Raw genomic sequence first — 45,056 nt, 5'->3', positions numbered from 1 at the left:
CCTAGAGGTACTTGATGCGTTGACGCAGGTCCTCGACGTCTGTGACCACGTCCCGCAAGGTGGCACCGTCGTCTGCCGTGCCGATGACGACGCCCTTGCCCGCGACGGGAATCACCCGGTCGATCTGAAAGCGCCCGCTGGCGCCGCGCAGGAAACACTCTTCATCGAAGAAGAGACGGTCGCCTGCCTCACCGACGGCGTCCGACGCAATGGTATCGAATCCGATCAGCGCCCGAATGCCGTCGAGATCATCGATCTCGACGGCATCGATGGATAGGGTGTCGGGGGTGATCAGGAATGCTTTCATGGCATGCGAATCCTCAAAGAGCTGTGCGGGGACTGCCCGGTGGCCAGGCATCAGTCTGCAACGGGGCGCGAGCGATGCGTCACCCATGTGTCGGGCGTGTCCCCTCTGCCTTGTCCGCGGCTGGTCGCAGGGCTATGCTCCCACCAGTCGTGGCAAGTACACAGTGGCTTAGGGGACGCCGATTTCCGGACCGATCATCGCGCGGCATCGATCGGCGTGATCGCTCATTATAACCACCACAACTGGCAGTAGAGGCAGAGACCCACATGAAAACCACACTCCTCGCATCCGCAGTCGCGTTGACCCTGTCCACCGGCGCAGCCGCCGCGAGCGATGCCGATCTGCGCGAGCTGGCCAAATCCGCCGGGCTCGAGGCAGTCCCCTACGGCCTCCAGGCGGTCGACGACAACCCCATCACGCGCGAGAAGATCGAGCTCGGAAAGATGCTGTTCTTCGACCCGCGCCTCTCCGCCAGCGGCGTCATCAGCTGCAACACCTGCCACAACCTGGGCACCGGCGGCGACGACAACCTGCCGACCTCGGTCGGGCATGGTTGGCAGAAAGGCCCGCGCAACTCCCCGACGGTGCTGAACGCCGTGTTCAACAAGGCCCAGTTCTGGGACGGCCGCGCGGAGGATCTCAAGGCCCAGGCCAAGGGTCCGGTGCAGGCCGGTGTCGAGATGGCCAATCAGCCCGAGAACGTGGTGATTACGCTGAAAAGCCTTCCCGAGTACGTGGAACGTTTCGAGCGTGCCTTCCCGGGCGAGGCGGACGCGGTGACGTTTGACAACATGGCCAAGGCCATTGAGGCCTTCGAGGTGACGCTGGTCACGCCCAACGCCCCCTTCGACCAGTGGCTCGAGGGCAACGACGGGGCCCTGACCGAGACACAAAAGGCCGGGCTGGCGCAGTTCCTCGAGAAGGGCTGTCCCTCCTGCCACACCGGCGTCAACGTCGGCGGCCAGGATTACTTCCCATTCGGCCTGATCAAGAAGCCGGGCGCCGACATCCTGCCGCCGAACGACAAGGGCCGCTTTCAGGTGACCAAGACCGCGTCCGACGAGTACGTCTTCCGCGCCGCGCCCCTGCGCAACATCGCCCTGACCGCGCCATATTTCCACTCGGGTCAGGTCTGGGATCTCGAGCAGGCGGTGGACGTCATGGGCACCGCCCAGCTCGGCGCGGTGCTCAACGCGGAGGAAACGGCCTTGATCGCCGAGTTCCTGCGGACCTTGACCGGCGAGCAGCCCAGGGTCGAGTATCCCGTGCTGCCGGTGGAGACCGCAGAGACGCCGAAGCCGGAGCTCTGAGGCGCCGATCGGAGAGGTCCGGAGGCGGACCTCTCCGAGCTCGCAAGGGACATCGACCTTCCCAGAGGCAGATCAGAATCGAGAGCATCACCATGCGCGAGAAAAGCATCGAGCTTCTCAACAGGGCCGTTGCAGACGAGCTCTCCGCCATCCACCAGTACATGTACTTTCATTTCCATTGCGACGACCAGGGCTACGATCTGATGGCGGCGCTGTTCAAGCGAACCGCGATCGAGGAGATGGGTCATGTGGAGCGCTTTGCCGAGCGCATCCTGTTCCTGAAGGGCGATGTGGGGATGAACGCGGCCGCCGAGGTCAAGCCGATCCGGGACGTGACCGAGATGCTGAAGACGGCCACCGCGATGGAGCAGCAGAGCATCGAGGACTACAACCGCTGGGCGATCGACTGCGGCGCGGAGGCGGATGCGATCTCCAAGCAGCTGTTCGAAAGCGTTATCGCCGACGAGGAGCGTCACTTCGACCGCTATGACACCGAGCTCGGCAACCTCGAGAAGTTCGGCGAGAACTACCTGGTGCTGCAATCGATGGAGCGCAGCAAGGCATCCGCGAGCGGCGGCGAGACGGCAGACTGATTCCAAGCCGCGCGTAACTGCAGGCGCGGCCGACCGAACGAGGGGCCCGGACCCGCGCTCGAAGCACCGGCTGTTTCGGCGCCCTGTCCCAAGGCGACCGCCGCAACCGGGACCAGGCCACACCGAGTCCGAACCTCATCTCTGCGCCGGTTTCCAGCCGGCGGCGCACGAGAAACCCGCGCGCTTGCGTTCGCACGGGGGCGCCTCGATCATGGTGGCATCGGACAGGTTGGTGCTTCCGCCGACGTCGTTGGAGCCCATCAGGCAGGGCTGACGCCGGGCCCGGGCGGCCCGCGCGAGCGGTCATGCCCGCAGCAACCGGATCGACCATGGAGCCGCTCTCGATCGTTATCCCCACGCGGCGACTCGACGCTGCGCTCAGAGAGCGTGCTCGTGTCAACGCGAGTCGCGCGGTCGCCAGCGAGGTGATCGTGGTGGAGCCGGACGACGCGCCCGCGCTGCCGTCCCCGCCGGCGCTGCCCGAGGGTTGGCGGCTGCTGACTGCCCGGCGGGGCCGCGGCACCCAGAGCGCGGAGGGCGTTCGCTCGGCCACGGGCGATCTGCTGATGATCCTCCATGACGACACTGATCTGCCTGCGGGCGCCGGGGAGACGATCCGGGCCGCCTTCGCAGATCCGAGCGTCGGCATGGCCTGCTTTCGCCTGCGTTTCGACCGGCGCCACTGGCTGCTCAGGCTCTACGAGAGCTGTTCACGGATCGAATCCCCGCTCACCACCTTCGGTGACCAGGCGATGGTCCTGCGACGCAGCGTCTATCACGCGGTCGGCGGGTTTCCAGCCTGGCCCCTGTTCGAGGACGTCGAGCTGGCGCGGCGGGTGCGCCGGAGCAGCCGCATCATCAAGCTGACCTCCGCGGTCACGACCTCGGCGCTTCGGTTCACGGCCAACGGCGCGCTGAGACAGCAGGTCGCCAACGGTGTCCTGCTCGGGCGTTTTCTGCTCGGCGCGTCTCCCGAGCGACTCGCAGCCCTTTACGAGCGTGGCGTTTCGCGGCAGGGTGAGCAACCATGACGCCGGATTTGTGGGTCGGCATGATCGTGCTGGGCACGCTGTTCGCCCTGGAAGGCGTCCTGCCCTTCTACGTTCGAGGCCGGGAACGCTATGCGCATGCCGGGCGCAATCTGGGTCTGGCGATTGTGGCCGGCGCTGTCGGTGCCGCGTTGGCGCCGCTTCTGATGGCCTCCGCGGAACTCGCCGCGCAGCGCGGACTCGGCCTCTGCAACTGGCTCGGGCTGGGCGGGGTGGCCTGTGTCGTCGTCGCCTTGCTGCTGTTTGATCTGTGGATGTACGCCTGGCATCGGGCCAACCACCGGCTGCCCCTCTTGTGGCGCTTCCACCGGGTGCACCATACGGACCCGGCGATGGATTGCACCACCGCTCTGCGCTTTCATCCGGGCGAAATCGTCTTGTCGAGCCTGGCCAATTGTCTCGTCCTGATTGCGCTTGGCATGAGCTTCGAGATGCTCGTGCTCTACAAGACGATCATGGTGGCGGTCATCCTGTTTCATCACAGCAGCCTGGCCGTACCGGGGGGCCTCGACCGGGCGCTGCGGCCCCTGATCGTCACGCCCGCCATGCACCGGGTGCACCATTCCGAGCTCCAACGGGAGACCGATTCCAACTACGGGACCATCTTCTCCTTCTGGGACCGCCTGTTTCGGTCCTTTCGGCTGCGCGAGGACGCGTGCACGATCCGCTTTGGCATCGGCCGGTTCGGCGAGACGGAATGGCAGCGCCCGCTGCGCCTGCTCATGTTGCCCTTCCAGCCGGCTCAATCAGATCCGACCAGGCGCTCGTAGCGCCAGCGGTTGAGTGGCGTCAGGAAGCCCACCAGGGTCGCGTGGAAGCAGGCTTCCCCCGGGGTCGCACCGGGTCGTCACCGAAGCCCCTGGGCAACGAATAGGCGGACAAAGCAGCATGGTCGATCGGTGGACCTCGGGGCCGGGGTCCGGCGCAAAAAAACCCTGGCGAGATGCCTCGAGTATGACCTGATCCGGCACGCGGGGGCGCCCCAGGGCCTTCCCAACAGGTGGAGTTTCCGCAAGAATGCGGCTATGCGAATCGCTCCCGAATCTCTCTTACTCGCCCTGACCCTGGGAGCGCCCACCGCCGGGGCGCTCGACGCCTACGACGAGACGCTGCAGCTCCAGGGAGTCACCTTTCGGGTGCACTGCGACAACGGCGCCTCGCTCAACACCCTGACCCTGACACCCTCCGGCCTCGAGATCGACAACACCCCGGTCAGTGCCGAGGTCGACGGGGTCGTCACGGGGGCGGAGGTGGCCGATCTCAATGCGGACGGCTCGCCCGAGGTCTATGTCTACGTGACCTCTGCTGGCAGCGGGTCCTACGGGTCGCTGGCCGCCTGGTCCGCTAACAAGAAGAAATCCCTGAGCATGATCCATCTGCCCGATCTTGCCGAGGACCCGGTGCACGGTAGGGGCTATATGGGGCACGACGAGCTGGCGGTCGCGGGGCACTACTTGGTGCGCTCGTTCCCGGTCTATGAGGAGGGCAACACCAACGCCGCGCCGACCGGAGGCATCCGACAGCTCCAGTACCGCTTGGAGCCGGGCGAAGCGGCCTGGCAGCTCGTCATCGACAGGAGCGTGAAGCTCGAGTAGCCGATCGCTGAGACCAGAAGCAGCGTGCCAAACCGATCACAATAGGAGAATGGTCGGTTGCCTGGCAGACTCAAGTGCGCTGCGCTCACCCGTTTCGACCGGACTAACAAGGAGGTACCGACGATGCGTTCGACTCGCCCCCGAGGGGGCGCTTTGACTCTATCCTTGGTGGTTGCTTTATTCGCGCCTCTGTCAGGAGCAGCCGCGCCGCCGCAAGGAAAAGGAAACCCACATCAAGAGCACAAGCAGCAGCAGGCCTACCCCCCGGCGAAAGTACAAGCGTCGGCCTCCAACGAGGGCCTGAGCTCCGGCTTGGAGACCAAGACACCACGGATCTCCGCTTCGATCGGGTTTGATCAGGCACGGCGAATCGCCGTTGCGAATCACTACACCGGATATAGCGCGCTCCCGCCGGGAATCCGCAAGAACCTGGCACGCGGCAAACCGCTTCCTCCGGGTATCGCGAAGAAGGCAGTCCCGCGGCCGATGCTGGCGCAGCTTCCGAGCTATCCCGGGTATGAGTGGCGCATTTACGGGAGCGATCTCGTTCTCGTGGCGGTCGCGACTGCCGTGATCGCCGACGTGCTCTTCGACGTCTTGCGGTAGATTCGCGCCTGCGCGAGCAGGCCGACTACGCGGCCAAAGTTGCCGCGCGCGGATGAGCAGATCAACCTCACCGCGAGGAGTCGCGGATCATGCCGGTGGCCGGCGGGGGCTTCGAGCAGTGCTAAAACGCGCAAGCCATCGTCGATACCGACACTCACTGCGACGGCTAAGTCCCACAGGCGCCTATTAGCGCCGTTCAGGGTCCGAGACAGGGACCGGTCCTGCGAACGGGAGCGACGGAGACCCGCCGGCCAGCCGACCGCGCAGACTCGTCACGCTGATCATCGCGGCGCACCTGTGGGCCCTGGTGCGGGCACACCTCAGGGAGCGGAGTCTCGTCCTCCGTCGTGCGTCCGCCCCGACACGCCACCTCCCACCGACACTCGAGCCTCCAACCCAGGGCGAGTGACCATGAAAATTCTATCCTATTACTTGAACAAAAGCCGTCCGCGCTTATGTGCCGGGCACCAAAGTCTCCCTGCTCAACTTCATCATCGACACGACAGGCAAGAAGCCGATATTGACCGGCATCGCGGCGGTGAACGGGGACGTGGTGGACCGTCTTCGCCTCTTTCGACTCGAGTTGACCGAGGATCCGGTGGTCACCGAATCGGGTACGCTCAAGGTGCGCGCGGTCACGGTGACGCTGACCAATCAGGCGGCAGACACGCTGAACGCCGTCTTCGGGCTCGATGGTGTCTTCAAGCCCGGCTTTGTGGTGGGCCACGCCTATGTCAGGACCCACATCGACACCACGATCGATGTCTATGAGGCTGACGAGGACGATCTCTGAACCCAATCGGTGGGGCTGCTCGCCACGCGGGCAGCCCTTCAGGCCCTCCTCTGGGAGGCTCCTGGTCGAGCAGAGACTGGGAGGTGCGGTTGATGTGCGGCGCGCAGCTCAGAAGCGCCGCGACCCGGTTGCCTGCCGTTCCCGCATCGAGGCATTGACGAGCATACCGGATCGAGACGCTGACGGCGTGTTCTCACGAGCGGAGGCGGGGCTGTCCCTTGACCCGGATCTCACACTGACCCGGCCGATGCCTTGGTCACCGCAGCATCGAGATCGAGTCGTCGAGCATTCTCGGCCCTTGTTTCTTGTTATCTTCTGCCTCCGTGCCGATGGCTGAGCGTGGGTTGCAAGCCCACGCGACAGGATCGGTGCTGCTGGCGGTGCGTCCCATCGGCGGTACGACCGGAGTCTCGTGCAGGCCATGGCAGATGCATATCGGCTACCGGCTGATTTTTGCGACCCGCGGACGAGACCGCGAGCGCGCCGGGACGCACTGACCGAGTCGTATGCTGCGGGAGGGAAGCGGCGGATCGGTTCAATCAGCTTCGGGAGAGACACATGCGATGCGGCGACAGCCCCTGGGAAGGCAGGGAAGACTGTCGCAACCGACTCCTGTCCCTTGGTCGGTCGATCAGAATTCGGCGGTCAGACGCATGCCAAGGATCCAGCCCTTCGGGTTCTCCTGTCGCGGATCGCGCCAGGTGATGTCGTCCTCCATGTACTGGACGTCCGCGGTGAGCCCCACGTAGTCATTGAGCCCGAGGCGGTAATAGGTCTCGAAGACCTGAGAGTGGTCGATGTCGCCGTTGCCGCCTTCGAGGTATGCGTAGCCGATGCCGATGGTGTCGGCTTCACGCCCCCAGCCGCTGCCGCTGAGGTTCAGGCCGCCCGAATAGAGCGCCTTGTAATCCACGGCGGCATCCTCGTTCTGCCAGGCCAGTCGCAGAAAGGCGCCGACCATCCCACCGAAGGCCTGATCGAACGACAGCCCCCAGGCGAGACGGCTTTCCTCCCGGGTGCCCGTGCGGTCGAGAAAGTCCGACGAGGCACCGGCAACGATGACGCGGTAATTCCCTGTGCCCATGGACGTGCTGGCCTCGTAACCGGCCTGGGCACCCCAGAAGTTGGAGTTGTTGCCGTCCTCGTTCTCGCCGATATTCATCCCCACCGCGCTGACGGACCAGGGTCCGGACTGCCATTCCAGGGCGGCGCCTGCATCGTAGGACGGCAGTCCGTAGCTGCCCGAATTCACGAAGACCTCGTTCATGAACTGGGTGTACTCGTCATTGGCGTAGGCGTTTTCGTCGAGATATTCGGTCGAATCCAGGATGCCGATGGTGGCCCCCAGGGTGCTGTCTTGCCCGAGGCTGAGGGTGTGCTTGTACCAGGCGGCGAGCAGGTAGTCCCGGCCGCGGCCGTTGATGTCCTCGACGTCATCCTCCAGGTCAGCGGCCCAGGGCACCAGGGCCCAGGGCGAGACGCTGCTCAGGCCGTTGTCGACCGCGAACCCGAGCCTCAGAAAGAGCTCGTTCGCCCCATCGGGGTGATAATCCACCGCCAATTGAAAAGGCATGCCGCCGCGGCACTCGCTGCCGAAGGCGTCCATGGAATCGTCCAGGAGCGGCGGGCCGACCGAGTCGCCCGGGGGCTCGCCGTCTGTCTCGGGGGGCAGCCGTGCCGAGACCTCCTGGCACTGGCCGACGGCCGCGAGTATGCCGCCGATGCTGAGCTTGTCGTTGACGTCATAAGCGCCGGCCCCGGTGCTCACCGCCAGCGCCACGGTGCCAGCCAAGCGTGTGGTGTTACAAGCGTGCATGTTCTCTGCGCATCTTTTCGGCGGGCCGACTGACGGCTCCGGGTTGATCGGGGATCCTTTCGGAGACGGGACGAACCCGGGTTGCGTCCGGGGCCGTGAAAGCGAACGATAACGATTCGCATCCGGAGCTGCAACTCGTTCGCATTCCCGTTGATATTCCGAGCCGGTGTCCTGCTGCGCGGCAGAGCGGGTTCCGAGCGACGATGTACCGAACGGCAGGGCTGGGACGCCGCCACCGAATCATTCGATCCGATGCTCAATCGTCAGGGGACGGCCCACTGACTCAGGGGGGCGGTGTGTGCGATCCCACGCCGAGGATCCATCCCTCGACCGCCGCTACCGCGCGCTCGGAGGCCGTCATGGGCGGGTCGAGATATCCCCGGAGCCGGCCGCTGAGGTCGGTCTGGCGCAGCCCGGCTGCGCTTGGCGTCATGCTGTTCCGCGCTGCATCCAGGCAGCCTGGCGTCTCGGTCCTCGATGCGATGACAGGGCCCGTGCCGCGGCCCCATTGCGGCAGCGGAACGCTCAGCGGGTCTCCATCGGCACGGATGGGCGACCCCAAAGGTCGGCGTTGTCTCGCAATAAGGTGTACATGGACACATAGGCGCTCGCCAGCGCCAGGCCGAGCCCGATCCATGTCGCCCATTTCAGCACCTCCGCCATGTCGGCCCAACCCTGACCGGCCAGCGCGGTGCCGATCGCTAGGAGCTGGAAGACCAGCTTGAGCTTGTTCAGCGTCCCGGTGCGGATCACCACGCCCACGCAGGGCGCCATGCTGCGAAAACCCTGCACCACGAACTCGCGCGCGACCAGCAGCAGCACCACCCACAGCGGCACCCATTCCGGCAGGCGGGAGGCCAGGAAGATGAGCAGCACGTTGGCGAAGACCTTGTCTGCCAACGGGTCCAGGAAGACGCCGAGGTTGCTCGCACAGCCCAGGCGGCGCGCCGCCCAGCCATCCAGTGCATCGGTCAGGGCAGCCGCCAGAAACAGCGCGAATGCCAGCCAGTGGGCAGCCGGGACCGTCCCGACCGTGAGCAGCCACATCAGCGGGAGGAGTAGAAGGGGTCGCGAAAGCGTCAGCAGATTCGGAATCCAACACATGGACGGTTTGCGCATTCGGTCGGGCCTGGGTATCGAGGGCATCCTGCCTGTGTTGAGGGCAGGGAATCGTCTCACGCCGAGGCGCCGAGGTGCAAAAGGCGGCGGCCCAGGCCTCGGAGTCGGTCAGCCCATGCCGCTCTTCCAGCGGCTTGGAACGGGCCGCTCCCGCTCGAGGGCTTCCTGCGATCTGGCCCTCGCCCTTGCCGATCCCGCTCATCCGAGCTAGCATTTTCATGGAGCTCAGACAGGTTCTTGGAGTTTCGTCTCCAGGATGTATTCCAGGTCGCCGAGATGCCCTCCGAACAGGGCGGAAATGTGGACATGGAGTCAGGGAAGGACAGCCAATGAGTGAGTTAACGGACGAGCGGCGGGTTGGGCACAATCTCGCGAAGGACCGGCTTATCGCCGGAGACGCCGATCGCCGTTGCGGCCGGTGGCCGGTCTGGTCGCTGCTGGTCGTCTTTGCGGTCGCGTTCTTGTTTGGTCTCGCCGGCCACTGGCTGTTCGGCAATCCGGCCGGGTCTTCGGGGATGTCGATGGAGACCGTGGAGCCCGTCACTTCCTGGCCGTCGGATGGGCGGCTGATCGATCTATCGGCACTCGACGAGGAAAGGAGCACCACCATGAAGCGATTTGGACCGCTGTCGATCGGCATCGCCGTGCTGTTCGTGATCGGGGTGGTCGGGGCCTTGCTCGCGATCCTCTACAACGGCCTTGTGAGCGCGCGCGAGCAGGTCAACGCGGGCTGGGCGCAGGTCGAGAACGTCTATCAGCGCCGGCTCGACCTGATCCCAATTCTGGTCGACGCGGTCCAGACCTATACGGAGCACGAGCGTGCGACGCTGGAGGCGCTGACACAGGCTCGGTCGAATGCCGCACGGGTGAGCGGCGCGATCGGGGGTGCCCCGCGCACCGCCGAGCAGATCCAGGCCGTGGAGGCCTCGCAGGGCGAGGTGGCGTCGGCGCTCGCGCGCCTGTTCGCGGTGGTGGAGAATTACCCTGACCTCAAGGCCAGCCGAAACTTTCTGACCCTGCAGGACCAGATCGAGGGCACCGAGAACCGCGTGACCGTTGAGCGGCGCAGCTACAACGAGCTCGCGCGCCGTTACAACACGCGCCTGCAGACCTTCCCGAGCAACCTGATCGCCACGCAGACGGGCTTCGAGGCCAAGCCCTATTTCCAGGCCGAGGCCGGTGCGCTGCAAGGCCTGAGTGACCCGTTCGGCAGGCGCGAGGGCTGAGTGCCGCGCGGTGCCCCGGCGTGATCCCGGGTCGTGAGACGGAGATCCTGACCCATGCGGAAGGCCCTCACGTGGCTGTCCATGGCCGTCGTCATCCTCGGCGCGGCGTCGGCATGGACGATCCTGAATCGGGACGATGATCGCCGGCCCGAGGGCCTTGCTTCCTTCACCCTGGAGGCACGCCCGCAGAACAACCGCACCCTCTTCGATTACGCCGGCGTGCTGCGTCACTACGAGGAGGGCGCCCACCGCTACCTCGATCGCTTGGCGACGCGGTTCCACATCGAGGCCCTCATCGTCAGCATTCCTGCGCTGCCGGCAGGGCATACCACCGCGACCCTGGCCGTGGATCTGGTCAACCGCTGGCGCATCGGTGCGCGGCAACAGGGTCGCGGCCTCCTGCTATTGCTGGTCGACGACCGCAAGGAGGTCAAGCTGGAGGTCGCTTACGCACTCGAGGGTGTCTTCACCGATGCCTTCAGCGGCTATGTGGAGGACCTGCAGCTCGGCCCCTACTTCCGCGCCGGGGACGTGGGTACCGGACTGATCGCCGTCATGGAGATGCTGGAGGCGCGGGCACAGCTCGCAGGGGAGGGCGACTACGACCCCGACCTGATCGCCGCGTCGGACGCCGGGCTGCTCTCGGGCGGTGCGGGGGCCAGGCGCGAGCTCGCGCGCATCCCGCACGAGGCCGCCCCGGCGGCGGGATCGCGCTCGGACCGCGGCGCGAGCAGTCCCGAGGAGGCCTGGGAGATCATGCTGGCCAAGTGGGCGGGCGAAGGCGGGGGGGGCGACGTCGAGGTCTATACCGAGATGACGCGGCTCGCGATGGGCGCGGTCGATCGTCCGCCGAGACAAACCCTGCGGTGGCTGGAGCATTGGCGCGATGCTGACTATCAGGTGCTGCGAGACGGCGACCACGCGGTGATCTGGTTCGGGGCCATCGACGGCTGGGAGAACTCGCCCTTCCTCTTTTGTAACACCGGCAATGGCTGGAAGTTCGATGTCGTCTGGCAGCGCCGTCTCGTGGTGATGGCCGAATCGCCCAAGTGGGAGGTCATGCAGGGTCCCTTTCCCTATGTCGCCATGATGGATCGCGCGACTCAGTCGACCGGCAAGGATCTGCCTCTGTCCGAAGACGACCTTTACCGCTGTCCCGAGGATACGGCGATCGCCGCGCGCATCGCGGAGCTCCGTGCCGCCCTGGACCGGGATCCGGACGACCCGGCTGCCGCCCTGGCGCTCCTGCGCCTGAACGTGATCACCGATCAGGCCCCCGCCCTGGTGCGCCCCTTGATCGAGCGGGCGAAGGCGCTCGCCGCGGGGCGTGCGGCGACCTGGAAGTATGCGGCCATCTACAACGTCAACAGCGTCTTTCAGTACCGCACGGCGCTCGCCGAGATCGGCCGTTTCATCGACCTGCGCCCCGACGACCCCTTCGGGCATGACATGCGCGGGTTTCTGCACTACCGCCTGGGTGAATACCGGGACTCGATCGACGCGCTGGAGCGTGCGGTCGAGCTCGACCCCGATGACGGCTATGCCTTTGCCCTGATGGCGCACGACTACACCATGCTCGCGCGCAAGGCCCGCGGGCTCGATCGGGACAGCTACCGCAAGCGGGCGCTCGAGATGCAGCGCCGCGCCGCGGGCGTGTCGGAGCCGGACATGCAGCGGCTGGCCTGGCTGGAGGTTTGGCTGGGGCAGCGGCTCTAGACCGAATCGGTCTGGATCCGCGCTGGTTGTTTGCGCTCTAATCGCGGGATGAAGGACGCTACGGCTGATCTCGATCCCGTGGAGCCGCCCGGGGCGGGTGCGCCTATCCGCGCGCTGCTCGAGCGGATTCCTCAGAGCCCCGGCGTATATCGGATGCTGGGCGCGGATGCGACGGTTCTGTACGTCGGCAAGGCCAAGAACCTCAAGCGGCGGGTCGGGAGCTATTTCAGCCGCGCCCTGACGCGTCGTCTTCAGGTCATGGTGAATCAGATCACCGACATCGAGGTGACCGTCACCCGCACCGAGGGCGAGGCACTGCTACTGGAGAGCAACCTCATCAAGTCCTTGCGCCCGCGTTTCAACGTGGTGCTGCGCGACGACAAGAGCTACCCCTTCATCTACCTGAGCACGCAGGACGCCTTCCCGCGACTCGCCTTTTATCGCGGCCCCCGCAAGTCGAAGGGGCGCCTTTTCGGGCCCTATCCGAGCGCATGGGCGGTCCGTGAGACCCTGCAGCTCCTGCAGAAGCTGTTCCCGGTTCGACAGTGCGAGGACAGCTTCTTCAACAACCGCTCGCGACCCTGCCTGCAGTATCAGATCAAGCGCTGCAGCGGTCCCTGTGTTGGTCTGGTGAGCCCCGCGGCTTACCAGGAGGATGTCGCCCACACGATCCAATTCCTGGAAGGCCGCGCCGAGGAGGTGATCGAGGCGCTCGGTCGAAGCATGGAGCAGGCCTCCGGTGCACTCGAGTTCGAACGTGCCGCGGCGCTCCGTGATCAGATCGCGACCCTGAGTCGCATCCGAGAGCGCCAGTACGTGAGCGGGGAAGGCGGTGATCTCGACATCATCGCCTGTGCGCAGGCGGGCGGCGTCAGCTGTGTGCAGGTCTTCTTCATTCGCTCCGGCCGCAATCTCGGCAACAAGGCGTTCTTCCCGAAGGCCCCCGAGGAGACCGACGAGGCGGTGCTGCTTTCAGGATTCCTCGCGCAGTTCTACGCGGACAAGCAGATCCCGCCCGAGCTGATCGTGACCTCGGAGCCCGAGGAGCGTGAGCTCCTGGAGACGGCTCTCTCGGAGCGCGCCGAGCGCCGTGTGCGGATCAAGTGGCGCGTGCGAGCCGAGCGCGCGCGCTGGCTCGAGATGGCCCGTGGCAACGCGGTGGTCGCGCTCCAGTCGCGCCTCGGGAGCCAGGCGGGGTATGCCCGCCGCGTCGAGGCCCTGCGTGATGCCCTGGGGCTGGCGGAGCAGCCGCAGCGGATCGAGTGCTTCGACGTCAGTCACACGCAGGGCGAGCGGGCTGTCGCCTCCTGTGTCGTCTTCGATGGCGAGGGGCCGCGCAAGTCGGATTACCGTCGCTTCAATATCGAAGGGATCACGCCGGGCGACGACTATGCAGCCCTGCGTCAGGCACTGACCCGACGCTATACCCGGGTCAAGCAGGGGGAGTTTCCGATCCCGGATATCCTCTTCATCGACGGTGGACGCGGGCAGATCCGCGCGGTCGGCGACGCGCTTCAGGAGCTTGGCGTCGGCGGAGTCCTGGTGGTGGGAGTTTCGAAGGGGCCGGAGCGTCGCCCGGGCACGGAGCTGCTCTGGTTGTTGGGGCGGGGGGTGCCCGTTATACTGCCGGGCGATTCTCCGGCGATGCACCTGATCGAGCAGGTTCGCGATGAGGCGCATCGGTTCGCCATCACAGGCCATCGCCAGCGGCGCGCCAGGGCGCGCACCACCTCGGCGTTGGAGGGGCTCGCCGGGGTGGGGCCACGGCGGCGCCAGCGGCTTCTCAAACAGTTCGGCGGCATCCGGGGACTCGCGCGCGCGGGGGTCGAGGACATCGCCAGCGTGGATGGCATCGGCCGGCAACTGGCACAACAGATCTATGATGCCTTTCACCAGGACGCCGCGGGGCCCTGACCCATGTGGAACACACCCAACATCCTGACGATGCTCCGGATCCTGCTGATCCCGGTCTTTGTCATCGTGTTCTATGCCGAGGCCTCCTGGGCGCCCTACGTGGCCGCCGCGGTCTTCGGCGCCGCCGCCTTGACCGACTGGCTCGACGGCTATCTGGCGCGACGCTGGGAGCAGACCTCGGCCCTCGGCGCCTTCCTCGATCCCGTCGCCGACAAGCTGATGGTCGCGGTCGCGCTTGTGCTCGTGGTCCAGTCCGACCCACGGGTTCTGGTGGCGCTGCCCGCCATGGTCATCATCGGGCGCGAGATCACGGTCTCCGCGCTGCGCGAGTGGATGGCCGAGATCGGCGCGCGCGCGAAGGTGGCGGTCTCGAAGACCGGCAAGATCAAGACCACCGCGCAGATGATCTCGATCGTCCTGCTGATCCTGCGAGACACGGCATTCGGCCCCTGGGTCTATGGCCTGGGACTGATCCTTCTGCACGTCGCCGCGGTCCTGACCCTCTGGTCCATGATCCTGTATCTCCGCGCGGCCTGGCCGAGTCTCTCAGGTCAGGTCGGTGTCCCGGGGCGCCGCTAGCCGATCCGCATGGTCCCCATCCCAGCTCATCGAGGCGGCGTTGCGACTGGCCTGAGCTTCTGCTGGGACATCTTTGGCCGGTGCGGCGACCCGACGGCGCTCGAGCCGGGCAGGGCGTCGACTTCGCGGATACAGGGCGACCGGGGACGCCTTGTCGTCACAGTGACCTTCAGGGCTACTGGGGCAGGCTGCCAGGCTTGACAGCTGCGAGAAAGCTCTTAGACTAACGCGTTCGTAAGCGGGAATAGCTCAGTTGGTAGAGCACAACCTTGCCAAGGTTGGGGTCGCGAGTTCGAGTCTCGTTTCCCGCTCCAGATCCTGATCAAGACGGCGGCCCCAAGGGGCCGCCGTCTGCGTTTGGGTTGCCGGCGCCCCCGCCGTTCGTGTCTGTCGGGCGGTCAGTGGACTCGCCTGGTTGGCGGTGCCGCGTCCGCGGGCTTCGGTCGCGCGGTCATGAGCGGGAGCGATGCGTGATGGGCGACCATCCGCCAACCGTCGGTGGCTCGATGATAGACGTTGGTCGCGAGGACTCGGTTGGGCGCGTCTCGGGAGTGGCTGGGGCGAATCAGCTCCTCCACCAGATGCACGGCCAGTTGATCAGATGTCATGCGTTGGAGCACCCGGTAACGGACCTCTGGGAGCTGGGCGCCATTGAGGATGTCCGCCCAGCTGCGGAGCACCTCGGCTCGACCTGAGAGCAGATCACCGCCCGGATGGACACAGACGGCAGCGGCCGTCTCGGTCCAGACCTCGCCCATGAGCGCGACGTCGGTGGCCGCGAAGGCGGTGTAGTACGCCGTTTCCGCCTCGTCCGGGGTTGCGTAACGATGCATAGTTCCCCTGGTTTCGTGTCGGCCAACCTGGATGCATGTCCCGGCCGCCGGTGTCCGAAATGGCGGCCCGCCGCCGGGCCGCTCAGCGCAGCGCCCGGCACACACCTGCCTTGCCGGTCGATTTTCGACGGCGCTGCTTGCAGAGCCAGGGTTTTATGGGTTGGGGCCCGGCGCGCCAGCGCCTTCTGCCGCCGCCGGGGCTTCCGGGGTCGGCTGCTCCATCCGCGGGCGTCGCTCGGTCATGACCCTCGCCAACTCGGGATAGTCGCCGAGCATGCTGACCCCGTACAGCGGTTTGAAGACGCCCTTGTGGCAGGTCGAACAGCCGACCTTTGGCGCGTCGCCCTTGGCGCCCAGCCGTTCACCGGGGTAGAGCGGCTGCAACGGGAGCAGGAAGGCGTTGTTCAGCTCGCGGACCATCCGGATGCCGTGCCAAGCGGTCACACGTTGAGGTGTGCTCTGCTCCCAGACCCCCATGGAGCGGGTCTGATGACAATAGGTACAGTTGACCCCGAGCGAGTTGGAGATGTACATCATCAGCGCGTAAGTCCATTCGGTCTGCTTGATCGACTTGCGGTTGCCCGTGGGGAGCGCCGTGGTGCCCTGCACGGCAATGGCATTGTCCGCGGCCAGGAACGGCGTCAGGGGGTCATACGGCAGCGCCGCGTTGGCAATCGTCTGGATGCCGGCCGTATTCTGCCCGCCGCGACCGAGGAGCGTGGCGGATGCTGTCTTCGGCCCCGGATCGGTAAACCAGATGTCAGACGGCACCGGCTGACCGCGATGGCAGGTCCAGCAGGTGACGCCTGTGCCGGCGACGTGCGTCTTCCAATACTCGTTGATCTGGCGCGTCATTTTCAGCATGCTGCGGGAGACGAGCTTGGTGTATTTCTCGTCCGACGCCAGATTCTCGGTGTTGTGGCAGTAGACGCACCCCTGCTCGGGTGCGACCCAGACGGAGATCGCCTGCATCAGGCGCGCGAACTCAAGCGCGTCCAGATCGTTCAGGACCTGAACGTTCTGGTTCACCTCTCCGGCAAGCGGTATCGTCGGGTCAGGCGGGTCACGGGGCTCCGGCGGCGGAATGGCGTGGAGGTTGCCGGTGGATTCCAGGCGACCCGGCTTGTCCAGGTGGATCATGGAGGTGCCGCGATACCCCCATTGCACGGACTGCGGTTGCTCGCACCCTGACAGAACCACCAGGCCGCACAGGAGAGCCGCCGCCATCACGATGCGGACGCGCGTCGCCCACAGTCCCGTCCCCGTGCGACGGGCCCCGGCATCTCCCGACCAGGCCGCGCATTCATCGAAGTCAGGCCTGCCCTTGCATGGACGCGCGGGCAGCGGCGATTGCGACGACACTCGAACCGGGTTGCCTGGATGACGTCCCATGGGTAGACCCTCCACACGTGGCTTCCCTCAGGCCGTCTTGAGAAGCACGTGAACACGCGCGGGCTGGCCGGCGTTATTGGTATCGCTCGAAACAGGTGCATTCAGTGTCAGACTAGCCTGACACTGCCGTTTGTCAACGTTTGTTGTCACGGCCTTTTCTGGAGTGCGGTGCAGAGACGGCGTCGACCGCGAGGTGGCCCACCGGGTGCGGGATGCCGGAGGGCCAGTGCGGGCCGGGAAGCGATGCCGGCGGCTTGGATCGGTCGAGCGGAGGGGAAGGGCAGCGTCGGGCGGAATCCCGCCTCGACGGCAGGGTGCCGCTGCGGGCGTGAGCGGATTGCCGGTCGCGTGCGCGACCGGCAATCCGCTCTAGGCTGCGCCTTGCGGTTTGAAGTTCCGGCACCAACCGGTCGGCGGGACCAATCGGCCGCCGAAGAACGAGCAGGGACCGAGCTCGTCACCCGGCTCACCCGAGTAGAGTTGACATTTGCTGCACGACTGGTCGGGCGTGTGCTTCGGGTACTTGGCCTGATCGACCTGGTTGGTGTCCAGGCGGAAGCCCATGGACTTCGCATAGGCGTCCGATTCGGTCAGTGGCTCTTTCTTTGCCTCCTCCTCGGCGGCGCTCAAGCGGCTCAACGCCAGGGCAGAGGCGCCGGCGGCGACCTGGAGCATGAAGGTTCTGCGATTGCATGTGGGCATGGTGGCACTCCGAATCTCAGTTGACGAAGGTCGTCAGTTATATAGAGGGAAGGCGCTCCTGAGCCCTTCCGGTCATTGCGGGCTCGTCGCCCGTTCTCTCAACGCGAACGCGTGGCAGTCCGGGGCGATGGCGACTGCCGCCGCGTTACGACATTGATCTCGCTTCTTTCAAACGCTGATGATTGGTCGTCCCTGGCCAGAACCGCCCCAGATGAGGGAAACGTGTTTTCCGCCTCCGCTCACGATTCAGCCATTGATGCTGCCTAAATGGCCGGGCCTCCGGCCCGGTCTGAGCGCGTCCCTGCATGGATGCGGTTCGCCGGCATGGCCGTTCAGACCTTTGTAGGGATCGGCGGCTTCACTGATCGAAGCGGACCAGCCGAACATAGTGCTCCTCCTCGGTCGATGACCGGGCAACCCCCTCGGTCCCAAAGCCGATCGAATAGGCGTGCGACGCTGCTTCCGGCCCGACCACGGGCGATGCGGTCCAGTACCGCCCTGACGGGGTCCCCGGGAAGATTTCGAGGTTGATCCTGGGGTTCGTGCACTGGCGCTCGGTAATCGAGGCCAGCTCCCGCAAGGTCGGAACCCGCCAGTCATTGTAAAACTGGGTTCCACCCTGATTGAGGCTCTCCGCTTGGGCATCGGCCGACGTCCGAGTGTGCCGACTGGCGTCTCCGGCACATTGACCCTGAGACCAGGTCTGCCCGATGGAACAACGCATCCACATGAGTCGGGATGCGATGTCAGTGACGGTACCATCGTTGTTGTCTTCGAAACGTTCAGTTGGCGCGGAGAGCGGAAACGCACTGGTGTCGCAGAGTTGTTCCGCGCTCACCTGTCCAAAGCAGAAGAACAAGATACCAAGGGCAAGGGGCCGCATGAGAGTCTGCCGTATCCACCGAAATCAAACTGACGCACGAGGCGCTCCGTCGCCTCGTGCGTTGACTCCTACCCGCGGATGCTAGCCGCCCGCGGACACCAGATCAGGGTTGATACGACTTGGTGTCGAAGCCGATACCCGTAGGCTCCCGCTTGTAGCCGGTCCCGAACTCGACGGCGACGGGTTTCGTTTGCCGCGTCGCCAGACCCGGCTCGATTGGCTTGCCGCGGTGCATGTAGAAGGCATACGCCTCCATTGCCGTCATGTCATCGCTGTTGACGTCGAGGCGCTCACCCAACTGGGGGTTTTCGATGCACCAGTTCGCCATCTCCCGCCACGGGATCACCTTGCCGTACATGGTCATGTATTTCGGAAAGGTCTGCGGATTTGAAGCAGCGGCGTCGGGATGGCAGTTGCCGCAGGCGAGGCCGTTGGTCGTCATGCTCGGCTTGCTGCCATGCCACATCTGATAGCCTTGATCGACCAGGTTGTACAAGGCGTCCTTCTGCTCCGCCAGCTCCTCGTCCGTGAACGGCGCACGGGCAGACACCGAACCCACTGCGAGGACGGTAGACGCGGCCAATCCGACGCACGCCAGGCGCACGACTTTGCTGTTTGCTTTCATTCTCAACTCCCCTCTCAGACCGGAACCTTGAATCCGTCTTGCATGAATGGTGTCAGCGAGTCCTCAAACGGCTTGTATTGCACCAGGCCGGTGAAGTCCTCGGACAGATTGATGAGCTGGATGCCCTGTCCGTCGGTCGCGATCGACGGGTCCGCCCGATTCATCTGTGTTTCCGGGAAGGCCAGCTCGACCGGTGGATAGGGCCAGGGCCAGGAAGTGCTCATGGCAGCGACGGAAGACATATTGCCGATCCGGTTGTAGAGGGTCTGATGCACGTGGCCGTGGTAAGACATCACATTGTCGAACTTCGACAGGATCTCGCGGATCTCGGGCGCATCGGAGGTCTGAAAATTCCAGCGTGGGTAGTAGTCCCACAGCGGCGAGTGTGTGAAGACGACAATCGGGGTATCCGCGGGCAGATCCTTGACGTCCTTCTCGAGCCACTCGAGCTGCTTCTCATGCACGCCCCAAGGGCCGGCGATCGGGCTTTCGAGCATCTCCATGACGGTCATCCGCTCCTTCGGCGACAGTCCGGCCCCGGTCCAGAAGTCCTTGACCAGGATGGAGTTCAGGCCGATGAAGTGGACACCTTTGTGATCGAACGACCAGGTCTCGTCGCCGAAGAGTCCACGCCAGGCGTCGCCCATGTCGAGATACCAATCGTGCTCGCCCGGGATGTATCTGACCGGCACCTTCAGCTTCGAGAGGATCTTGCTTCCCTTGACCAGTTGGTCCTCGGTCCCATTCTGCGCGACATCGCCGCCGAACACGACGAAATCGGGCAGCGGGTCCATCGCATTCACCTGCGCGACCGCGTCAGCGAGCTGAGTGTCGAACTTGTGATTGTCGATGCTATAGAGGTGTGCGTCGCTGATGATCGCGAAGCTGAACGGTGTCACGACCCGCTTGCCGCTCGCCGCGCCCGCGACCTTCACCAGACCGAGATTTACTCCGACAGCCTGGGCGACCAATGTGGTCAATCCCGCCTTGCCTGCAAAACCCAGAAAACGCCGTCTGCTCAGATCTTCGATGTTTGCCACTTATCTCATCCTCATTTCTTGATGGGAACCTGCCTGCTTTAACCGCAGGCGGAGACTAGAGACACTCCTGGAAAATTCAAGAGATTTAAGTCGAGGCGTTGAATCTTCCGGACTCCAGCGCTCTCTTCTCTATACTCGGCATCGTGAAGAGAGTGCAGCGCGGGGCTCCTTATTTGTTCGCGCTATACGCCGACACCTGTCCTCACAATGCCGTTCGTGGCGGTCTCACCGCAATGAGATGCCTCCGCCCAACCGGTATGCGCTGTACCCCAGCGTCTTGAACCATCGCCTCGTCGTCGGCAGTGCGGCGGCGGTCTCGCTCGGCTCAGCGGCGAACCCGCGCGGCGCATCTGGTCACCGGCCAATCAGTATTGGGGGCGCCGTGCGTTCGCGTCAAGTGCTTCTTACCGTTTCGAGACAAGTGCCGATGAATCGTGATCCGGGATGCCTTCCGTATCGGCTCCGGTCGGATCCGGCGATGTCAAATGTCACGAATGTTATTAAATAAGCAATCACAAATATGCACCCCCATGTGAGCGGCAGGTCCATGGGTGAGTGCTAATACGCTGGAATCGTCGAACGCATCCGCGCACGAATCGACAAGCCGCCGCATGCGTGTGGTCTTGGTCGACCGACTGGTGTTCATCCGAGCGCGAATAGAGAACCGACGCCGGACGCAGGGTGCTCGGTCAACCGTCCGGCCAGGCGTCGCACGCGGTCAGACGGAAGGGTTTCGCGGGTGTTGGCATTCCGGCCAACGTCAGATCGCCACCGGCGGGCAGTGTCACTCAGATCGCCTTCTCGACGCTCGCGCCCCGCGTCTTGCGCGGGCGCAGTCCGCGCGGCACGACCCAGTGCTCGGCGAGCTCGAACACGCCCTGCAAGGCGAGGGCGAGGAGGGCGGCGGGGACAGCGCCTTGCATGATGAGCGCGGTGTCGTCCAGCCGGATCCCGGTGAGGATCGGCTGGCCATAGCCGCCTGCGCCGATCAGTGCGGCGACCGTGGCGGTGCCGACGTTGAGAACCGCGGAGGTCTTGATCCCGGCCAGGATGGTGTTGGCGGCGAGCGGAAGCTCCACGAGGCGCAGGCGAGCGCCCCGGGTCAGTCCGATCACGTCCGCCGATTCGCGGATCGGCACCGGGATGTCTGTGAGACCGGCGTGGGTGTTGCGGATGATGGGGAGCAGGCTGTAGAGGAAGAGGGCCACGACCGTTGGCAGCCAGCCGATCCCGAGCCAGGGGATCAGAAAGACGAACAGGGCGAGGGACGGAATGGTCTGGATCATCCCCGTGATGGCCAGCAGCAGCTGGCCGAGCCGGGGGTGCTGCGCCGCCAGCACGCCGAGCGGCACCGCCAGCAGAATGGCCGCGGTGAGCGACGCAGCGACCAGGCCGAGGTGCTCGAGCGTGCGCCGGGCCATCTGGCCCCAGAAGCCTTGCGCCGACACGCTGACGGAGAGGCCGAGGGTCTCCGAGAGGAGGTCGACGGCGGCCGCCTGCTCCGAGGCACCACCCAGCTTGACCTTCGCGTTCATGCGCGCCATGGTCGCCTCGTCGACCTTTCCCTCGAGACGGTGGAAGGCGGCGAGCGCGGCCGGCGCCTCCGCGGCCAGCTCGGCGCGGTAGAGCAGGATCGCCTCGTAGTCTGCGAAATAGCCGAGGTCGTCCTCGAGCATCCGCAACCCGTAACGGGCGATCTCGGCATCCGTGGTGTAGACGACGGTCACGTCGATGTGCCCGGCGGCGATGCCTCGGTAGACGAGGTCATGATCCAAGCCCTTCACGCGCGTCTGGGGCAGCCGGTAGCGCTGTCTCAGACCAGGCCAGCCGTCGGCGCGATCGAGGAACTCGCTGCTGAAGCCGAGCATGAGATCGGGGTGGGCCTGAAGGTCCGAGATCTGCCGGAGCTCAAGCCGCTCGGCGAGGGCGGCGGGCACCGCGACCGCGTAGGTATTCTGGAAGCCGAGCGACGCCGAGACCCGAATCCCCCGGGTGGCGAGCGCCGCCGCGAGTGACTCCGGCGACCCGACGTCCTCGCCCGCCAGGATCTCGCGGGTCAGGGTGCCGCTGTATTCCGGGTAGATGTCGATCTCGCCGCTCAAGAGGGCGCCCCAGAGGATGCGCGTACCACCGAGCTCGGCGCGATGACGGGCCGGCTGGCCGGCGTCGAGCGCGAGCAGACGCAGGGTCTCGCCCAGGATCACCGATTCAGTGAACTTCTTCGAGCCGATGGTGACGGGGCGTGGCGCGACGTCCTCGGCAAGCGGCCCGGGCGACCAGCCGGCGAGCGCGATGGCGATCAGGAGCAGCACCAGAATGGTCGCGAGCCGCCGTGCCGGATCCGAGCGCTCGAGTGGCCAAGGCGCAAAGGACCCCAAGCGTCTCTGTGGCTTGGCTCCGACTCGGTCGTCACCGGCACGGCGAAGCGTCCGTCGATCAAAGGTCATGGGTGTCTCGCGCCTTTCCGGCGTGACCGCTCTGTGCGGCGTCGCGCGCCGGGCCTGGCACGTCATCCCACCGCTCCGAGCAGGACCCGCTGTGGCTCGCGCTGGGCTTCGACGAAACGGGCGACGAAGGGCTCGGTGGGTCGCGCGAGGAGTACGCTCGGCGCGGCCTGCTGGACGACCTGACCGGCGCGCAGAAGGACCAGTCGATGCCCGAAGAAGACCGCCTCGGCCAGGTCATGGGTCACCAGGAGCACCGTCTTGCCCAGACGGGCGAAGATCGCCTTGAGCTCGCGCTGGAGCTCGAATCGGATCATAGGGTCAAGCGCACCGAGCGGCTCGTCGAGCAGGAGGAGATCAGGGTCGAGCATGAGGGCGCGCATCAACGCCACGCGCTGTCGCTGCCCGCCGGAGAGCTCGATCGGGTAGCGTGCAAGCAGGTCCGCCGGGAGCTGGACCATCTCCGCAAGCTCCGCCAGGCGCGGTTCGCGGCGATCACGCGGCCAGCCGAGCTCGCGAGCCATGAGCGTCACATTGTCACGCACCGTCAGGTGCGGAAAGAGACCGCCGTCCTGGATCATGTACCCCATGCGCAGGCGGGCGGGGCGCAGCCGGTCTGGACGTAACGGCTCACCCTCGAACCAGATCCGGCCACGGTCGGGCCGGATCAGACCGGCGGCCAGACGCAGCAGGGTCGACTTGCCGCAACCGCTCGGGCCGATCAGAACGGTGGTCCGGGCCTCCGGCACCTCCAGGTCGACACCCGCGAGGGCGGGTGCCCCGCCGTACCCTTTCCACACCCCTTCGAATCGCAGCATGGGCTGACCCCCTCGTCGGACGCGCCTGTTTGGACGCGGGTAGGACGCTTGAATTCGCGCGCGGAGACTCGCATTGCAGGACAGCGCCCAACGGACCCTCAGGACAACCCCCCATGTCGTGGAAACCGAGCACCTGCTATGAGTGTGATGCCAACTGCCCGATCCAGGTGGAGATCGACGACAGCGGCGAGCCGATCCGCGTCAAGGGGCCGGACTGCCCGCGCTGCTACGCCCAACTGGATCGGCGGAATCACCCCGAGCGGCTGCTCTATCCGCTCAAGCGCGTCGGTCCGCGCGGGAGCGGCCAGCTCGAGCGCGTCTCCTGGGACGAGGCACTGGGCACCATCGCCGAGCGTCTCGCCGCCGTCAAGGCCGAGCACGGCGCGCCGGCGGTCGGGTTCTTCGCAGGGTACACCAAAGAGGCCAGGCCGCAGCTGCAGCGGCTCGCCCATGCCTTCGGCTCGCCCAACTACATGACCGAGAGCGGCTGCTGTTTCTCGGCGACCATGGTCGCCGAAAAGCTGACCTTCGGCTACAAGATCAAGACGACCTCGACGGTGGTCTCCCACAAATCACGTCTCGTCCTCGTCTGGTCGACGAACCCGCGCGGGTCGATCCCGCCTTTCGATACCCACCCCTTGGTGCTACCCCGGGCCGGTCGCCGCTTCATCGTGGTCGATCCGCGCCGCACGCCAATGGCCGAGCAGGCCGAGATCCATCTGCAGATTCGCCCGGGGACGGATGGTGCCCTGGCGCTCGGCTTCCATCATTTGATCTTCGCCAACGGCTGGCAGGATCAGGCCTTCCTGGACGAATGGGCGAGTGGGGTCGATGCCTTTCGCGAGTACATTCGGGAGTTCCCGCCCGACCGCGTCGCGTCCATCTGTGGCATCAGGGAGGCGGATCTGCGTGCTGCGGCCGAGCTGTTTGCGACCACCAGGCCGGCCCAGATTACGCTCTCACCCACCGCCACTGTCCAGCACAGCAATGGCTTCCAGAGCCATCGCGCCCTGATCCTCCTGTCCGCGGTGACCGGCAACCTGGATCGCGAAGGCGGCAACCGCTTCTTCAACGACAAGATCACGCCCAAGCCCATCGAGCTCTTCGATCATTGCCGCAGCCACCTGCCGCCGCGCGTCGGCGACGAGGTCTATCCGATCTGGACCCGCTACTGGCCGGCCGCGCAGAGCATGCTGCTGCCGGACTGTATCCTCGACGGGAGGCCCCAGCGGATCCGCGCCTTGCTGGCGATGGGGATCAATACCGCGATGTGGCCCAACTCCAAGCGGGTCGAGCAGGCGCTGGGGCAGCTCGATTTCTTCGCGGTGACCGACTTCTTCCACAACCCCGCCACCCGCCAGGCCGACATCGTGCTGCCGGCGGCGACCAACCTGGAGCGCCCGGCGTTGATCGCCTATCCGGGGTGCGCCTACCAGGGTGAGATCCGGTATCGGCACCCGGTGGTGTCGCCGAAGGGTGAAGCCCGCCCGGACGGGGAGATCTTCCTCGAGCTGGGCGTGCGCCTCGGCATGGCCGAGCAATTCTGGAATGGCGACCTGGAGGCATCCTGGGCCGAGGCCGCGGAAGGGATCCCGGAGGAGATTCGCCGCGAGGTCTACGAGAACCCCGACGGGGTGACCGTGTTTGCACAGGCAATCGACGATCTCGTCGATCAGGGGTACCTCGACGCCGATCGCCTGTACCGCCTGAAGGGCTTCCCGACACGCAGCGGCAAGGTCGAGCTCGATTCCGTCGAGCTGCGCGAGGCCGGCTACGACGGCCTTCCGATCTACCGGGAGCCGGCCGAGAGCCCCGTCTCGACCCCGGAGATCGCGCGCGACTTCCCGCTGGTGCTCACGAGCGGCGCGCGGACCAAGTTCGACACCCATTCGCAGCACCAGTATATCCAGCGCATGCGCCGCGCGATCCCCAACCCTCTGGTCGAGATCCACCCGAGCGATGCACAGCCCCGTGGGATCCGGGACGGGGATGCGGTGACGGTGAGCTCCCCGCGCGGCGCCGTGCGCTTCGTCGCCAAGGTCACCGACCGGATCAAGTCGGGCGTGGTCCATTGCACCCATGGCTGGAACAGCGCCAACGTCAACGAGCTGACCGACGACCGGCACCTGGATCCGATCAGCGGGTTCCCGCCCTTCAAGTCGCTCCTCTGTCAGGTCGAGCGGGCCGAGGGCGGGCCCGGAGGATAATCGGATGCAGGGCCATTCCTGCCATCATCAGCTCGCCTAGGAGCCTGCCTGACTTGAGCGATCGTCGCGGGCCGAGTGGGAGAGCGAGGACAGATTCGACCGATTTCGAGGCGCATAGTGGGTCTACGTAACGAGAAATCGGTCGGATATGGACCGCTGTCCCGCCGGCGCAGTCGATCAGTCTCAAGTCCGACAGGCTCCTAGCGAGCGGCGCCACGCTCGGGAGGCCCCACAGTCTGGCACTGAGGTGCCTGAACATGCCGGGGCCTTTTGCCCGGGTCTGGAAACGCAACAGCGTTTCCCGAACCGCCTGGCTGGTGGCCGGTCGACACGGCGTGCCGGGCGGCCGGTGAGCACTGCCATCCTGTTCTGGCATGGCGCCCTTGGCGCTCCCAACGAGAGGTCTTCGAGTCGTGCCCTTCATCGGTGTCCTTCCCGAGCGACAACACCTCTTCCAGCCCCAGCCCCGTCGCGCCGTTGGGGTGAGCGATGCCGCCGCCTGGCGTCTCAATCCCGCGCACCGGCAGGTCTACGACAAGCTCTCCCTGGCCTTGGACGCGGGATTGCGCGCGGCGCCCTGCGGCGTCGACCCGCGCGAATATGGCATCGACCCCGCCGAGCAGGTGTTCGTGAAGCCCATCGTCAACCTCGAGGGGATGGCGGTGCGCGCCCGTGCCGCGCGAGCGGACGCCGTTCCCAGCGAGCCGGGCAGCTTCTGGTGCGAAAGGCTCATCGGTCCGCATACCAGCAGTGACTGTCTGGTGCGGGACGGGCAGGTCATCTGGCTGGCCCACACCCGGGCATCGGACGAGAGGGACCGGGAGCGCCCGCTCTATTGGGAGGTCGGGGCCGATCTCGCGGACTTGGAGCCGGCGATCCTGTACTGGGTGGAGCAACACCTCGGCGGCTATACGGGTCTGTGCAACCTGGAGATGATCGGCGGCCGTCCGATCGAGGCACACCTGCGCGGATCCAATGGGTTCTTCGATTTCTACGGCCCCGATTTCATCCCCGCCTGGGTCGCGCTCGTGGACGGGTCCGACCTTGTCCCCCCTCCCTCGATCCCGGGTGGCTTCGTCATCTCGGTGTTCGGCGAGGTCCCGATCAGCGAGGCGCAGTGCGCCGCTGCTGCCGGAGAGGGCGTGCGCGTGGACCTCGACCTGCATACCGCCGGGCGCTCCGCGATCCTGCGTTGCCCGGATAAGCAGGCCGGACTGGCGGTCCTCAGGACGCTTACGGGCAGGTCAGGGGGCGGCGGTGAGCCGCCGGGAGCCGCGATGGAGACGGCAAGCGCTTCGGGCGCCTGAACATGCCGGGCCGTCGGGGGCGGATGGAAAACGCTCAGCTTCAGCGTTTTCCCGAGCACCGAGGCGGCGCGGTGGCATGCGCTTCCGGGGTGTCCAGGCGTGAAGCGGCGCTCAGCTCGCGCAGCCCCCGGATGATACGGCTCTCGAGCCAGTAGTGCGGACGCCATGGCCAGGGTCCGGAGACGAAGCCGACATGTCCGCCATGGTCGGCGAGCTCCAGGGTCACGCCGGGTCCCAGCTCGTGCTCCCAGGGCACAGTGCTCGGAAACATGAACGGATCGTCGCGGGCATGAATGATCAGGGTCGGGATCCTGATGCGCCGAAGGTACTGCCGGCAGCTCGCCTGATTGTAATAGTCGAAGACCCCGTCAAAGCCGCTCAGCGGCGCGGTGATGCGATCGTCGAAGGCATTGAAGTCGTCGATCGCGTCGAGATCGACGCTGAGCGGGAGGTCCCGCGTCGCGAACTTGCGGCCCACGCTTGCCTTCAGCTTGCCGACCAGATAGCGGCGGTAGATCCTGGAGAGACCCAGATCCAGCCTGAGCATGGCATCGCGTAAGACGAAGGGCACCGAGACGGCGACCGCGAAGCCGAGCGCCGGCTGCTTGGTCTCCCCGAGATACTTGAGGAGGAGGTTGGCACCCAAGGAGAAGCCGACTGCCGCGGTGGGCGGCCCCTCGGGGTCCGTGCCCATGGACGCGAGGACCTCAGCGAGATCCTCGGTCGCCCCCGAGTGATAGGCTCGGTCGAGCCGGTTGGGTTCCCCGGAGCAGCCACGCAGGAACATGAAGACAGGCTGGAATCCCTCGCGCTCGAGACGCGCCACGAGGCTCGCGGCGTAATGCGATTCCAGGCCGCCTTCGAGTCCGTGGATCACGAGGACGCGCGGCCCCGGCCCCCGGCCGATCGCCAGGTCAATGAAGTCCCCATCCGCCAGCTCGATGCGCCGAGCGACGAGATCCGCGCGGGGGCGCGCCCGTGAGAGGCTCGGCCAGAGGGTCTGCAGATGCGCACCGGGGAGCCACCAGGCCGGCCGGAAGCTGCTTCGTCTGATCTGCCCCATGGGTGCATGTGCCGCGGTCTGGGTTTCGGCCACCGGCGGTGCCGGGTCGGGCGGGAGCCCGCAGATTGAGAGTCGCCCGCCTTGTCACCTATACTGGCGGCCTTCGGGATGCCACATGAGCTTGCGGGCCTGACCAAGGAATCTCAAGATGCGAACACGCCTTCCGACCCTGATCGCCGCACTGCTGTGCGGGCTAGCTTCCGCGAGTCGGGCAGAGGATCTCCTGCAGATCTACGACATGGCCGTCCAGAGCGATCCCCGTCTCCGCGAAGCCGAGCAGACCCTGTTCGCCACCCGCGAGGTCAAGCCACAGGCCCGCGCGCTCCTCTTGCCAAACCTCGGCGTGGTCGGCGATGTCGACTACCAGGATGTCGACGCCAGGGGCAACAGCCAGTTCGGCCGCTTCAGCCGCAGAGACGACTTCAGCACCCAGGGCGTGCAGGCCGTGGTGAGCCAGTCGGTCTACAACCGCGCAAACTGGATGACGCTGAGCCAGGCCGACAACCTCATCGCTCAGGCCGAGGCGGAGTTTCGCGACGCCGAGATTTCATTGATGGTGGATACCACCGAGGCCTATTTCCGTGTCTTGCGCGCGGCCGATGCGGTCGGGGTGCAGGAATCACTGGTGCGCGCCAACGAGCGTCAGCTCGAGCAGTCCAAGCAGCGTTTCGAGGTGGGCCTGGTCGCCATCACGGATGTGAACGAGAGCCAGGCGGCATTCGACCGGTCCCGGGCCGACCTGATCACGGCGAAAAACGCCTTGGACAACGCCTGGGAGGCGTTGCGCACGATCGTCGGGTCGATCCGGCTACCCTTGGCTCGGCTTGGGGATACGCTGCCGCTCGCGCCCCCGGATCCCAACCAGATCGATGTCTGGGCCGAGACGGCGCTGCGCGCAAACTACGGGATCATCGCCGCGAGCGAGGCAGTCGGCGCCGCAAAGAAGACGATCGAGATCGAGCGCTCCGGCCACTACCCCTCCTTGGACCTCCAGGCGGGCTATGACTTCGCGCGCTCGGGCGCCCAGTTCAACACCGACAGCGACACGGCCTTCGTCGGGCTGACCCTGAATGTGCCCATCTATCAGGGCGGAGCGGTCGCGTCGCGGACCCGGCAGGCCGGCTTCAACTTCCGGGCCGCCCAGGATCGGCTCGACCAGACCCGCCGCCAGGTTGACCAACAGGTCAAGGACGCCTTCCGCGGCGTCCTCACCAGCATCGAAGACGTCAAGGCGAGACAGGCCGCGGTCGTCTCCGCACGCTCCTCGCTCGAGTCCACGCAGGCCGGCCAGGAGGTCGGGACCCGCACCCAGGTGGATGTCCTGAACGCACAGCGGCTCCTGTTCCAGGCCGAGTTCGAGTATCTGAGCTCGCGCTACGACTACATCATCAACGGTGTGCGGCTGCATCAGGCCACGAGCACCCTGACCCGGGACATCCTCGCCAAGGGGAACGCCTGGCTCGATCCCGAGGACATGATTCCTCCCCCGGCCTATTGACGATGTCGGGAAACAGCATCGGAAGACTGTTCGTCGTCACCAGCTTCGGGGAGAGCCACGGCCCGGCGATCGGTGGGATCGTCGACGGCTGTCCGCCGGGCCTGGCACTTTCCGAAACGGACCTGCAGCGCGATCTGGACCGCCGCAAGCCCGGTCAGTCGCGGCACACCACCCAGCGGCGGGAACCGGATCGCGTGGAGATCCTCTCGGGTCTCTTCGAGGGTCTGACGACCGGTGCACCGATCGGGCTTCTGATCCGCAACGAGGACCAGCGCTCCAAGGATTACTCTGAGATTGCCGCCCGCTATCGGCCTGGCCACGCCGACTACACCTACGACCAGAAATACGGCCGCCGCGACTTTCGCGGGGGCGGCCGCTCCTCGGCGCGCGAGACCGCGGTCCGGGTCGCCGCAGGGGCGATCGCCAGGAAGTACCTGGCCGAGCACGCGGGCATCTGCGTCCGTGGCTATCTGTCTCAGCTTGGCCCGATCCGTCCCGCTGCCCTCGATTGGGATCAGGTCGAGCGCAACCCCTTCTTCTGTCCCTGCGCGGAGACCGTCCCCAGGCTCGAGGCGTACATGGATGCCCTGCGCAGGGAGGGGAACTCAATCGGGGCGGCCATCACGCTTGTCGCGACGGGCATGCCCACCGGCCTGGGCGAGCCCGTGTTCGATCGGCTGGACGCCGACATCGCCCACGCGATGATGAGCATCAACGCCGTCAAGGGGGTCGAGATCGGGGCGGGGTTCGCCTCTGTCGAGCAGAAGGGGACGGAGCATCGCGACCAGATGACCCCCGAGGGCTTCCTGTCCAACCATGCGGGCGGGATCCTCGGCGGGATCTCCTCGGGTCAGGATCTCGTGGTCCGCATCGCGCTGAAGCCCACCTCCAGCATCCGGTTGCCTGGTCGGACGATCGACACCCGCGGCAAGGCCGCCGAGGTGGTCACCAAAGGTCGGCACGATCCCTGTGTGGGCATCCGTGCCACACCCATCGCCGAGGCCATGCTTGCCTTGGTTTTGATGGATCACCTGCTGCGCCAGCGCGGCCAGAACGCCGGGGTCGTGCCGCCCACGCCGCCCATACCGGCCGCCCGCCGCGGCTAGTCATTCGGCGAGGATTCCAATGCCCGCGGATGCGCTGCGGGTTCCAGGCCCGTTGCGATGCCTTACTGGCGGCTATCCGGATACTATTTTTTCTACTTCGCATCGCTCGGCGCATTGGTGCCCTTCTGGGGTCCCTACCTGCAGTCGAAGGGGTTCGACGCCCTGGCTATCGGCCAGCTCATGGCGATCCTGGTGGGAACCAAGATCGTGGCGCCGATGCTGTGGGGACATATCGTCGACCTGACCGGCCGTCGCATGCCGATCGTGCGTCTCGCAGCCTTCGTCTCGGCCGTGACCTTTGGCGGTGTCTTCCTGGCCCACGGCTTTTGGACCATCGCGATCGCCATGGTCCTGTTCAGCTTCTTCTGGAACGCCTCGCTGCCACAGATGGAGGCGGTGACCTTCAACCATCTGCGTCACCGGGTCTCGGGCTATGCCCTGATCCGCCTCTGGGGCTCGGTGGGGTTCATCCTGGTGGTGGGCATCCTTGGCGTGCAGCTGGAGTCCGCGCCGCTCGATGTGGTGCCGCTCTGGGTCCTGATCCTGTTCGCCGGCATCTGGGTCTCCTCACTGGCCGTGCCGGACAGCGCGCCGGTCGTGCATGATCAGGCCACGGCTTCGCTCCGCAGCCTGCTGACGCGCCGGGATGTCGTCGCGTTTCTGGCCGCCTGCTTTCTCATGCAGTCGAGCCACGGGATCTACTATGCCTTCTATTCGATCCATCTCGCGTCCGTGGGCTATTCATCATCTGCGGTCGGTGCGCTCTGGGCCCTTGGTGTCATCGCCGAGGTCGTGGTGTTTCTCGCGATGCGGGGCTTACTCGAGCGCTTCGGTGCGCGCCTCGTGCTGATCTGGAGTCTCGCGCTCGCCGTGCTGCGCTGGATCCTGATCGGCGGCTTCGTGGCACTTCTGCCGGTCGCGATCTTCGCCCAGCTCCTGCATGCCGCCACCTTCGGGACCTTCCACGCCGCCGCGATCCATCTCGTTCATCGCTATTTCCGCGGGCGCACCCAGGGGCGGGGCCAGGCCCTATACAACAGCCTGAGCTTCGGCGCGGGCGGGGCCGCCGGGAGTCTGATGGGGGGTCTCCTGTGGGCCGATCAGGGTCCGGCGGTGACCTTCGGGATCGCCGCCTGCGCCGCGGCGCTGGGCCTGCTCGCCGCGTGGCAGTGGTTGGAGCGGCCTCCGGCGGAGCCCCAGACCGCGGGATGCAATCGGCGATAGCCGGATTGCGCCGCCTGCATCGGGGTGCGTTCGGCGCGACCGGTTCGCCCCGGACGCAAGCCGACCCCAGCCCAAGCCCGCGAGCGGCGTGTTATCCTAACGGCCTTCGTTGCACCCATTGACCCCCCGAATCCCGTCCGGCCATCGTCGGACCCAAGAACCATACTCGCCATGCCTGTCGCTCGAGGTCCGTTTCAGTTCCTCCCGGGTCGACGCTATCCCCCGGGGGCCAGCGTCGAAGACAACGGCGTCAACTTCTCGGTGTTCAGCCGACATGCCTGCGGGGCGGAGCTGTTGCTCTACGAGGGATCGGACAGCACAGAGCCGTTCCAGATCATCCGTCTCGATCCGGAGGTCAACCATACCTTTTTCTCCTGGCATATCCTGGTCGTCGATCTGCCGCCGGGAACCCACTATACCTGGCGCTTGCACGGACCCTTCGAGCCGCGCGCGCACGGCTGGCTTTTCGATGCGTCGGTCGAGTTGGTGGACCCTTGGGCACGCGCCGTCAACCTCTCCCAGTGGGATCGCTGGCGCCGCCAGAGCGAAGGGGTGCGACCACATGATTCGCCCCGTGGGCTCGTTCTGGCCGAGGAATACGATTGGGAAGGCGACACACCGATCCGCCAGGCGACCGAGGAGACCATCATCTACGAGCTGCACGTCGGTGGGTTTACCCGGCACCCGAGCTCGGGCGTGCGGCATCCGGGAACCTTCCTCGGGCTGATCGAGAAGATTCGTTATCTGCAGGATCTCGGGATCACCCATGTCGAGTTGATGCCGGTGATGGCGTTCGACGAGCAGGACGTCCCGCCCGGAGTTTGGGAGGCCGGGCTGCGCAACTTCTGGGGCTACAGCAGCTTCGGCTTCTTCTCACCCCATCCCGGCTACTGTGTCACACCGGAGCACGGGACGCATCGCCGCGAGTTTCGCGACATGGTCAAGGCGCTCCACAAGGCTGGAATCGGCGTCATACTGGACGTCGTATTCAATCACACCAGCGAGGGCGGGAACGGCGGTCCGACGATGAGCTTCAAGGGGCTCGGCAACGAGACCTTCTATTGTCTCGACGCTGTCGACAAGCGCATCTATCTGGACTTCACGGGCTGTGGGAATACGGTCAACGCCAATCACCCATTCGTCGCGCGCTATATCCTCGATGCACTCGAGTACTGGGTGCGTGAGATGCACGTCGACGGTTTTCGCTTCGACCTCGCCAGCGCCATGGCGCGGGACGCGGACGGTCAACCGATGGCCAATCCGCCTGTCCTCTGGGGAATCGAGCTCTCGGACACGCTGAGCGCATCCAAGATCATCGCCGAGGCCTGGGACGCGGCCGGTCTCTATCAGGTCGGCAGCTTCCCCGGATACCGCTGGATGGAGTGGAATGGGTGCTACCGCGATAGCGTTCGGCGTTTCGTCCGGGGCGATCCGGGATTGGTCCCCGAGATCGCGACCCGGCTCGCCGGCAGCAGCGATCTCTATCAGGCCAACCTGCGCCAACCGATCAACAGCGTCAACTTTGTGACCTGTCACGATGGTTTCACGCTGTGGGACCTCGTCTCCTACGAGCGCAAATACAACCGCGCCAACCGCGAGGGCAACCGCGACGGCACGGATGACAACCTGAGCTGGAACTGCGGGGTGGAGGGCGAGACCTCCGATGCAGAGATCCTGGCGCTGCGGCGGCGGCAGGCCAAGAACCTGCTGACCCTGATGTTCCTGAGCCAGGGGATCCCGATGCTCCTGGCCGGCGACGAGGTGTTGCGCACACAGGAGGGCAACAACAACGTTTGGTGTCAGGATAACCCCTTGGGGTGGCTCGACTGGTCGTTGGTGGAGTCCAACGGCGGGATGCTCCGGTTCGTGCGCGGCCTGATCGCCTTGCGCAAGCGTCACGCGAGCCTGCGCCGCCGTCATTTCCTCTCCGGGCAGGCGCGCAAGGGCAGCGATCTCCCGGATGTCGCCTGGCACGGGACCAAGCTGGGAGCGCCGCCCTGGGACGACCCGGCGGCACGGGTGCTCGCCTTCACATTGGCGCCGGCTCGTCAGGGCGAGCAGTTGCTTCACGCACTGATCAATATGGACAGTGAGGCGCAGCGGTTCGAGATCCCGGGCATCGGGGACGTGCGCTGGTATCCCGCCGTGGATACGGGTCGCGCCAGTCCCACCGACCTCATCCTGCCCGAAGACCAGATCGCGAGCACCGCGTCCGTCGTGTTGGTGCGCGCGCGCAGCATCCAAGTCCTTGAGGGCCGCTGACGCGCCGAGCTCCGGATGCGGACTTTGACCGATCCCCCCCTGTTGTCATAATGTCTACGCCACAGCGCGGCCCTCCGTGGAGAGCCCGGAGCCATCGAAACGTCCGCTCGGCATCGTTCGATCCCAGCTGGCCGCCGACTGAGACAGGCTCATACGCGTTCCCGCGCGACGGTGGGGATCCATGACTCCGACCCACATCTATCATGCCCTCGGGCTGCACATGCACCAGCCGCCGGGAAACCTGCGTCTGCTGATCGAGGCGAATCCCTGGGAGGCCGAGGAGATCATCCGCTGTTACGAGCGGGTGGTGCGATACGCCTTGCGGTATCGTGACGTCGCCTGTCTGCACGTGGGGTTTTCGGGAGTCCTGCTGGAGCAACTGCTCGACCCGGACATCGTGCAGCGGTATCGCCATATCGTCGACATCCCGGCGATGCTGGAAGGCTACCGGGAGGCGGACAATATCGAGCTGATCGGAATGGGCTACTACCACCCGATCTTCCCGCTCATCCCACGCGCGGATTGGGCGGAGCAGCTGGACCGAGGGCGTGCCCTCATACAGGAGGTGTTCGGGCGGACCCCGCGGGGTTTCTGGCCTCCGGAGATGGCCTTCACCATGGCCATGATCCCGGCACTAGTCCAGGCGGGCTACGAATACGTGGTCGTCGATGGCGTCCATGTTCGGCCCGAGGACGGGATCAGCGATATCTTTCGGCCCTACCTCGCCTGTCACGAAGGTGTCTGTATCGGCGTCGTGCCGCGCGATCGGGATGTCTCCAACGCCCAGGAAAGCGGACTCGATCCGGGCTGGTTTCGCGACGAGGTCACGTGGCGCACGGCTGGCTCGCCACGCCCGCACGAGATGCGGCTGGTCACCACCTGGTCCGATGGCGAGAACGGCGGCTGGTTCCGGCAGACCCACGAAGACTCCGGTTTTTTCGGCCATTTCTTCGTACCCTATCTGGACCAGGTGCGTGCTGGCAGCTGTCCGATCACCCCAGTGCGCCTCAGCGATTATCTCAAGCAGGTCCCGCCAGTCGCGCATGCCCAGGTCCAGACCGGTGCCTGGAATGTCGGCTCGACATCCGGCGAGGACCTCTCCAAATGGGCGGGCAGCGAGCGCCAGAGACAGGCTGTCGCGGAGGTCGAACGGCTCAGCGCACGCTACTGGCAGCTGATGCAGAGTCACACGGACCATGGGCCGGGCTGGGAGGCTGCCATGGCGCGCGCCCGGCGCCTGATTCTCGAGGCCGAGACCAGCTGCTTTCTGTTCTGGGGTGATTCCTGGATCCCGCATCTCTATGTCCGGACGCGCGAGGCGGCCGCTGCCCTCGATGCGGCGGAAGAGAGTCTGTCGGCGCGGTTGCCGAACGACACGAGCCAGCTCGGGTCGGATCCTCTTCGCGAGTGATCCGGCGTCGCGGGGCCGCAGTGCAGTCCGTTTTGGGAGACATCGAGATCAATAATGAAGCGGAATCTCCCGGCGATGTTCGGGATGGCGCGCCCAATGATCCCGCGCAGGGGGCGGGCAAACACGGAGAGCCCGATGTCCAGCCGGACCCGTCCCATGGCCCGGGGGCTGATCTGGCTGCCGAGTCGCCGTCGCTCGTCCGTCGCTTCCCCTTGCTCGCCCGCGGGACCGGGGTCGTTCTCGTGGATGGCCTTGAAACGGATCTCCATGCCTACTGGCGCCTGGCGAGTCATGATCTGGCGCCGGCGGTCGCGGGATTCGCGCGTGACGGTCTTCAGCCGGTCCTGGTCCTCTGCCTCCGACGTCTCCAGATCGGTGGCCCGGAGCGGGTGAGTCGGCTCCCGGTTCGGCTTTCAGGCCTCCGCGGGCATGGCGAGCAGAGGTTTCAGATTGATCACAGGCCGGCGCGTTATGATGCCGAGCTGGGTCTGAGCAGCGATACCGGCGGCTGGGTCTTGCTGGCGCGCTCCAATGCGATCGACCATCCTGCGAGGGTCGGGCTCCGCCTCGGGCGGGGCATGGGGACGCCGCCGAGACCCGAGGAGTCTGGCCCGATTGCGGGCTCCGATCGCGATGTCTCACCGCAGCCGCTCGACTCCGTTGCGACCGCATCGTCGCTGCCCCGGCCGACCCGAGGTGCGGGGCGGGAACCGGTCGGCGTGACCGGCCCCTCAGAGACCCATGCGGCGGCAGGCCGGGACGCGGTCAGGGCTGGCAAGATCGAGTCCTGGCCAGACGTCTTTGCCGGAGGCCGCGCGGACGCCCGGCCTGCCGAGCACCCTGAACGCGACGGCACATCGCCAGTCCAGCTCGTCGGACCCGACGATCGCCGTCGGGGCCTCGTGCCCTCGGCCGACCCTGACGCACCGGCTGCCTCCGCGTCGTTCGATCGGCAGGGCAGCGGCGGTCGCATCGCGCGCCTGACTTACGGCGAGCCGGTGACCCGCGGCACGGAGCTGATGGTCGAGGCGGAGCTGCATGTCCATGGCCGGGCGGCACCAGGCTGCGAGATCGATCTGTTCGGCCGACCTTATCGGGTTGGGCCGGGGGGGCGCTTTCAATTCGTTATTCGCGTCGAGGATGACGCCTTGATCAGGCGCGCATTCGAGCTCAACCCGCCGCCTTTGATTGACCGTTCCGGGGATGACTAGGGCTCGACGGGTGGATCGACGGCATCGGCGTGTCCCCCCAAGAATCAAAAAAACCGACAGGGGAGAAAGGGTATGTACATTGCCATGGTCAGCGCCGAGTGCGCGCCGATCGCGAAGGCAGGCGGGCTTGGCGATGTCGTGCACGGCCTCTCGCGCGAGCTCATGGCAGTCGGTGAGGACGTGGAGGTCTTCCTGCCAGGATACGACTCACTGCGCTTCGACCTGATCGGCGCTCGGCGCGAAGTCGTTGGGGATCTCCAAGTCGCTTATTTCGACCAGTCGATCCCGTGTCGCGTCGAGTCCGCCCTGGTCGACGATCTCAACTGCTACTTCATCGAGTCCGAATCGCCGCATCGGTTCTTCCAGCGCGGCCGAATCTACGGCGAGGCGGATGATGCAGATCGCTTCGCATTCTTCTGCCGGGCGGTCCTGGAATTCATGTTGAGGTCGGGCAAGCGCCCCGACATTATCCATTGTCACGATTGGCAGACCGCCCTGGTTCCGGTGCTACTCTACGAGCGTTACACGGACCTCGGCCTGGGCGGGAGCCGCGTCTGCTACAGCCTGCATAATGTCGGATATCAGGGGGTAGTCGGGGCCTCCATCCTGCTGCAGGTCGGGCTCGACCCCGATCGCCTCATGGTGCCGGATCGTCTGCAGGACCCCGGGAATCCCCGGTTGGTCAATTTGATGAAGGGTGGGATCGTCTTCTCCAACTTCGTCAATACCGTCTCGCCCCGCTATGCCTGGGAGATCCAGCACACCGACCAAGGGATGGGGCTCCAGGGTGTGCTCCGAACCCACGACCGCAAATTCGGCGGTGTGCTCAACGGGATCGACTACCGCGTATGGAACCCCGAGACCGATACGCATATTCCCGAGCCGTTCGGCCCAGACCGCCTCCCGGGGAAGGCCGTCAACAAGCGCGCACTGCGCCGGCGCTTAAGGCTGGCGGAGGCAGCCAAACCCATCGTCGCGGTGGTCAGCCGGCTCGATTACCAGAAAGGGGTCCATCTGTTGCGATTCGGCGTGGACTACGCGATGGCACAAGGCTGCCAGGTTGCGCTCCTCGGGGCCGCACTCGACCCCGAGGTTGCCGAGCAGTTTCGGCGCATGCAGGAGCAGACGGCGGCGAACCCCGATTGTCGACTGGTCCTTGCCTATGACGAAGAGCTGTCCCATCTATTCTATGCGGGTGCGGACATGATCCTCATCCCGAGCATCTACGAGCCCTGCGGGCTGACCCAGATGATCTCAATGAAATACGGGGTCGTGCCGGTCGCACGCCGCGTCGGCGGCCTGGCCGATACGGTCTTCGACGCAAACTATTCGGATCGGCCCTTCGAGGAGCGTAACGGCTTTCTGTTCGACGATCTGACCGAGGCGGCCCTCGGCGAGGCGATGGAGCGGGCGATCGGTCTCTGGCGGCATCACCCGGAGTACTTTCGCCAGCTGCGGATCAACGGCATGCATGCAGACCATTCCTGGAGCCGGCCGGCGCGAGAGTACCTCGATATCTACGCGCACATTCGGGTTCAATAAGCCAAGATGACACCGCGATTTTCGCCGACCCCCGTCCCCTCGGTACCCTTGGACCTCGGGGCGGTCCGTGCCCAGTTCCCGATCCTCGAGACGCGGGTGCACGGCCGGCCGCTGGCCTATCTGGACAATGCCGCGAGCACCCAGCAGCCGCGGCAGGTCATCCATGCCGTCAGCGACTATCATCAGCAGTACCACGCGAACATCCATCGCGGGACATACCAGCTCTCGCGCAATGCCACGCGCATGCATGACTATGCCCGCGAGGTGGTCGCCCACTTTCTGCATGCAGCCGAGCCTGCCGAATGCATCTTTACCCGCGGGACGACAGAGGGCATCAATCTGGTCGCGGCCTCCTGGGGACGGGCCAACCTCGCGCCCGGTGACGAGATCATCCTCTCGGCGCTGGAGCATCACTCCAACATCGTACCGTGGCAATGGGCCGCCGAGGCGGCAGGCGCGCGCATTCGGGTCATCCCCGTAGACGAGGCTGGCGAGCTCCAGATCGACGAGTATCGCCGCTTGCTGTCACCCCGCACTCGTCTGGTGGCGGTGAATCACGTCTCGAATGCCCTGGGCACGATCAACCCGATCAGGGAGATCATCGACGAGGCCCATGCGGTCGGCGCCTTGGCGCTGATCGACGGCGCGCAGTGGGTTGCCCACGGCGCGACGGATGTCCAGGCGCTCGATGCGGATTTTTACGTGTTTTCTGGGCACAAGCTGTATGGCCCGACCGGCATCGGGGTGCTGTACGGCAAGCGCTCTCTGCTCGAGGCCATGCCGCCCTATCAGGGGGGCGGGGATATGATCGAGCAGGTCACCTTCGAGCGGACCACCTACGCCCAGCTGCCCAACAAATTCGAGGCCGGAACACCCCACATTGCGGGGGCCGTCGGTCTGGCTGCCGCAATCGAGTGGCTCCAGGGCATTGGATTCGAGCACATTGTCGCCCATGAGCAGCGGCTCTTGCAGCATGCCACTCAGCGGCTCTGCGAGCTGCCGGGTCTCGAGATCAAAGGCAGGGCACGCCACAAGTCCGCATTGGTGTCTTGGATCCTGGTCGATCCGCCGATCGGGACGCTGGATATCGGGATGCAGCTTGACCTCTGTGGGATCTGCATCCGCACCGGCCACCACTGTTGCCAGCCGCTCATGGACAGAATGGGCATCGCCTCGACGGCGCGCGCGTCGTTCGGCGTCTACAACGACCTCGATGAGATCGATCGCCTCGCCGAGGCGGTCGCCGCGATCATTGCGGGCGCGCAATCCCATCCCGCGCGAACGCAGGATGCGCCGAGGCCGCTTGCGGAAGGGTCCCGCGGGGCGCCGGTCAACGCCGACCACTATCCACTGGCGAGCGCGGCCTCGCCAGCGGCCGCCGCCGAGGAGATCGCCGAGCTGTTCGGTCTCTTGCCCGATTGGCCGATGCGTCACCAGCAAATCATGGACCTCGGCGAGCGCCTGCCCAGGATGCCCGATGCGCTGAAGACTGAGGCCAACTTCGTTCCCGGTTGCCAGAGCCGCGTCTACATGGCGGCCCGAGTGCGGCCCGACTCCAACGGCGTCATCGAGTTCTTGGCGGACAGCGACGCCAAGATCGTCCGTGGGCTGATTGCCCTGCTGCAGCAGCTTTACTCCGGTCAGGACGCACAGGCCATCCTGGCCTTCGACGCCCCGGCCTTCTTCACTCGCCTCGGTTTGGACGAGCATCTGAGCATGACGCGCCGCAACGGATTGCTCGCGATGGTTGAGCGAATCCGCCGGATCGCGGCCCAGCACGGCGGATAGGGCTCCGGCATCCAGCCGATCGGCGAAGCGCCGCGTTGCCCACGGCGCTCTCCATGCCCCTACGCCGCATGTGTCAAAGTTGGTTGACATTGCCAAGCGTCAAGCTACTATGACACCAGGATCACTTGCGGATCCCCCGGTATTTGGACGCATCAGATCGCACGGTTGTCGGCCGGTGCGATCTTCGCCAAATATACCCGTCGCACACACCCTGCGCGGCGACTTCGGCAACACCCGTATGGAGGCCTAATCCATGGCAGAGCAGCGCTCTCCCGCCGCACCACCTGTCGGCGGCAAACCTCAAGTGCAGGCGAAACCTGCGGTCGCGCAACAAGGCAGCAGCCTGTCTGGGCTGACCGAAGCACAGGCAAAGGAGTTCCATGAGCAGTTCAAGGTGACCTATACCGCTTTCGTCGGTATCGCGGCGATCGTGCATCTGTTCGTGATCGCGAGCAAACCCTGGTTCTGACTTTGGGAGGTAACCCGCTGTGCCACAAAACGTTTTTGACTACAGACCGAGTGAGCAGGATTATCGGATTTGGCTGGTCTTGAACCCGGCGGTCTGGCTGATGCCGATTCTCTTCGCCGTTCTCGTCGTCGCCTTGGCGGTGCATCTCTACGCATTCTCCCTCCCTGGTAACGCCTGGGAGTCCAGCAAGGCGGCGCCGGGCGTCGAGCGAGCTCAAGAAGCGGTGCCGGTTGAGGCGCCAGCCCCGGTCGAAGCGGCAGCACCAGCCGAAGCAGCACCAGCCGAAGCAGCACCAGCCGAAGCAGCACCAGCCGAAGCAGCACCAGCCGAAGCAGCACCCCCGGCGGGTTCGCCCCTTCAGCCGATCCCCGTAGAGGTCGTACCGACCCCTGAGGCCGCCTGAGACGGGATCGACCTATTCAGCGCCGGAACCGCATGACGCTTCTGATCAGACCTCATCAATGAGGGGAGGTTAGACGATGGCCGACTCGTTGTCCGGACTCACCGACCAGCAGGCAAAAGAGTTCCACGAGCAGTTCAAGGTGACCTACACCGCGTTCGTTGGGATCGCAGCGCTCGTTCACCTCATGGTGATTGCTGCCAATCCCTGGTTCTGAGCTGAATTCGACGGGAGCAAACCCATGAGTGACGTCAAAATCGCCAAGCCGAAAAACCCGGAAGACGACTGGAAGGTCTGGCTTGTCCTCAATCCCGCCAACTGGCTGATGCCGATCCTCTTCGCCGTCCTGATCATCGCCCTGGCTCTGCACGCGGTGGTGTTCCGGATGGGCTTCGGCTGGGCCTGATCCAGCCTTGCTCCGTACCTGAGAAGACCTTGATCGAATGCGGCCTCGTCATTCGGCCGGCTCGCGATCCGAACTCCTCGACTAACCCGGATCGCACCATGCCCGACGGCTTCGCGCCGTTGGGCATGGCGGGATAGATCTCCTGCCTCCTTGTTGGCGACACCGCTGCGGTGGCGGTCTTCGGCCTTCGTCCCCTTCGCGCCCCCCACTCGTGACGACCTGATGCACTCGACCCTGCGGGTCCAGCCTGCGTGATCCGGCGGGTCCGGGGAGGCAGGGGCTGGTCGACAGGCTCTCGGGCGGACGCTATCCTTATCTCGTCCGTCTGGCACTGGTGTTCTGCGTCTGGCTCGGGGAGCGACCCGTTCGGCCCTCTCCGGGAGCGCCCTCGTGAAGTCAAGCCACCGCAGCTGTGTCCTAGGCGTCGTCGCTCGACGTGGACCCGTTCGCTGCTGGGCGGGCGAAAGGATGGAGCGGGGGGCTGATTCCCCGGCGTTGTCTTGATCTTGTGTGCCGAGTGGGGGGACCTATGGAGTCCAGTGGTGCAGATTGGGATCGGCGAGGCCATGAACGCGTGCCGTGGAACTGCAGTGCCCGCCTGATGCAGCTGGGTTCGGGGACCGGCGATTGCGTGCCGGGCGTACACCAAGTGCTGGGCCGCAACATCAGCGAAGGGGGGCTCCAGGTGCGAGCCGACCGGCTCTTCGCGGTGCGATCGCGTTTGCTCGTCGAGATGGAGTCGCCCGAGGTCCCGGAAGGAATCCAGGCGGTTGGCTCGGTGGTGTGGGCTTCTCCCGGCAGCAGCGAGGATGCCTGGATCCTTGGAATCGAGTTTTCGGATGTTGGCGACACCGCAATGTCGCGTATCCGGGCGTTACTGTGGCTCGAGTCGGGCCGCAGTCTCAGCCACATCGGCATCGGTGATCCGACCGTAAAAGGATCCCAGGACCACGATCGCGACGACCCAACCGGGCCGTCGCGGCATCCCATATGCCCCTGAGTCCCTGCTGGCCGGCGTCTGGAGGCGGCGGCAAACCGGCGCCCGATCCGGCGATCCGAGGCGCACCCCGAAGGGGGCTGCGGGGTCCTGGTGTCCTCGCTGGGGGCGCTCGGGATCGAACGATTCGATGACGCCGGCAGTCGTCCTCCTGAGCGGTGGCCTGGATTCCTCGACCACGCTCGCGATCGCGAAGTCCGATGGTTTCGCGCTCTATGCGTTGTCGTTCCGCTACGGACAGCGTCACCGTGCCGAGCTCGAGTCCGCCGCGGCTGTTGCGTGCTCGATCGGTGTCGCGGATCACGCCGTCATCGACATCGATCTGCGGCGCTTCGGTGGCTCGGCGCTGACGGCCGACATCCCGGTCCCCAAAGGGCGATCCGCCCAGGCGATCGGTGTGGGGATTCCGGTCACCTACGTCCCCGCGCGCAATACGGTGTTTCTGTCCTTCGCGCTGGCATGGGCCGAGACCCTTGGCGCCGACGACATCTTCATCGGCGTCAATGCGCAGGACTACTCGGGCTACCCCGATTGTCGGCCGGCCTTCATCGAAGCCTTCGAGCGCATGGCCAACCTGGCGACCGCGGCGGCGGTCGAGGGGCGCCAGCGACTCAAGATCCACGCGCCATTGATGTCCTTGACCAAGGCCGAGATCATCGCCAAGGGGATCTCGCTGGGTGTCGATTACGGCCTGACCAGCAGCTGCTACGACCCTGGAACGGATGGCCGCCCCTGCGGTCACTGTGACTCGTGTCTGTTGCGTGCAAAGGGTTTCGCGGAGGCCGGTTATCCGGACCCACTCCTGTCCCGTTTTGCCTCAACCTAGAAACAAAGACCAGATGACCGAACGCCTGTTTCATGTCGCCGCCGTCCCCTTCGAGGCGGCGCGGCGCGTCTCCGTCCTTCCCGCCGGGCACCGCTCGCGCCGGCTCCACGGGCATGGTTTCGTCGCCAGGGTCCGGGCTGAGCTCCCCGCCGCCTGGGCGCCGTTTCCGGGAGGCGAGACCGAGGCGCTCACCCGAGCACTGAAGGGCTGCGTCGAGCCGCTGGACTACAGCGACCTCAACGGTCATCTGCCCGTCCCAACCGATGAGAACCTGGCACGTTGGGTGCGGGGGAGGCTGGCAGTCCCGGGTATCGACACGGTGGGTGTCCAGAGCACCCTTGATCAGGGGGCCGACCTGGACGGCGCAGAGCAGGTCCAGGTCTGGCGCCGGTTCCGTTTCGAGGCGGCGCATCGTCTTCCAAACGTGCCCGAGGGCCATCCTTGCGGGCGCATGCACGGACATGGGTTCGAGGTCATCCTGCATGCCAAGCAGGATCTCGCCGGCGCCGACATGGGTATCGACTTCGACCGGCTCCAGGCGATCTGGGCACCCGTTCACGCCGAGCTCGACCTCGCTTGCCTGAACGAGGTCGCCGGGCTGGAGAACCCGACGAGCGAGATGCTGGCCCGCTGGATCTGGGAACGGGTGCAACCGGTTCTGCCGGCCCTCTCCTGCGTCACCGTCTTTGAGACACAGACGGCCGGCTGTCATTACGACGGCCAGCATTATCGGATCTGGAAGGAGCAGCGCTTCGAGAGCGCAGTGCGTCTGGTGCGGGCACCGGTGGACCACCCGCGGCGGCGTCTGCATGGTCACAGCTATCTGCTCCGTCTGCATCTCACCGCGCCCCTGGACGAGGTTCTTGGATGGACAGTCGACTACGGGGACGTCAAGGTCCTGTTCAGGCCGGTCTACGATCGCCTCGACCACCATCGGCTCGACGAGCTGCCCCGCCTGCGACACCCCGATCCCGCCAATCTCCTCCTGTGGATCCGCGAGGAGGTCGCCGCGGTGCTGCCTCAGCTGGATCGGATCGACCTTCATGAAACCCGCGGCTGCGGGGCAATTCTGTGTTGGAGTGAGCTCGGCCCGACGCTCCCGCTATGAGCTACAGCGTCAAAGAGGTCTACTACACCTTGCAGGGGGAGGGTGCGCAAGCCGGTCGCGCCGCCGTCTTCTGCCGTTTCGCGGGTTGCAATCTGTGGTCCGGGCGGGAGCAGGATCGGGCCTCGGCCATCTGCCGTTTCTGCGATACCGACTTCCGGGGCACGGACGGCGCAGGCGGTGGCGTCTACAAGGACCCCGAGGCGCTCGCCCGGCGCATCGAGTCGATCTGGTCCGGGGGCGACCGCCCTCGCGGGCGACCCTTGGTCGTCCTGACCGGCGGCGAGCCCCTGCTGCAGCTCGATCGCCCCCTGATCGAGTCCCTGCACGAGCGGGGATTCGAGGTCGCCATCGAGACCAACGGGACACGGCCGGTGCCAGACGGCGTCGACTGGATCTGCGTCAGCCCCAAGGCGGGCGCGGACCTCGTGCAACGGACCGGCCAGGAGCTCAAGCTCGTCTTCCCCCAGCCTGGTCTCTCGCCCGAAGACCTCGAGCAGCTCGCGTTCGAGCACTTCTTTCTGCAGCCGATGGATGGACCCGATCGCCTCGCCAATACCCATCGGACGATCGCCTATTGCAGGGCCCGTCCGCACTGGCGCCTCAGCATCCAGACCCATAAGCTCCTCGGCATCCCCTGATCCGACAGCGGCTGGCGCCGGGGCTGCCGGCGTGGCGCTCTCGCGCCCTGCGGCATGCGTTCTCGCGTATGATGTCGCGTCGACACCCAGAACCCAGAGTGATTGCCGATGCTCGTGCTCCGTGGTGCACCCGCCCTCTCCGAGTTCCGTCTGCGTAAGCTGGCCGATCGTCTGCGCGAGCAGACCGGTGTGCCGATCGCGCTCTATGCGGAGTACGTCCACTTCGCCGATCT

42 protein-coding genes and 1 tRNA gene are annotated in these 45,056 nt (G+C 65.8%); 30 read left to right on the top strand and 13 right to left on the bottom strand.

What is annotated here, in order from left to right:
- Position 1: 1 nt before the first annotated feature.
- Positions 2–307 carry a hypothetical protein gene (locus LJE61_RS08550; protein ID WP_296918079.1) on the bottom strand — a complete coding sequence of 102 codons (306 nt, stop codon included), beginning with the start codon at positions 305–307 and terminating at the stop codon, positions 2–4.
- Positions 308–573: 266 nt separating this feature from the next.
- Between LJE61_RS08550 and LJE61_RS08545 the strand changes: the two genes are divergently transcribed.
- The 7 genes from LJE61_RS08545 to LJE61_RS08515 all read left to right on the top strand — a co-directional run bounded on the left by LJE61_RS08545 (position 574) and on the right by LJE61_RS08515 (position 6,253).
- The gene (locus LJE61_RS08545; RefSeq protein WP_296918077.1) at positions 574–1,617 is read left to right on the top strand and encodes a cytochrome-c peroxidase; all 1,044 of its coding nucleotides are present in this window, start codon (positions 574–576) and stop codon (positions 1,615–1,617) included.
- A 92-nt stretch (positions 1,618–1,709) separates the two neighbouring features.
- Positions 1,710–2,210, top strand: coding sequence for a bacterioferritin (locus LJE61_RS08540; RefSeq protein ID WP_296918075.1), 501 nt, complete (start codon positions 1,710–1,712; stop codon positions 2,208–2,210).
- Between the two features lie 305 nt (positions 2,211–2,515).
- Positions 2,516–3,241, top strand: coding sequence for a glycosyl transferase family 2 (locus LJE61_RS08535; protein ID WP_296918073.1), 726 nt, complete (start codon positions 2,516–2,518; stop codon positions 3,239–3,241).
- On the top strand, positions 3,238–4,029 hold the full coding sequence (locus LJE61_RS08530) for a sterol desaturase family protein (protein WP_296918072.1): 792 nt from the start codon (positions 3,238–3,240) through the stop codon (positions 4,027–4,029). Before LJE61_RS08535 ends, LJE61_RS08530 begins: the two co-directional genes overlap by 4 nt.
- 255 nt (positions 4,030–4,284) lie before the next feature.
- The gene (locus tag LJE61_RS08525) at positions 4,285–4,854 is read left to right on the top strand and encodes a PliI family lysozyme inhibitor of I-type lysozyme (protein ID WP_296914372.1); all 570 of its coding nucleotides are present in this window, start codon (positions 4,285–4,287) and stop codon (positions 4,852–4,854) included.
- Positions 4,855–4,977: 123 nt separating this feature from the next.
- Positions 4,978–5,460, top strand: coding sequence for an anti-virulence regulator CigR family protein (locus tag LJE61_RS08520; protein WP_296914375.1), 483 nt, complete (start codon positions 4,978–4,980; stop codon positions 5,458–5,460).
- A gap of 457 nt (positions 5,461–5,917) precedes the next feature.
- Positions 5,918–6,253 carry a hypothetical protein gene (locus LJE61_RS08515; RefSeq protein ID WP_296918069.1) on the top strand — a complete coding sequence of 112 codons (336 nt, stop codon included), beginning with the start codon at positions 5,918–5,920 and terminating at the stop codon, positions 6,251–6,253.
- Positions 6,254–6,884: 631 nt separating this feature from the next.
- On the opposite strand, the gene LJE61_RS08510 is transcribed toward LJE61_RS08515, so the two are convergent.
- The 3 genes from LJE61_RS08510 to LJE61_RS08500 all read right to left on the bottom strand — a co-directional run bounded on the left by LJE61_RS08510 (position 6,885) and on the right by LJE61_RS08500 (position 9,173).
- Positions 6,885–8,069 (bottom strand): carbohydrate porin, encoded by a 1,185-nt coding sequence (locus LJE61_RS08510; RefSeq protein ID WP_296918066.1) that lies wholly within the window; start codon positions 8,067–8,069, stop codon positions 6,885–6,887.
- 283 nt (positions 8,070–8,352) lie between these two features.
- The gene (locus tag LJE61_RS08505) at positions 8,353–8,502 is read right to left on the bottom strand and encodes a hypothetical protein (RefSeq protein WP_296912703.1); all 150 of its coding nucleotides are present in this window, start codon (positions 8,500–8,502) and stop codon (positions 8,353–8,355) included.
- Between the two features lie 92 nt (positions 8,503–8,594).
- Positions 8,595–9,173, bottom strand: a complete 579-nt coding sequence (locus LJE61_RS08500) for a CDP-alcohol phosphatidyltransferase family protein (protein ID WP_296912701.1) — start codon at positions 9,171–9,173, stop codon at positions 8,595–8,597.
- A gap of 344 nt (positions 9,174–9,517) precedes the next feature.
- Between LJE61_RS08500 and LJE61_RS08495 the strand changes: the two genes are divergently transcribed.
- From LJE61_RS08495 to LJE61_RS08475, 5 genes are all read left to right on the top strand, one after another.
- Positions 9,518–10,414 (top strand): LemA family protein, encoded by an 897-nt coding sequence (locus LJE61_RS08495; RefSeq protein ID WP_296912699.1) that lies wholly within the window; start codon positions 9,518–9,520, stop codon positions 10,412–10,414.
- 54 nt (positions 10,415–10,468) lie between these two features.
- Positions 10,469–12,130, top strand: coding sequence for a TPM domain-containing protein (locus LJE61_RS08490; RefSeq protein ID WP_296918064.1), 1,662 nt, complete (start codon positions 10,469–10,471; stop codon positions 12,128–12,130).
- A gap of 48 nt (positions 12,131–12,178) precedes the next feature.
- The gene (gene uvrC / locus LJE61_RS08485) at positions 12,179–14,044 is read left to right on the top strand and encodes an excinuclease ABC subunit UvrC (protein ID WP_296912693.1); all 1,866 of its coding nucleotides are present in this window, start codon (positions 12,179–12,181) and stop codon (positions 14,042–14,044) included.
- A gap of 3 nt (positions 14,045–14,047) precedes the next feature.
- Positions 14,048–14,623 carry a CDP-diacylglycerol--glycerol-3-phosphate 3-phosphatidyltransferase gene (gene pgsA / locus LJE61_RS08480; RefSeq protein WP_296912690.1) on the top strand — a complete coding sequence of 192 codons (576 nt, stop codon included), beginning with the start codon at positions 14,048–14,050 and terminating at the stop codon, positions 14,621–14,623.
- Positions 14,624–14,861: 238 nt separating this feature from the next.
- Positions 14,862–14,937 (top strand) — tRNA-Gly (locus LJE61_RS08475).
- Positions 14,938–15,021: 84 nt separating this feature from the next.
- Here the strand turns inward: LJE61_RS08475 and LJE61_RS08470 are convergent.
- From LJE61_RS08470 to LJE61_RS08435, 8 genes are all read right to left on the bottom strand, one after another.
- Positions 15,022–15,456 carry a nuclear transport factor 2 family protein gene (locus LJE61_RS08470; RefSeq protein ID WP_296909562.1) on the bottom strand — a complete coding sequence of 145 codons (435 nt, stop codon included), beginning with the start codon at positions 15,454–15,456 and terminating at the stop codon, positions 15,022–15,024.
- A 153-nt stretch (positions 15,457–15,609) separates the two neighbouring features.
- Positions 15,610–16,848: a photosynthetic reaction center cytochrome PufC gene (gene pufC / locus LJE61_RS08465; RefSeq protein WP_296909563.1), complete on the bottom strand. Its 1,239-nt coding sequence runs from the start codon at positions 16,846–16,848 to the stop codon at positions 15,610–15,612.
- A gap of 369 nt (positions 16,849–17,217) precedes the next feature.
- Positions 17,218–17,550: a high-potential iron-sulfur protein gene (locus tag LJE61_RS08460; RefSeq protein WP_296909564.1), complete on the bottom strand. Its 333-nt coding sequence runs from the start codon at positions 17,548–17,550 to the stop codon at positions 17,218–17,220.
- 358 nt (positions 17,551–17,908) lie between these two features.
- Positions 17,909–18,433, bottom strand: coding sequence for an Lcl C-terminal domain-containing protein (locus tag LJE61_RS08455; RefSeq protein ID WP_296909565.1), 525 nt, complete (start codon positions 18,431–18,433; stop codon positions 17,909–17,911).
- A 103-nt stretch (positions 18,434–18,536) separates the two neighbouring features.
- A complete protein-coding gene (locus tag LJE61_RS08450; protein ID WP_296918062.1) occupies positions 18,537–19,058 on the bottom strand; it encodes a c-type cytochrome in 522 nt (173 codons plus the stop codon).
- A 14-nt stretch (positions 19,059–19,072) separates the two neighbouring features.
- Positions 19,073–20,098: a metallophosphoesterase family protein gene (locus tag LJE61_RS08445; RefSeq protein WP_296909567.1), complete on the bottom strand. Its 1,026-nt coding sequence runs from the start codon at positions 20,096–20,098 to the stop codon at positions 19,073–19,075.
- A gap of 788 nt (positions 20,099–20,886) precedes the next feature.
- Complete coding sequence (locus LJE61_RS08440) at positions 20,887–22,545, bottom strand: ABC transporter permease/substrate-binding protein (protein WP_296909568.1); 1,659 nt, start codon at positions 22,543–22,545, stop codon at positions 20,887–20,889.
- A gap of 62 nt (positions 22,546–22,607) precedes the next feature.
- Positions 22,608–23,360, bottom strand: a complete 753-nt coding sequence (locus LJE61_RS08435) for an ATP-binding cassette domain-containing protein (RefSeq protein WP_296909569.1) — start codon at positions 23,358–23,360, stop codon at positions 22,608–22,610.
- 113 nt (positions 23,361–23,473) lie between these two features.
- Here LJE61_RS08435 and LJE61_RS08430 point away from each other — a divergent pair, with 113 nt between their 5' ends.
- Together LJE61_RS08430 and LJE61_RS08425 are read left to right on the top strand one after the other, a co-directional pair.
- Positions 23,474–25,567, top strand: coding sequence for a molybdopterin-containing oxidoreductase family protein (locus LJE61_RS08430; protein WP_296918060.1), 2,094 nt, complete (start codon positions 23,474–23,476; stop codon positions 25,565–25,567).
- A gap of 413 nt (positions 25,568–25,980) precedes the next feature.
- Positions 25,981–26,874 carry a hypothetical protein gene (locus LJE61_RS08425; RefSeq protein WP_296909245.1) on the top strand — a complete coding sequence of 298 codons (894 nt, stop codon included), beginning with the start codon at positions 25,981–25,983 and terminating at the stop codon, positions 26,872–26,874.
- A gap of 40 nt (positions 26,875–26,914) precedes the next feature.
- On the opposite strand, the gene LJE61_RS08420 is transcribed toward LJE61_RS08425, so the two are convergent.
- Positions 26,915–27,937, bottom strand: a complete 1,023-nt coding sequence (locus LJE61_RS08420; RefSeq protein WP_296909247.1) for a hydrolase — start codon at positions 27,935–27,937, stop codon at positions 26,915–26,917.
- A 148-nt stretch (positions 27,938–28,085) separates the two neighbouring features.
- On the opposite strand from LJE61_RS08420, the gene LJE61_RS08415 reads away from it, so the two are divergent.
- The 16 genes from LJE61_RS08415 (at position 28,086) to queE (ending at position 44,823) form a co-directional block, all read left to right on the top strand.
- Positions 28,086–29,435 carry a TolC family outer membrane protein gene (locus LJE61_RS08415; RefSeq protein WP_296909249.1) on the top strand — a complete coding sequence of 450 codons (1,350 nt, stop codon included), beginning with the start codon at positions 28,086–28,088 and terminating at the stop codon, positions 29,433–29,435.
- Positions 29,436–29,437: 2 nt separating this feature from the next.
- Entirely contained in the window at positions 29,438–30,541 is a 1,104-nt protein-coding gene (gene aroC, locus LJE61_RS08410; protein ID WP_296909250.1) for a chorismate synthase, read from the top strand.
- 57 nt (positions 30,542–30,598) lie between these two features.
- A complete protein-coding gene (locus tag LJE61_RS08405; RefSeq protein ID WP_296909252.1) occupies positions 30,599–31,765 on the top strand; it encodes an MFS transporter in 1,167 nt (388 codons plus the stop codon).
- A gap of 171 nt (positions 31,766–31,936) precedes the next feature.
- On the top strand, positions 31,937–34,027 hold the full coding sequence (gene glgX / locus LJE61_RS08400; RefSeq protein ID WP_296909254.1) for a glycogen debranching protein GlgX: 2,091 nt from the start codon (positions 31,937–31,939) through the stop codon (positions 34,025–34,027).
- A gap of 181 nt (positions 34,028–34,208) precedes the next feature.
- Entirely contained in the window at positions 34,209–35,438 is a 1,230-nt protein-coding gene (locus LJE61_RS08395; RefSeq protein WP_296909256.1) for a polysaccharide deacetylase family protein, read from the top strand.
- Positions 35,435–36,649: a hypothetical protein gene (locus tag LJE61_RS08390; RefSeq protein ID WP_296918058.1), complete on the top strand. Its 1,215-nt coding sequence runs from the start codon at positions 35,435–35,437 to the stop codon at positions 36,647–36,649. The genes LJE61_RS08395 and LJE61_RS08390 overlap by 4 nt, the downstream gene beginning before the upstream one ends.
- A 72-nt stretch (positions 36,650–36,721) precedes the next feature.
- A complete protein-coding gene (locus tag LJE61_RS08385) occupies positions 36,722–38,191 on the top strand; it encodes a glycogen synthase (protein ID WP_296909258.1) in 1,470 nt (489 codons plus the stop codon).
- Between the two features lie 6 nt (positions 38,192–38,197).
- Entirely contained in the window at positions 38,198–39,979 is a 1,782-nt protein-coding gene (locus tag LJE61_RS08380; RefSeq protein ID WP_296909259.1) for a SufS family cysteine desulfurase, read from the top strand.
- 304 nt (positions 39,980–40,283) lie between these two features.
- On the top strand, positions 40,284–40,448 hold the full coding sequence (gene pufB, locus LJE61_RS08375; RefSeq protein WP_296909261.1) for a light-harvesting antenna LH1, beta subunit: 165 nt from the start codon (positions 40,284–40,286) through the stop codon (positions 40,446–40,448).
- A gap of 100 nt (positions 40,449–40,548) precedes the next feature.
- The gene (locus LJE61_RS08370) at positions 40,549–40,851 is read left to right on the top strand and encodes a hypothetical protein (RefSeq protein ID WP_519972994.1); all 303 of its coding nucleotides are present in this window, start codon (positions 40,549–40,551) and stop codon (positions 40,849–40,851) included.
- A gap of 76 nt (positions 40,852–40,927) precedes the next feature.
- A complete protein-coding gene (gene pufB / locus LJE61_RS08365) occupies positions 40,928–41,065 on the top strand; it encodes a light-harvesting antenna LH1, beta subunit (RefSeq protein WP_296918056.1) in 138 nt (45 codons plus the stop codon).
- 24 nt (positions 41,066–41,089) lie between these two features.
- Complete coding sequence (pufA, locus tag LJE61_RS08360; RefSeq protein WP_296910229.1) at positions 41,090–41,254, top strand: light-harvesting antenna LH1, alpha subunit; 165 nt, start codon at positions 41,090–41,092, stop codon at positions 41,252–41,254.
- Between the two features lie 529 nt (positions 41,255–41,783).
- A complete protein-coding gene (locus LJE61_RS08355) occupies positions 41,784–42,254 on the top strand; it encodes a PilZ domain-containing protein (protein WP_296910228.1) in 471 nt (156 codons plus the stop codon).
- 127 nt (positions 42,255–42,381) lie between these two features.
- Positions 42,382–43,077 (top strand): 7-cyano-7-deazaguanine synthase QueC, encoded by a 696-nt coding sequence (gene queC, locus LJE61_RS08350; RefSeq protein WP_296910226.1) that lies wholly within the window; start codon positions 42,382–42,384, stop codon positions 43,075–43,077.
- A gap of 13 nt (positions 43,078–43,090) precedes the next feature.
- A complete protein-coding gene (locus tag LJE61_RS08345; protein ID WP_296910225.1) occupies positions 43,091–44,185 on the top strand; it encodes a 6-carboxytetrahydropterin synthase in 1,095 nt (364 codons plus the stop codon).
- Positions 44,182–44,823 (top strand): 7-carboxy-7-deazaguanine synthase, encoded by a 642-nt coding sequence (gene queE / locus LJE61_RS08340; protein WP_296918054.1) that lies wholly within the window; start codon positions 44,182–44,184, stop codon positions 44,821–44,823. Before LJE61_RS08345 ends, queE begins: the two co-directional genes overlap by 4 nt.
- Positions 44,824–45,056 lie beyond the last annotated feature (233 nt).

The organism is Thiocapsa sp. (assembly GCF_022340925.1).
Taxonomy (GTDB): domain Bacteria; phylum Pseudomonadota; class Gammaproteobacteria; order Chromatiales; family Chromatiaceae; genus Thiocapsa.
This window is presented reverse-complemented; position numbering and strand designations above follow the sequence as displayed.

What these genes read in the sequence shown, in the direction of transcription:
- LJE61_RS08550 (WP_296918079.1), bottom strand. Translation starts at nt 307, where the DNA reads ATGAAAGCATTCCTGATCACCCCCGACACCCTATCCATCGATGCCGTC.
- LJE61_RS08545 (WP_296918077.1), top strand. Translation starts at nt 574, where the DNA reads ATGAAAACCACACTCCTCGCATCCGCAGTCGCGTTGACCCTGTCCACC.
- LJE61_RS08540 (WP_296918075.1), top strand. Translation starts at nt 1,710, where the DNA reads ATGCGCGAGAAAAGCATCGAGCTTCTCAACAGGGCCGTTGCAGACGAG.
- LJE61_RS08535 (WP_296918073.1), top strand. Translation starts at nt 2,516, where the DNA reads ATGCCCGCAGCAACCGGATCGACCATGGAGCCGCTCTCGATCGTTATC.
- LJE61_RS08530 (WP_296918072.1), top strand. Translation starts at nt 3,238, where the DNA reads ATGACGCCGGATTTGTGGGTCGGCATGATCGTGCTGGGCACGCTGTTC.
- LJE61_RS08525 (WP_296914372.1), top strand. Translation starts at nt 4,285, where the DNA reads ATGCGAATCGCTCCCGAATCTCTCTTACTCGCCCTGACCCTGGGAGCG.
- LJE61_RS08520 (WP_296914375.1), top strand. Translation starts at nt 4,978, where the DNA reads ATGCGTTCGACTCGCCCCCGAGGGGGCGCTTTGACTCTATCCTTGGTG.
- LJE61_RS08510 (WP_296918066.1), bottom strand. Translation starts at nt 8,069, where the DNA reads ATGCACGCTTGTAACACCACACGCTTGGCTGGCACCGTGGCGCTGGCG.
- LJE61_RS08505 (WP_296912703.1), bottom strand. Translation starts at nt 8,502, where the DNA reads ATGACGCCAAGCGCAGCCGGGCTGCGCCAGACCGACCTCAGCGGCCGG.
- LJE61_RS08500 (WP_296912701.1), bottom strand. Translation starts at nt 9,173, where the DNA reads ATGTGTTGGATTCCGAATCTGCTGACGCTTTCGCGACCCCTTCTACTC.
- LJE61_RS08495 (WP_296912699.1), top strand. Translation starts at nt 9,518, where the DNA reads ATGAGTGAGTTAACGGACGAGCGGCGGGTTGGGCACAATCTCGCGAAG.
- LJE61_RS08490 (WP_296918064.1), top strand. Translation starts at nt 10,469, where the DNA reads ATGCGGAAGGCCCTCACGTGGCTGTCCATGGCCGTCGTCATCCTCGGC.
- uvrC (WP_296912693.1), top strand. Translation starts at nt 12,179, where the DNA reads ATGAAGGACGCTACGGCTGATCTCGATCCCGTGGAGCCGCCCGGGGCG.
- pgsA (WP_296912690.1), top strand. Translation starts at nt 14,048, where the DNA reads ATGTGGAACACACCCAACATCCTGACGATGCTCCGGATCCTGCTGATC.
- LJE61_RS08470 (WP_296909562.1), bottom strand. Translation starts at nt 15,456, where the DNA reads ATGCATCGTTACGCAACCCCGGACGAGGCGGAAACGGCGTACTACACC.
- pufC (WP_296909563.1), bottom strand. Translation starts at nt 16,848, where the DNA reads ATGGGACGTCATCCAGGCAACCCGGTTCGAGTGTCGTCGCAATCGCCG.
- LJE61_RS08460 (WP_296909564.1), bottom strand. Translation starts at nt 17,550, where the DNA reads ATGCCCACATGCAATCGCAGAACCTTCATGCTCCAGGTCGCCGCCGGC.
- LJE61_RS08455 (WP_296909565.1), bottom strand. Translation starts at nt 18,433, where the DNA reads ATGCGGCCCCTTGCCCTTGGTATCTTGTTCTTCTGCTTTGGACAGGTG.
- LJE61_RS08450 (WP_296918062.1), bottom strand. Translation starts at nt 19,058, where the DNA reads ATGAAAGCAAACAGCAAAGTCGTGCGCCTGGCGTGCGTCGGATTGGCC.
- LJE61_RS08440 (WP_296909568.1), bottom strand. Translation starts at nt 22,545, where the DNA reads ATGACCTTTGATCGACGGACGCTTCGCCGTGCCGGTGACGACCGAGTC.
- LJE61_RS08435 (WP_296909569.1), bottom strand. Translation starts at nt 23,360, where the DNA reads ATGCTGCGATTCGAAGGGGTGTGGAAAGGGTACGGCGGGGCACCCGCC.
- LJE61_RS08430 (WP_296918060.1), top strand. Translation starts at nt 23,474, where the DNA reads ATGTCGTGGAAACCGAGCACCTGCTATGAGTGTGATGCCAACTGCCCG.
- LJE61_RS08420 (WP_296909247.1), bottom strand. Translation starts at nt 27,937, where the DNA reads ATGGGGCAGATCAGACGAAGCAGCTTCCGGCCGGCCTGGTGGCTCCCC.
- LJE61_RS08415 (WP_296909249.1), top strand. Translation starts at nt 28,086, where the DNA reads ATGCGAACACGCCTTCCGACCCTGATCGCCGCACTGCTGTGCGGGCTA.
- aroC (WP_296909250.1), top strand. Translation starts at nt 29,438, where the DNA reads ATGTCGGGAAACAGCATCGGAAGACTGTTCGTCGTCACCAGCTTCGGG.
- LJE61_RS08405 (WP_296909252.1), top strand. Translation starts at nt 30,599, where the DNA reads ATGCCTTACTGGCGGCTATCCGGATACTATTTTTTCTACTTCGCATCG.
- glgX (WP_296909254.1), top strand. Translation starts at nt 31,937, where the DNA reads ATGCCTGTCGCTCGAGGTCCGTTTCAGTTCCTCCCGGGTCGACGCTAT.
- LJE61_RS08395 (WP_296909256.1), top strand. Translation starts at nt 34,209, where the DNA reads ATGACTCCGACCCACATCTATCATGCCCTCGGGCTGCACATGCACCAG.
- LJE61_RS08385 (WP_296909258.1), top strand. Translation starts at nt 36,722, where the DNA reads ATGTACATTGCCATGGTCAGCGCCGAGTGCGCGCCGATCGCGAAGGCA.
- LJE61_RS08380 (WP_296909259.1), top strand. Translation starts at nt 38,198, where the DNA reads ATGACACCGCGATTTTCGCCGACCCCCGTCCCCTCGGTACCCTTGGAC.
- LJE61_RS08370 (WP_519972994.1), top strand. Translation starts at nt 40,549, where the DNA reads ATGCCGATTCTCTTCGCCGTTCTCGTCGTCGCCTTGGCGGTGCATCTC.
- pufB (WP_296918056.1), top strand. Translation starts at nt 40,928, where the DNA reads ATGGCCGACTCGTTGTCCGGACTCACCGACCAGCAGGCAAAAGAGTTC.
- pufA (WP_296910229.1), top strand. Translation starts at nt 41,090, where the DNA reads ATGAGTGACGTCAAAATCGCCAAGCCGAAAAACCCGGAAGACGACTGG.
- LJE61_RS08355 (WP_296910228.1), top strand. Translation starts at nt 41,784, where the DNA reads ATGGAGTCCAGTGGTGCAGATTGGGATCGGCGAGGCCATGAACGCGTG.
- queC (WP_296910226.1), top strand. Translation starts at nt 42,382, where the DNA reads ATGACGCCGGCAGTCGTCCTCCTGAGCGGTGGCCTGGATTCCTCGACC.
- LJE61_RS08345 (WP_296910225.1), top strand. Translation starts at nt 43,091, where the DNA reads ATGACCGAACGCCTGTTTCATGTCGCCGCCGTCCCCTTCGAGGCGGCG.
- queE (WP_296918054.1), top strand. Translation starts at nt 44,182, where the DNA reads ATGAGCTACAGCGTCAAAGAGGTCTACTACACCTTGCAGGGGGAGGGT.